Below are 44,148 nucleotides of genomic sequence, written 5' to 3' on the forward strand. Positions count from 1 at the left end.
TGTTTTTGGTGATCGGTTGCCGCAGGTGGCTGGTCGCTAGATTTGTTGTGGGTTTACACCGTTAATCTGACAGTCCCCATGGGAACCCTACGCCTCGGATTATTCGGCATAGAAACAAGCGGTATGAAACCCAGAGGCGTTTAGGTGTGGCTGTGACCGCTCCGCTAGATACGGTTCTCCACTGTATGCGAGTGATGGATTTTGAAGAGGCGCTCGTGCTTGCCGATAGTTCTTTGCGGCAGATTGAGTATCAAGAGCTGGTAGGTGCTTTGCGGGGAATGTCTGGTCGTGGCTCTGTGCAGGCTCGCCTTATCGCAGATACTGTAAGCCCTCTCAGCGAGTCACCGGGAGAGAGCTTACTCCGGCTTTTTCTGATGAGGTGTGGGTTGCCTCGACCTGTTGAGCAGTATGTGATTGGGGTTTACGGGCAGCAGTTCAGAGCAGATTTTGCTTGGCCAGATTTCAATATCATTGTTGAGTTTGATGGGCAGATTAAATATACCCAGTTTGGTCAGCGTGAGGACGTCTTTGGGCGGCAAAATGAGCGCGAGGCTCTACTGCGAGGGCAGGGGTGGGAGGTGCTTCGAGTAACCTGGGACGAGCTTACCCAGCGTCCGCATGATCTTAAAACTAAGGTGGAGCGAGCCTTCTGCCGTGCTCGCTACCGCTAGATGTCCACCAGACTCTCGTAGTGCCCACTGGCGGCATAAGCGCTTCGAGACTCTGATGGGCACTCATTGGAAGAAGGGGCGCGGACGTCAGCGGTCAGGGAGGGGAAAATACTAGGGTAAGCCAGGGGTAAGAATTGTAATTTGTGCCCAATCGCTCACATCTATCTGGTTGTGCATTCCCTTATCTAGGGGTCGTTGTGGTTGCTGGGCACTATATGTAGTCTCACACCTTTGTAACTCTCTCTTGGATGTGATTTTGGCGGGCTGTGTTTGCCTGATAAACCGTTAGACACCTGTGGGTAACCGGCATAAAATAGAGAAAGTTGCACAGACCCGGTGGATGGCCGGTGAGCAATCCTGGTGTTGGTTGTACCTGCACACCCCCGTATTTCGTTGCGGCGAGGGGAGTGCGCGGAATAGATGTAACCGGCAGATGGGACGGGTGAGCCCGTAATAGCTTGTGTAGTGGCTCATCACCCTACTGACACTGCGCTGGTAGTCCACCCCGCTCATGCGAGGCTGGGGTGCCAGCGCAGTTCTTTTAAAAGCTCCATCTTGCTCAGTGAAAGCAGGGTAGGAAGTAGGTTCGACAGTGACCTCAAATCCACTTAGAATAGGAACACAACCAGCGTACTGACCCGGCAATCACCGGCGAGCGCCCCGGAAGAACAGATGAAAATCTTAGTAGAACCGGGCGGGTAAGCCCGTCACAGCAGTCATGAAGCGACCGGCACGCTAGCCGGTAAGCAAGGTGGTACCGCGCAGGTTTCTCACCCGTCGAGCAGGCGGGGGTGGGCAGGCGTCCTTGCACCCCAAGTACTAGGCAGACAAGAACCTAAGGGTGCAACCATGACCAAGAAGCCTGTTTATCCCAAGGCAAGCGCAAGTGGAGCCAGTTTTGTAGCTCCTTCCCCCTCTTTCCCCGCACTCGAAGAAGCAGTGCTGGATTACTGGAAGAATGATGGAACCTTCCAAGCCTCCATCGATAACCGTGAGGCTGGTGAGAACGGCGCCAACGAGTTCGTCTTCAATGATGGCCCTCCTTTTGCTAATGGCTTGCCCCACTACGGCCACCTGCTGACCGGTTATGTTAAGGACCTGGTAGCCCGCTACCAGACCCAGCGCGGCCACAAGGTTGAACGCCGCTTTGGCTGGGATACCCACGGCCTGCCTGCTGAGCTTGAAGCGATGAAGCAGTTGGGTATGACTGATAAGCAGCAGATTATCGAGATGGGTATCGATAACTTCAATGATGCTGCCCGCGAATCTGTGCTCAAGTACACCAAGGAATGGGAAGAGTACGTTACTCGCCAGGCCCGCTGGGTGGACTTTGAGAACGACTACAAGACTCTGAACGTAGAGTACATGGAGTCTGTGATTTGGGCTTTCAAGCAGCTGTACGATAAGGGCCTGACCTATGAGGGTTTCCGCGTGCTGCCTTACTGCTGGAAGGACGAAACCCCCCTATCTAACCACGAGCTGCGTATGGACGATGACGTCTACAAGGACCGTCAAGACCCCTCCGTGACCGTGGCCTTCCGTATCACTGGTGATACCTCCCTGGCTACTGATAAGACCGTTGCAGAGGCCTTGGCCGGGGTTGAGGCTATCGCCTGGACCACTACCCCCTGGACCCTGCCCACCAACCAGGCCCTGGCTGTTGGCCCTGAGATCAGCTATGTTGTGGTTCCCGGTGCTGGTGTGTTGGAGGGGCGTCGTTTCCTCTTAGCTGCCGACCTGCTGGGGGAGTACGCTAAGGACCTTGGCTACGGGGATGCTGAAAATCCCGTGGACGCTGCCCGTGAGGCTGTGACCGCCACTTACACCGGCGCTCAGCTGGAGGGCGTGCGCTATGCACCCCTGTGGGATTACTTCACTGACACCGAAAAGTTCGGCACTGAAAAAGCCTGGCAGATTCTGGTTGCTGATTATGTGACCACCACCGATGGTACCGGTCTGGTCCACCAGGCACCTGCCTATGGTGAGGATGACCAGAAGGTCTGTGAGAGCTACGGTATTCCCGTCATTCTTTCTATCGACGAGGGCGCTAAGTTCCTGGACCTTTTCGCTGACGCTTCTCTAGCTGAGGGTGCTCCCTTGGCTGATGTTGCTGGCGTGCAGATTTTTGATGCTAACCGCACCATCATCAATACCCTCAAGGCTGAGGGTGTGTTGATTCGCGAGAAATCCTATGTGCACTCTTACCCCCACTGCTGGCGCTGCCGCACCCCTTTGGTCTACCGTGCTATCACCTCCTGGTATGTGCGCGTTACTGACTTCAAGGCCCGCATGAGCGAGCTGAATGAGAACATTAACTGGATCCCTGAGAACGTCAAGCAGGGCCAGTTCGGTAAGTGGGTTGAAAATGCCCGCGACTGGTCCATCTCCCGTAACCGCTTCTGGGGTTCTCCCATCCCGGTCTGGGTTTCTGATGACCCTAACTACCCTCGCACCGACGTCTACGGCTCCCTGGCTGAGCTGGAAGCTGACTTTGGCCGCCTGCCCCTGAATAAGGACGGCGACGTTGATTTGCACCGCCCCTACATTGATGAGCTGACCCGCCCCAACCCCGATGACCCCACCGGCAAGTCCACCATGCGCCGTGTAGAAGACGTGCTGGACGTCTGGTTCGACTCCGGTTCTATGCCCTTCGCCCAGTTCCACTACCCCTTTGAAAACAAGGAGTGGTTCGAGGCCCACTACCCGGCAGATTTCATTGTGGAGTACATCGGCCAGACCCGCGGCTGGTTCTACACCATGCACATCCTGGCAACTGCCCTCTTTGACCGCACCGCCTTTGAGAACGTGATCGCCCACGGTATCGTTCTGGGCTCGGATGGTCAGAAGATGTCTAAGTCCCTGCGTAACTACCCGGATGTCTCTGAGGTTCTGGACCGCGATGGTTCGGACGCCATGCGCTGGTTCCTCATGTCATCCCCGATCCTGCGCGGCGGCAACCTGATTGTCACCGAGCAGGGTATCCGTGAGGGTGTACGCCAAGTCATGCTGCCCCTGTGGAACGTCTACCACTTCTTTGCCCTTTACACTAACGCCGCTAACAATGGCGCAGGCTACGAGGCTAAGCTGGTCACCGAGGGGCAGCATGTCATGGACCGCTTCATCTTGGGCAAGACCCGCCAGCTAGTTGCTGAAGTCACCGAGGCCATGGACTCCTACGACATCTCAGCAGCCTGTGAGGCCCTGCGCACCTACACTGATGCCCTGACCAACTGGTACGTGCGCCGCTCCCGCGAGCGCTTCTTCAATGAAGATCCCGCCGCTTTCGACGTGCTCTACACCGCCCTGGTCACCTTCGTGAAGGTAGCTGCACCTTTGCTGCCGCTGACCACCGAAGAAATCTACCGCGGCCTGACCGGGGAGCGTTCGGTGCACCTGACTGATCTGCCCTCACCGGAAGACTTCAAGGATGAGGCAGAACTACTTGCCCTCATGGAGACTACCCGCACTGTGGCGTCCGCTGGTTCTGCCCTGCGTAAGGCCCACAAGTTGCGTGTGCGCCAGCCTCTAGCAGCCCTGACTGTGGCCGTTGCCGGCGGTAAGGATTTAGCTGGCACTTTTGAGTCCATCATTGCTGATGAGCTCAACATCAAGGCGGTAGAACTCTTGGATGCTGCCCAGGTGGCTCCTGCTGACTTTGGTATCTCCCAGCAGCTTAAGGTCAATGCCCGCGCCGCTGGCCCCCGCCTGGGCAAGCAGGTTCAGGTCGCTATCAAGGCCTCTAAGAGCGGGGACTGGAAGGTCACCGAGGACGGCACCGTGGTGGTTGGCCCTGACAATATGGCCCTGGAGCCTGGTGAGTACGAGCTAGAAACCGTGGTAGCAGAAACTGATGGTGCTGCTGAGCGGGCTGTCTCTGTTCTGCCCGGTGGTGGCTTCTTGGTCCTTGACACCACTTTGACCGATGAGCTGCGGGCTGAGGGTACTGCCCGCGATGCCGTCCGCGCCATCCAGTCTGAACGTAAGGACGCTGGCCTGAACGTCTCAGACCGTATCGAGCTAACCATCACCGCCCCTGCTGCTGACCTTGAGGCTCTTAAGAAGCATGAGGAACTGGTAGCTGGTGAGACCCTGGCTGTGTCAGTGAACTACCTGGAAGGCGCTGAATTCTCAGCGACTGTGAAGAAGGCCTAAATGACCAAGGACAAAATGGAGCTTGACCCCGTATTTGCCGAGATCGCTGCCGAGGGCGCGCGTGCTGATGACGCCCCCGGCCTGGCCTCGGTGTATGCGGACCTGCTGGCTCGTGCCCCTGAGCACAAGATGGCCCCCCGCCTGGACGCTATGGACCGTGCCGTAGAAATTCTGGGTGAACCGCATAAGGCAGCCCCGGTCATTCACATCACCGGAACCAACGGTAAAACCTCAACCGCCCGCATGGTCGAGCGCCTGCTCATGGCCCACGATATCCGGGTGGGCCGCTACACCAGCCCCCATATTTCTAAGGTCACCGAGCGGATCTCTATCGATGGGGAACCGGTGGCAGATTCCACTTTCGTGCGTATCTGGGATGAGATTCAGCCCTACCTGCAGATGGTGGACGCTGAACTTGAGGCAGCTGGCGCGCCCCGCATCACCTACTTTGAAGCCCTGACCATTCTGGCTTTCGCTATTTTTGCGGACGAACCGGTGGACGTCATGGTGCTTGAGGTCGGTATCGGGGGCTGCTGGGACGCCACTAACGTTGCTGAGGCTACCGTATCTGTGGTTACTCCCATCGGCCTGGACCACACCGACATGCTGGGGCAGACCCTGGCTGAGATTGCCGGGGAGAAGGCAGGAATTATTAAGGACGGCGGCTTTTTGGTCTCTGCCGCCCAAGACCCTTCTGCCGCCCAGGTGCTCCTGGAAGCTGCCCGATCCCACAAGGCCGACTACCGTTTTGAAGGTGTAGAGTTCGGCACCGTGGAGCGTACCGCTGGTGTGGGCGGGCAGCTACTGACCATCCAGGGTTTAGCTGGCCGGTATGAAGAGATAGCCCTGCCCCTTTTCGGGGCCCATCAGGCCCAGAACGCCGCCCTTGCCCTGGCGGCAGTTGAGGCTTTCTTGGGTGGGGGAGAAAAAGAGCTGAACCCTGATTTGGTGAAGTTGGCCTTTGGTGAGGTGCGCTCGCCGGGTCGTCTTGAGGTGGCTCGTAGGGAGCCTCTGGTGGTGCTGGATGCTGCCCATAACTCTCACGGGGTGGCTGCTTCTGCTGCTGCCTTCAAGGAGTCTTTCAGCTTTGAGGAGTTGCATCTGCTGGTGGGTGTTTTGGGTGAAAAGGATGCCCAGTCCATGCTGAATGTGCTCTTTGATGAGTATGTTGACCGGGCTGATTGGCGCACTGTGTTGCATCTGACCAGGTCAGATTCCCCGCGTGCTATTGCCCCTGAAGAGCTAGCCCAGCTGGCTCTTGATGCTGGTTTTGATGAAGATGCTATCGAGACCTATGAGAATATCCCTGATGCTCTCTCGGCAGCGGTGACGGCAGCAGCTGATGTGCCTAACTTGAACTCTGCTGTACTGGTGACTGGTTCTATTACCGTGGTGGGCGAAGCTAGCACCCTGCTGGGGCTCTAGGGGAAGATGATGGTGAGAATGACGCGCGCCCAGCGTGAATGGCGCCCGGGCCAGCCTAAGAAGCTGCGCTCTATCAAGGTCATGTTTACCTCCATGGTGCTTTCGCTTGAGTCCCTGGTTGCTTTCTTTGCGACCTTGGCCATTTTCGGTCACCATTTTGGTGCCCCCACCTGGGTCAAGGTCGTCATTTGGGCCCTTGGTTTAGCCCTGGCAGCAGCCCTGGTGGTGGCCCCGGCCTTCTTGAAGAAGCCGTGGGGTTACCACCTGGGGTACGCCCTGCAAGGGGCCCTGATCCTTGTGGGTTTTGCCCTACCATCTATGTTCTTTGTGGGTGCGGCTTTTGCTGTGGCCTACTGGTATGCGGTGACGCGCGGTGCCCGGCTAGATGCTGAGAACGCTGTGCGCGCCAAAGAGCAGGAGGAATGGGAGAAAGCTAACCCTGCCTAAAAAGGCTACCGGATTGTTGAACTGAAAATGCTGGTGCCTTCTTACCAGCTTTTAGAAGAGCACTATGTTGAGCATAGGGGTAAGTCTTTCTTTGAGCCGCTGGTATCTTATATGGGCTCTGAGCCTCTGGTGGCGCTGGTGCTAGAGGGCGAGAGAGTGGTGGAAGGTGCTCGGAACCTGATGGGTTCGTCTAACCCCACTACGGCCGCCCCTGGTACTATCCGCGGGGACTTTGGCCGGAGCTGGGGGAGGGAGCGCAGAGGAACCTAGTGCACGGTTCGGACTCAGCACAGTCTGCAGAAAGGGAAATTGCGCTCTGGTTTGGCTCCTAGCTGCCAGTCACCTGAGCATGTAAAAGGCCGGGGCCCCCACTATAGGGGCCCCGGCCTTTTGGTGTTGAGGAAGGGCTTAGAACATTCCCATGATCACATCGAAGAAGCGGATGAAAATAATACCGAAGACTAAGATGCAGACCAAGATGATAGAGAACCAAGTCCAGTTAGGGGCAGCCTGGCGGATACTCTCAGAAGCAGGTATAACCCCGGCATGGATATTGCGGGTCGTGACCTTCACGAAGATGATAGTCTGCATCACCCACACAATCATGCAAAAGAGGCAAAGAGCGTTGATATCAAAGGTGGTGTTGTACCAGAGCCAGAGCACAAAGGCCATGGCCAGGGTGTGGCCCACCTGCATGGCCACCCAGTACCAGCGGGCAAATGATGCCCCAGCGATGAGGGCAGTGGAGATAGTGAGGACGATAGCATAACCTGCGATACCGATAAAGGGGTTAGGGAAGCCGAAAGCCTCAGCCTGCCAGGTGCGCATGACGGTGCCGCAGTTGAGCAGGGCGTTAATGTCGCACACTGACTTGTGGGCGCCGTCCATATAAATTTGCAGGCGCTCATAGACCAAGATAGCCCCAGAGACGAAGGCTAGTAGGCCGGGAATGAGGGTGAACCAGCCGAACCGGCGATCACGCTGGGCCTGGCTGATATCACTATCAGTATGGGGGGTGTTCACGGGGATAGACACGGTGAATCCTTTGACTGTATAAATCTTTCCTTTCCATAGTACGGGTCAGAGCCCACACCAGCCCTCTTGTACAGACCACAAGGAAGTGTTCTTTACTAAGTTCCCAGGTAAGGACGCATGGGGCCAGGCCACAGACTGCGGCCAGTAGGGTAGGGGGCCAGTTGGATTTTGATGGGGTGAAAATAGCCAGGGTGTGAGAGAATGAGTGTGGTAGTGTGCCGCCCGCACGCGGTGACACTACCCAGCAGGCACCCCGAGACGGCCGGTGACGTACTGCCTACCGGCAAGCGTCCTTACCGACAGGCCCCACACCATTCAGCCCTAGCGCTGACTCGGGTTGTTGCCGCTGGCCCGGCACCCCTCGACATGGCGCACAGAAGCCTTGACCTGTCGAGCACGCCAAGGAGCTATGGCTCTGCCGGGTAAACAAGGATTTCGGCGGACCACCCTCAAGAGGTAGGGACCACCGACTGCAGGCAAGACCGTTGGTGCGGCAGGGGCATACGAATACAAGGAGAGTGATCGCTGATGAGCAGCGAACAGCCCGAGGTAACAGAAAACCTCGAAGAAACCCAGGCTGCAGAAGCAACCGCAGCCACACAGCCGGTTACCGAAGCAAACACTGAGGCGGAAGAAGCCCCGGCCAAGAGTCCCGATAAGGAAGAGGCCACGGAGGCCGCCGACACACAGACAGTCGACACAGAAACTGAGGCTACCGCAGAAGAAACCGAGACAGCTGTAGACCAGACCGAGCAAACCACCACAGAAAATACTCAAGAGTCTCCCACGCCCCAGAAGAGCCTGCGCGAAATCAAGGAAGAAGAACTCGCCCAGGTCAATGCAGCCGTAAGCTCTAACAACATGCTCTTCTACTCGCCCAACATGGACGAAATCATGGAGCAGCTACGGGCTGAAAAAGAAGCCCGCCGCCAAGCCGAAGAAGCAGAACGACGCGAACGCCGCCTAGCTGATCTTGACCCCGAAGTCACCTCCCACCGCCGCCGTCGCCGCCGCCGCGGGGACGCCGACCTAGAATTTGAAGGCGGCACCGACGGCGACCCCGAAGACACCATCGTGAAGGTTCGCGCCCCGCGCCTATCTGACTCACACAGCACTAACCGGGTCACCGGCGTCCGCGGATCAACCCGCCTAGAAGCCAAGCGCCTACGCCGCCGCGAAACACGCGCCACCGGCCGCCGCCGCCAGGTCATCACCGAAGCAGAATTCCTTGCCCGCCGCGAATCAGTGGACCGCCAGATGCTAGTTCGCCAAAAGGACGACCGCATCCAAATCGGCGTACTTGAAGACGGGATCCTAGCAGAGCACTTTGTCTCCAAAACCCAGCAAGACTCCCTCATCGGCAACGTCTACCTAGGCAAGGTACAAAACGTACTACCCTCCATGGAAGCTGCCTTCGTTGACATCGGCCGAGGCCGCAACGCCGTACTCTACGCTGGTGAAGTCAACTGGGATGTCACCGGTCTTGACGGTGCCCCCCGCAAAATCGAAAACGCCCTCAAAGCAGGCGATTCAGTACTCGTGCAGGTCACCAAAGACCCCGTAGGGCACAAGGGCGCTCGCCTCACCAGCCAGGTTTCCCTTCCGGGCCGCTACCTGGTCTATGTGCCCGGTGGCTCCATGACCGGTATCTCTCGTAAGCTGCCCGATGTTGAGCGTCAGCGTCTGAAGAAGATTCTCAAGGATCGTCTGCCTGAGGACGCCGGTGTGATTGTCCGTACCGCCGCTGAAGGTGCCAGCGAAGAAGAGCTGAGCAATGACATCAACCGCCTGCGGGTGCAGTGGGAAGAAATTCAGGCTAAGAGTGAGTCCCGTAAGGTGCTGGCCCCTGAGCTGCTCTACCAGGAGCCTGACCTGACCATTAAGACCGTGCGCGATGTCTTCAATGAAGATTTCACCTCGATGATGGTTCAAGGCTCAGATGCCTGGGACGCCATCGAAGCTTACGTTACCTATGTTGCCCCTGATCTGCTGAACCGCCTCAAAAAGTGGGAGGAGGACGATGACCTCTTTGACCACTACCGTATCGAAGAACAACTGGCTAAGGCCCTGGACCGCAAGGTCTACCTGCCTTCTGGTGGTTCCTTGGTGATTGACCGTACTGAGGCTATGACTGTGGTGGATGTGAACACCGGTAAGTTCACTGGCTCTGGCGGTAACCTGGAAGAAACCGTAACCAAGAATAACCTGGAAGCGGCCGAGGAAATTGTGCGCCAGCTGCGCCTGCGCGATATTGGCGGCATCGTGGTGATTGACTTCATTGACATGGTGCTCGAATCTAACCGTGACCTGGTTCTTCGCCGTCTGGTGGAGTGTCTGGGGCGCGACCGTACTAAGCACCAGGTTGCTGAGGTGACCTCACTAGGTTTGGTGCAGATGACCCGTAAGCGGATGGGTACTGGCCTGCTGGAAGTCTTCTCAGAACCCTGTGAGGCCTGCGCTGGCCGCGGTATTCTAGTACACGATCAGCCCTTGAAGGGCCGCACCGGGGGTGCTAGCGATTTCATTCACCGCGCTGAGCGTGATGACCGTAAGCGCTACCGCAACCAGAAGGCTCAGAACCGCCGTGACTTCGCTGAGGTTGATGAAGAGAACGAGCAGAAGACTGAGGCTCGCAAGGCTGCCCTAGCTAATATTGTTGCAGCTAGTTCCCACACTGAGGATGAGCAGGGCGAGGCTGAGTCGAAGTCTGCCCGTAAGCGTAAGCGCCGCAAGCGTAATCGCCGGGCTGAGTCTGGGCAGGAGCTGGAGAATCAGCGCACCCAGGAGGGCCACGGTGAGCAGGTGCTCACTATTGGGGACGAGGTCATTGAGCTTCCCACCGGTGTAGAGCCTGAGCCTGAAGAGAGAATGGGGGAGCAGGGCTCTTTCACTCTTGAGTCTCTGGCTGCTGTCTTTGACGCTGAAGATGGTGCTGAGAGCGAGGATCGCTCTGGTCAGCGCGGACGTTCGCGCAACCAGTCCAAGCGCCGTGGCGGTAAGAAGCGCGAAGAAATCTCTGCAGATGATTTCTCAGCTAACTCTGATGCCTCTTTGGATGTTGACCCTGAGGTTGATTCTCGTTTCACCCAGAATTCGGCTCGTTTGGATGCTATTCGTGCAGCTGAGGCTCGTGCCCGTGCTTCGCAGAAGGCTGGGCGTGACTATGAGCCTCGTGATGGGGAAGAAGCTACTGCCGGTGAGCGTTCTGGCCGTTACGACCAAGCAGGCCGTGCAGACCGCAACGACCGCGCAGACCGCAACGACCGTGCCGACCGCACCGATCGCCGTGGAGCCCGTAGCCAGGACGAGACCGCTAAGGGGCGCAACCGCAAGCCCCGCCGTGCTTCTAGCTCCGACGTTAAGTATGTGGCTCCTATTGAGGTTGTAGCTGATCCGGCTGTTACCGGTGTTGCTACACCGGGCAAGAAGGTTGAGGCTCCCAGTGAAACCCCCGCTGAGGCGTCCGCACCTGTAGCCGCTCCTGGCGAGGCACCCCGTAAGAAGCGTCGTGCCCGCCGCGCGGTGAGCTCAGGTGCTGGCTCAACTGAGGTTCGTACTCAGGAGCTTGCCGCGGCAACCGGTAGCTCTGTTCTTGCCAGCATCGACCAGGCTAAAAAGCCCGTAGCTTCCCAGGGTGACGCCCCCGTCATGCTTGGTGTTGGTGTTTCGGCTGCAGATATCAAGCGGGCAGGTAAATAAGGGAAAGAACCTATCAGGAGGTATGGCAAGCTCGCAGCGAGCGCAAGCTCTGCCATGCCTTCTGAGGGGTTCACCACATATCTTGCCCAGTACCGACTCACCACGTAAACTGGTGAGTCGGTGTTGTTTCCACAAGCAAGCGTTAGCGTGGACTCAGCTAGGCATATTCCATATGGGGTAAGGCCAAACCACCTCAGAACGATAGATCCTGAAGTCGCCCGGTACCCCTGGGCAAACAGGGCCACCACCTTGCTGTTGCGCCCCAGTTCCTTGCAGGGGAGTTGTTCTGAATCATTAAAATGACGTCAAGAAGAAGTGAGTTCCCAAGTGGCATACGCAATTGTCCGCGCTGGCGGCCGCCAGGAAAAGGTCTCAGTTGGAGACCTGGTTACCCTTGACCGCGTCGCTGGCGAGCCCGGTAGCACCATTGAGCTGCCCGTGCTGATGCTAGTTGACGGCGACAAGGTCACCGTTGATGCACAGTCCCTGGCTTCAGCCAAGGTCACCGCAGAAAAGATTGAAGACCTTCGCGGTCCCAAAATCGTTATTCAGAAGTACAAGAACAAGACCGGTTACAAGAAGCGTCAGGGCTTCCGCGCCGAACTGACCACCGTTAAGATCACTGCGATCAACGCGTAAATTCAGCGTAAACTGGTTTTATCCCAACACTCTTTGACCTAAGGTAGGCATCAATGGCACATAAGAAGGGCGCAAGCTCCACCCGCAACGGCCGTGACTCAAACCCCCAGTACCTCGGTGTTAAGCGCTACGGCGGCGAGACCGTCAACGCAGGCGAAATCCTCGTTCGTCAGCGCGGCACCCACTTCCACCCCGGCAACAACGTAGGCCGCGGTGGCGACGACACCCTGTTCGCTCTGGCAGCAGGTAAGGTCGAATTCGGTACCCGCAAGGGCCGCAAGGTTGTTAACATCCTTGCAGCCGCTGAGTAAGGTTTTATCACCTCACATCAGTTAGAAGGGCGATTACGGGGCAACTCGTAGTCGCCCTTTTGCGCACCATACTGATCATAAGCCGTCTACGGGGCACCTGGCCACAGGCTGGTGACGGGGCGACCCTGTAGACTAGATAATCAAACCAAACCTTTAGCTTGAAGGAGCTTGCACTCGTGGCAGAATTTGTAGATCGCGTGGTCCTACACGTAACTGGTGGGCACGGTGGGCACGGCTGTGTCTCTGTTCGTCGTGAGAAATTTAAGCCCCTGGGTGGCCCCAACGGCGGTAACGGCGGTAAGGGCGGTGACGTCATTTTGCGCGTTGACCCTCAGACTACCACCTTGCTGGAATACCACCACAGCCCCCACCAGAGCGCCCCTAACGGCGATATCGGCCGAGGGGACATGTCCCACGGCTTTAACGGTCAAGACCTGATTCTGCCTGTCCCTCAAGGCACCGTGGTTAAAGACCGTGATGGTAACGTGCTAGCTGATTTGGTGCGTATCGGTGATGAATTCCTTGCAGCTGAAGGCGGCATCGGCGGTAAGGGCAACGCTGCCCTGGCCTCCACTAAACGTAAGGCACCGGGTTTTGCTTTGCTAGGTATTCCCGGTTCCACCCGCGATATTGTCCTAGAACTCAAGTCCATCGCAGATATCGCCCTGGTGGGCTACCCTTCAGCCGGTAAGTCTTCCCTGATTGCAGCTATCTCAGCAGCCCGCCCCAAGATTGCTGACTACCCCTTTACCACCTTGATCCCTAACTTGGGTGTGGTGCAGGCTGGCGATATCCGCTACACCGTTGCAGACGTGCCCGGTCTGATTGAAGGTGCCTCTGATGGCAAGGGTCTGGGCCACCGCTTCTTGCGTCACGTGGAGCGTTCTAGTGCCCTGGTTCATGTGATTGACTGTGCGACCTTGGAACCGAACCGCGACCCCATCAGCGACTTCGATGTTATTCGCGGCGAACTTGAAAACTACGAGGTTGACCCCACCGCAGGCGTCACCGTTCCCCTGAACGAGCGCCCCCAGATTATTGTGCTCAACAAGATTGATGTGCCTGAAGCCCGAGAACTGGCTGAGTTTGTGCGCCCCATGTTTGAAGAGCGCGGCTACCGGGTTTTTGAGATCTCAACCGCCTCCCATGAGGGTCTCAAGCAGCTAACCTTTGCCATGGCAGAGCTGGTAGAGGCAGACCGTAAGGCCCGCAAGAAGAGCAAGGACGCCCCGGCTGAAGATACTACCGTGGTCAAGCCTAAGGGCTTCCGCTCCAAGAAGCGCCAGGAATTCATTATCCGTAAGGAAGAACGCAACCTTGAGCCGCTCTTCCGCGTCATTGGTGAGAAGCCTGAACGCTGGATTAAGCAGACCGACTTTAATAATGATGAAGCTGTTGGTTACCTGGCTGACCGCCTTAACCGGCTGGGCGTTGAAGATGAGCTCTTCAAGGCTGGTGCTGTCGCGGGGGACGCTGTGGTGATTGGTGAAGAAGCAGATGCTGTGGTCTTTGACTGGGAGCCCACTATGGTTGGTGGTGCTGAGCTGCTGTCTTCTCCTCGCGGTACCGATGCCCGCCTGGAGGAGCTCATTCGCCCCACTCGTGCCCAGCGTAAGGCTGAGTTCCATGAGCGTATGGACGCCAAGGCTGAGGCTCGTGCTGAGCTTGAAGCTGAGCGTGTGGCCGGTATCTGGACTGAATCTGTTGATGAGGCCCGTCAGGCCAAGGCTAAGGCGGCTAAGACTCAGAAGCGTGCTAAAGGAGAAGAATAATTGGATCTGAAGGGCGCCTTTCAGGCCAGCGCCGAATCACGCGGTAAGCACCGCCGCAGCCCTATCGTTGAGCGTTCCGATATGCCCCGGGCTAAACGTATCGTCGTTAAGGTTGGTTCTTCGTCCCTGACTTCTATTGAGAACTCCTTAGATGAATTAGCTATTGCCACCATCTCTGATGTGCTGGCTAAGAAGAAGAAAGAGCACCCCTCCATTGAGTTGGTCTTTGTTTCTTCTGGTGCTATTGCTGCTGGCTTGGCCCCTTTGGGTCTGTCGCGCCGCCCTAAGGATTTGGCAACCCAGCAGGCAGCAGCGTCCGTTGGTCAGTCCTTGTTGATGAGCCGCTACACCGATATTTTTAGCCGTTATGGGGTCACTGTCTCCCAGGTCTTGCTCACGGCTGAGGATTTGATGGCTCGTGATCGCTACCAGAATGCCCACCGTCAGCTTGAGCGTCTGCTGGACTTGGGTGTTATGCCTATTATCAATGAGAACGATGCGGTAGCAACCCGTGAGATTCGTTTTGGCGATAATGACCGTATTGCGGCTTTGGTGGCCCACACTGTCAAAGCGGATGCTTTGCTTTTGTTGTCGGACGTTGATGCTCTCTACACCTGTCACCCCGACCTGGGCGGGGAGCGGGTCAGTAGTGTGCGTGATGCTACTGATTTGGCAGGTTTGTCGATCGGCTCGGTCGGCGCTGCCGGTGTTGGCTCTGGTGGTATGGCCACTAAGGTTAAGGCTGCCCAGGTGGCGGCGGCCTCCGGTATCCCGGCGCTGGTTACGAGCGCAACGAATGCTCGTGCAGCTTTTGCTGGGGCGGACGTAGGCACCTGGTTTTATGCCACCGGCGAGCGCCGCCCGGTGCAGACTCTCTGGTTGGAGCATCTGGCTGATATTGAGGGCGCGATTGTGGTTGATGCTGGTGCTGCTGCTGCTTTGCGTCGGCGTCGTTCCTTGCTGGCTGCTGGTGTGCTGGGTGTTCAGGGGTCCTTTGAGGGTGGTAGCCCGGTGGCGATTGTTGATGAGTCTGGCCAGGTGCTGGCCCACGCTTTGAGTTCTTATACTGCTGGTGAGACTGCCCAGATGGTGGGTTTGCATACTGAGCAGATTCAAAAAGCGATGGGGGAGACCTATGACGGCACGGTGGCTCATGCCGATAATATTGCCCTGGTCAGCCCGCCTCTGTAAGTAATAATCGGGCCGTCATGGAGGGTGGCCGGTAGGATTGTTTCAACCTTATTTGACTCTTATGTAAAGGAGAAGCTCATGAGTGAACAGTTACAGGTGAATGATGATGTGATGCAGCAGATAACCGACATGGCGGTTGATGCTCGTATTGCTTCCCGCCGTCTGGCGAAGGCTGATACTCGGTGGAAGAACCGGGCGCTGCTGGCTGTTGCTGATTCTTTGGTTCAGCATGCGGCTGTGATTATTGAGCAGAATGCTCAGGATCTTGAGCGTGAGCGAGCTGCCGGTATGAGCGAGGCTATGCTGGATCGTCTGCGTTTGACCGAGCGGCGAGTAGATGAACTTGCCGAGGCCTTGCGTGAGCTGGTTGCTCTACCTGACCCGGTGGGGGAGCTGGTGCGCGGTTCTACCTTGCCTAATGGTCTGCGTTTGCAGCAGGTTCGAGTACCTTTGGGTGTGGTTGGTGCGATCTATGAGGCCCGCCCGAATGTGACGGTTGATATTGCTGGTTTGGCTATTAAGGCCGGTAGTGCTGTGATGCTGCGTGGTGGTTCGGCTGCTGCTAAGAGTAACCAGGTGATTGTGCGTATTATTCGCGATGCTCTGCACGCTACTGGGTTGCCGATTGATTCGGTGCAGTCGGTCGACGAGTTTGGTCGTGAGGGTGCTGCCGCCTTGATGCTGGCTCGTGGTCACATTGATGTGCTGATTCCTCGCGGTGGTCATAGCCTGATTCAGTCGGTGGTGCAGAACGCTAAGGTGCCGGTGATTGAGACTGGTGAGGGTAACTGCCATATTTTCCTTGATAGGTCTGCTGACCCTGAGAAGTCTGCTGATATTTTGGTGAATGCTAAGACTCAGCGGCCGGGTACTTGCAACACGGTGGAAACTCTCTTGCTGGCTGAGGGCGCAGAAGCTGCCCCAGTCGTCCTTGCGGCGCTGGCAGAGGCCGGGGTGACCTTGCACGTGGATGAGGCTACTCGCGGAATTTTGCCTGAGGGTGTAGATGCGGTAGATGCAACCGACGATGACTGGGCTACTGAGTATGGCTCCTTGGATTTGGCTGTGAAGACTGTGCCAGATATTCGGGCAGCTATTGCCCATATCCGTGAGTTCTCCACCGGCCACTCTGAGGCGATATTGACCAACGATATTGGTCATGCGGAGAAGTTCATTCGCGATATTGATTCAGCGGCGGTGTATGTGAATGCTTCTACCCGTTTTACGGACGGCGGCCAGTTCGGTTTGGGTGCTGAGGTGGGTATTTCAACCCAGAAGTTGCACGCCCGTGGCCCCATGGGGTTAGAGCAGCTCACCACTACGAAGTGGATTGTGCGCGGGGACTGGCACAGCCGCGACTAATACCAGAAATATGGGGCCTGCTACCGGGTAAAGCTCTGCTCTAAGAGCTACCACCCGGTAGCATGGTAGCTAAGACACCAGCCCCCCCTTTGCCCCTCCTGGTGCGGTTACACACCGCCCGGTCTTGAAAGGTACACACATGTTTGTTCTTGCCTCAGAAGAAGGTAGCCATCAGCTTGAACTGCTGGGCATGCCCACCTACTGGTTCGCCATTATCGGTTTCATTATCTTTGGCCTGCTTTTGCTGATTACCATCTCTTTTTCAGGCCGTGGCGTGGTACGCCCAGATCATGCAGCTGACCACCTCTCTCACGAGGAAACTGAGGCTCTGCGCGATTATCAGCGCAAGCACAAGCACTAAATTTTTCTTCACCACTCTTCGGCGCGGTGCCCCTTCCACTCCCGTCCACCGGGGTAGCGGGCCCGCGCCGAAGCCGTAGACACCAGAGCAAGCAGGAAACCCCGTGATTCGTCCCGCCCAAGAGATCCGCCGTGAGCTTGGAATCCCTGAACCCGACCATGCCACCACCCGTGTAGGCGTTATGGGCGGCACCTTCGACCCTATTCACCATGGGCACCTGGTGGCAGCTAGTGAAGTTGCTGCCGTGCTGAGTCTCGATGAGGTAATTTTTGTACCCACCGGCGACCCCTGGCAGAAAGCTGATAAGCAGGTAACTGCCCCTGAGCACCGCTACCTCATGACCGTGATCGCCACCGCCTCTAACCCCCGCTTTACTGTGAGCCGGGTCGATATTGACCGGCAGGGCCCTACTTTCACTATTGATACTCTCACCGATTTGCGGGCAGAGCGGCCCGATGATGAGCTTTTCTTTATCACCGGTGCGGACGCCATGAGCCAAATTACCACCTGGAAAGAGGCCCATAAGATGTGGGACCTTGCAACCTTTGTGGCGGTCACCCGCCCCGGCCATGAGCTGAGAGTCCCAGAAGAGGCACAGGGGCGCGTGCGCGTCATTGAAATCCCGGCTATGGCTATCTCATCAACCGACATCCGTGACCGGGCCTGCAAAGACCTGCCTGTCTGGTACCTGGTGCCCGATGGGGTGGTGCAGTACATCAACAAATACAGTCTTTATACCGAATCTACCCCCAGCAGCGTGGGCGGCGGGTATGTGGCTGGTTTGCCCCGCATAAAATAAAATCTGCTGTCATTGCCGCAGAGAACCCCTGCAATCGAGTGACTTGGTAGCATTAACCACAAGAACAGGCATCAGACTCAAGGAAACACTGTGAGTACACACAAGGATCAGGCTCAAGGCGGTCGGAACGACAAGATACCTGCCTACCTTACCGAAAGCTACATCATTGAGGACGGGCTAGAGATTCCGCCCCCCGTCCGCCCTATGGGCCCGCGCCGCTTGACGCGTTACTACCAAGAGGCTGCTGACTATCTGCGCGCCCTAGAAAGGGGGGACGAGAACCTCCCTGAGGTGCCCATGTTTATGGGGGATATCGAGGGGGCAGATAGGGGCCAGGACGCCGCCCGTTCCCTGATGAATCTTTCACAGATGGGAAGTATCAGCACAGATGAGGGCGATGACCTTGATGTGGAATTTGATGAAACCCGCGCCACCGTCATTGAAGACCCCCTGGCTCATATCGATGCGCAGGTGCTGGAGCCTGAACGCCCTGTAGCAGAGGCCAGTGAGCAGATAGATTTTGCTACTGCCACCAGCGAAATCACCAGTGAAAGCGACTTCGTGAGCATCGATGAGCTAGAGCTGGAAGAAGAGCAGCTACCTGAGGAAGAAGCCTCCAACGAAGAGGTGCTCGAAGATGAGGAAGTGCTCGAAGATGATTACTCGCAGGTAGAAGAACCTGAGGATGTGCTGCACCTCCCAGAGCTACCTGCACCCGTGCGCGCTGTTGATGCCCAGGGTCTTGACCTTACCGAAATAGACAGCGCCGGTGTGACTGAACCGGCCGATACCACCCTAGCCAGTGACGGTGCCCTTGAGGTAGACTCTGAGAGTTCTGAAGAAACTGCCCAGGCACCAGAAGAGTATATCTCCCAGCCTGAGGCAGAAGAGAAGGAAGAGCTCACCGAGCCTACACCTGAGAGCACTCTGGTAGAGAGCAACGGCCCTGGCGGTGAAGAAGATGCACAGCGCGTCAACTTCGCAGGTGCCGTTAGGCAAATAGATGAGTCCTCACCCGGTGCTCTTGCCGATATGGAAGAAGAAGCCGCAGCTACCTATCACTCAGCCCCGTCATCAGCTAAGAGCCCTAACGGTGCTGTAATAGCTGTTCTCGGTCTGCTGTTTTTGGCGCTGGTGCTCTATGGCGTGTGGTTCCTCATCTTCAGATAAAGTTTTAGTTGAATAAGACCCCAAAAGGTTTGGGGAATGATTTGCTCGGAAAGGGCGAAATGACTGCAGCTGCAGAGTCTATTGAAGCGTTGAAGGTAGCCGCACGCGCGGCCGACGATATGCAGGGTACTAACCTGCTGGCCGTTGATGCTTCTGACATTATGGGTTTGATTGATGGCTTCTTAGTTGTCTCTGCCCACAACGAACGCCTGGTTAACGCGATTGTTGACGAGGTAGAAGATAAGCTCCGTGAAGAGCTGAGCCTCAAGCCCCTACGCCGTGAAGGTCGGGCTGAGGGCCGCTGGGTCCTGCTGGACTTCGGCGATATTGTGGTGCATGTGCAGCACGAAGAAGACCGTGCTTTCTATGCCCTAGATCGCCTCTGGGGCGATGCACCCCGCATTGACCTGGGCCTAGAGAGTGAAGTGGATAGTGTCGATACTGAGGGCGCTGAAGCTGACTTTGAAATCATCACCCCTGAGGCGGATTTGATGAACCAGCGCGAAGACTAAATTCTTCTGCAAGGACGCCTCACCTATCTTTTCTGCGTACGGGGAGTTGGGTGGGGCGTCCTTTGGTTTAAGCGGGTAAATGACCCATACAGTGTATGTGATGCAGTTCATGGGTGCTGGTGGGGGTTTGATTTGCATGAGCCTTGTAGGTGCCATAAGATAGAACAGTCGCCGCGAGAGCGGCCAACAATTGAATAAGGGGCTATGGCGCAGTTGGTAGCGCGTCTGCATGGCATGCAGAAGGTCAGGGGTTCGAATCCCCTTAGCTCCACGGGGGTATGGCGCAGTTGGTAGCGCGTCTGCATGGCATGCAGAAGGTCAGGGGTTCGAATCCCCTTACCTCCACCACTAAGATCTCAGCAATCACAGATTGCTGAGATCTTTTTTGTGCCCTCCGTAGGCTCAGACTACGAGCCTGGCAATAGGATGCTAAAGAGAGTAGAGCCGTCTCTGGTTCTCTAACAGAGTTGGTGCAAAATCTTCGCCGCGTTCAGCCGAAATGCACTCGACAAGTCGGTGCAGGCGTCCGCTCACATCTGAGGCAAACTGCTGGATATCAAGCGCGTCGGTAGGCTGCTCGGGCAAGTCCGTCTCTAAGAGCAGACGGTCAGCGGGCACCTGGCGGGTATAGGCCCGTCCGCGCTTAGTAGCCAGCATCTGCGGGTGAACCGATATGCACCCACCCAATCTTATGAGCCGGGTCAGCTCGTCACTGCTGCCCCCAAACCGGTGAATCACCGGAACAAGAGGGGGGCTGGGAACATCAAGCTCCTCAAAAAGGTCAAGAACCGCAGCAGTTGCGCGGACGGCGTGCACAGACAGCACATAGGGCTTCTCAGTCGGTTGCCCGGCAGCAGCCTGGAGCACCCCACCCACAATGCGGCGCAAAGCCTCTAACTGCAGGTCAGCAGGGGAAGCCTCCAGGCGGCGGGGCAGAAAATCCAGGCCAATCTCACCGATCAGCCGGGTGCTGCTTACCTCAGCCTCAAAGACCGCAAGCTCAGTCTCAACCTGAGCCACATCAGCCACCTGCCAGGGGTGAAAACCAAGAGACAAGAGCGGGCCCGCCGGGTCAGCCACCTGCCGAAGCTCCCGGTAGGCCGAGGGCTTCAGCGTCTGGGCAACCAGCTGCACACCCTGGGCCCGCAAGGCCTCGTTAAAAGAAGGCCGAAGCGGCGGGGCCAGGAAATCATAGTGAAAATGGGTATCAAGCAGCATACGAGCGGGACTACAGTAGGGGCTGAGGTGCGGCGTCCTCTCCACTAGCCCGGGTGCCAATATAAGGCGGAGCGGGAACCGGCTCCATGCCAGCTAGCTGACGAATCACCTTACCAGCCAGCATCTGCCCCATAATCGGAGGCATATAGCTCATAGACCCCAGAGTCTCACCCTTGGTCTTAGCACCAGGAGCCTTCTCCACCTTGAAAGGTAACTCGGTTGAAAAGAGCACCTCAAGACCATAAATCTGACGCTTGCGGCACTCAGAACGAATCACCTTAGACATAGAACAGTTAAAGGTGCGGCGAATATTAGCGAACTGCAACATGGTCGGGTCAAGACGGTTGGCCGCGCCCATCGACGCTACCAGGTTCAGGCCCCGCTCCGCAGCCCACTGGTAGACAGCCAACTTCTGGGTGATGGTATCAATGCAGTCAATGACGTAGTCAGGGCGGGGGAACTTATCCAGAGTCTCAGCCAAGTTATCGGGGGTGAGGAAAGCCCGCTCAGCAATCACCGTGCAATCGGGCTGAATCTCCTTAATCATGCCCTCCATGACCTCAGCCTTAACCTTGCCCAAGGTAGAAGTAAAGGCCAAGGCCTGCCGGTTAATGTTGCTCTCATCAACGACGTCCCGGTCTAGCACAATCAGGTTACCCACCCCGCCGCGGGCCAGGGCCTCAGCGCAGGCAGAACCTACACCGCCAAGGCCGAGCACCATGACGGTGGCGTCCTGAAGTTTCTGCAGGCCCTCGTCCTTAAAAAGTAGTCTCAACCGGGCAAAACGTTCGCTCTCAACACCCACTCAGGGCCTCCTTGGAAAAGTTGTGTCTAACCTGGCAATTATGCCACATACCTGAAGCAGGGGTTGAGGCCCGTCCGCTTATCTTTGCGAGAAGAACCTCCCGCCGCAAGGAGGGTAGTGGCCTATGAAAGTGCCTTATATCGCTGAGCGTGCACCTGCCATGTGCACGCTCAGCGATATGACGCACGGTCGCCAGATGGAGGACGAAGCCTAGGGGGAGCTATGGCATGAAGGGCGATCTAGCTTCAACCACGTAGATCTATTTAATGTTCGAGGGTTAGAAGCTCACCGATTTCGCAGTCCAGGGCCTTGCAGATAGCGGTGAGGGTGGTGAACCGAATCGCTTTAGCCTTATTGTTCTTGAGGATAGAGAGATTAGGCAGGCTGATATCTACTAGTTCGGAGAGGCGGCTGAGGGTCATGCCCCTGCTGTCTAAGAGCTCATCTAGGTGGCAGTGGACCTGCGATATATCAGTTGGCATCTTAGACTAACCCCTCTGTGTTTTTCTGCAGTTGTTCGCCGGTTTCCAGAATAGCTGAGAGGGTGTAAAGCATGAGAAATACTCCAATGGGCCAGAAACTGATGAAAACAGCAAGGTTGGGGGTTGGTGCACTAGAGAGCCCACCGGTGAGCTCCCACCCTATGAGGGATTCGGAGGCAAGGGCGGCAGCCCCAAATCCTTCAAGAATTGGGGCCATGAACCCGCAGATAAGAACAACCCAGGCTAGGGACTGGGTGAGGCGGGTGAGCTGGGGGCGGAAGGGGATTCCCTGTAGCCGCCCGCGTGCTAGTGCCCGAAAAGCTAGTGCTATGCTCACTTGCATGATGCTACCGAGAATGAGGGACCCGGCAAGAAGTAGTGCGGCCTCAAGTGGGATTCCTCTTGCATCTGCTGTGATGGTGTCAAAATGCAGGTTCTCAAGGCTAAGACCATTAGCGCCGGGGTGAACGTTCATTCCCTCTGGTAGCCAGGGGCTAATAGGAAGGGCAGCACTCGGTGCTTCTCGACCGATGATAAGTTGAGCTACCCCGATGAGGGTAAGGACGGTTACCACCCCAGCATAGAGGGTCGCTAACCATTGTGTGGCTTTGAGGGTGGCTTGTAGGTCTCGTTGTGTCTGTAGGTATTTGAGGAAAAAGAAGGCGATTAAACCTGCGATTATCAGGCTAGCGAACAGAGTAAGAGGGATGGCGGGCATGGTAACCTCCACATGCAGTTTATTGAAAAACGATATTATCGATAAACATTAAATTACCAGGGTGGGAGTGCCAGCACAAGATATTGAAGAGCGGACGTCCTTCCGCGACTTCTTCGCCTAATGCCCTGCAAAGACCATGAGAGCGGCAACCAGAATAAAGAGAGAACCAAAAACCCGGTTCAGTATCTTCTGCCCGCGCTCTGAATGCGAAAGCCTCGTCAAAGACTTTGCCACCAGACCAAAACCGCCCCACATCACTAGAATGTCAATGGCCACCATAGTGCCCGCAACTACCAGATACTGGGGCAGTTGCGGGGCATCGGGCCGCACGAACTGGGGCATAAAGGCCAGAATAAAAACAATGGCCTTAGGGTTAGACATATTCACCCAGAAACCCCGATTAAAGAGAGCCAGGGGAGTACCCGGTTGCAAGCGCGCACCTACTCGGGTGCCGCGTCCTTGCCCCTGCTGGGCCGAGGCACCCCCGCTACTGTCTGCCTCATCGCGGGCTTGCTGCGGGGTCTGAGGGCGAGCAAAAATCATGCCTAACCCAAGATAGACCAGGTAGGCTGCCCCACCGTAGCGAATCACATCAAAGAGTACCGGCGAATTAGCAACCACCACGCCCAGGCCAGCAGCCACAATAGCTATCTGCACCACCAGGGCCAGCTGCTGCCCTATAACCGTGAAAAAAGCCCTCTTCCAGCCATAAAGCAGGGAAGTTGTCATGGTATTCACCGCACCTGCACCAGGGGTCAAAGAGATCACCAGGCAGGCAAGAACGAGAGAAAGCCAGAGGGTAAAAGTCATAGCACCTCATAGTAGCGAAAAAGGTAGATGAGAGCAGAAAAAGGTTTCACACAGTGAACCCCTAGAACCCTTGCACAAAACAGTCACCATGACCAACTAAAGAACCCCACAAAAAAGTGGGGCCCTGCACACCACAGTGCAGGGCCCCCTTCACTATAAAAAGGTTAAACCTTAGAAATTACTCGATACCGCAGTTCACAGCATCAAGACCAAGATCCCAGGTGACACTATTGAGAGAAGACTCAAAAGTATCAACGTCGCCAACCTTCGCAGCCTCAATGGCATTGGTCAGAGCAGTGCGCATCTCTTCAGAAGGTGCGTTATCGCGCACGTTCGTCAAAGAAGCCATGTAACTTTCCAGAGTAGTTACATCCTTCTGAATGTTGTCAGAGGCAACCAGGAACTCATCCAAGGCAACACAGTAAGGTGAAGCAGGGTCAAGGGCAGCAGAAGCAGCTGCGGTAGAAGCGTTAGCTGAAGCCTCATCAGCAGCAGAAGAAGCTTCCTTGCTCATCTCGTTGGTTGCCTGTGCGGAGGCAGAAGCTGAACTTGAAGCAGCAACGGCAGAACTGTGGCTTGCAGAAGACTTAGCAATCTCATTACCGATGCCAGCAAAGAGGAAAGCAAAGAAAAGAATTGAAGCTAGAAGGCTCAGGGCACCAATGACGATACCTGCAATAGCTAGCCCACGGCCCTTCTCGCCAGTGCGCTTAATCTGGTTCAAGGCAATGAAACCAAGAATAACACCAACAATGTTAATCAAGAAAGCAAAAACAAGGCTGAGAATAGCCAAAAGGTTAGTCTTCTCAGACTGAGGATTCACCGGCTGGTAAGGGGTATTAGCGGAATGGGGTGCAGAGTAGGAAGAAGGTGTCTGCTCGCTCATATCAATAAACTCATTTCGGGTGTGCGGTATGAACAGGGCCTAGTAGCCCTGCTCACAGAATACTATCAGCTTTACTATCACAGGGCAGAACGCCATCCCGCACACAGGGCCCACACCTCACCGACCAAACATGAGATACTGAAAAAGTGCCCACACCAAAAAACCAAAACCTCACCCACCCCAGCACCCCCACCTCACCTCTACCCGCCACCGCAAGCGCCCTCGACAGGCTCATCCTAGCGGAGGCCACCACAGCCCTCACCACCTTAGAGAGCACAAGCGGGGATATCCTCATCCTCGATGACCCCACCGGCACCCTCACCCGCTGGGCCCTGACCCACACCGCAGCAGGGGCCCACCGGGTCATCAGCCGCCAACGCTCCTACACCGACGCCCTCACCCTGCACCGCACCCTGACAGAAGAAAACCCGGACGCCGCCACCCGCCTAATCGTGGCAGGACTCGATCCCACCGGCGAAATACACCCCACAACCTTCAGCCTCCACCAAGCCCTCACCCACCACCACTTCACAGGGCACCTCGCCTTAGGGCATCTACCCAAGAGCCACGCCGCGCTCGCTGACCTTGCCCACGATTTTTCCTCTTATCAGGCGCAGCAGGGGAGTGAGGCTACCCTGATCTTGGGCGGTAATACCAAGCACATGAGCACAACCTTCAACCAAACTCTTGCCCAGGATTTTGAGCAGGTGCGGGGTTTGCGCGGTAAGGGTAAGCACCGTTGTTTACTGGCGACCGGGCCTGCACCTGCAGCTCAGGTGTCTGTCCCTGCCGGGCCTCTCCAGGCTTGCGGCGGGGTCTTCTCTGGGGGCAAACCAGATCGGGGTGGGCAATTACTGGCCACCTGCGTCCTGACCGATATCAGCAAGCAGGCCCCTGCCCACCCTCTGACCCTGGTTGATTTAGGGTGCGGCAATGGTTCAGTCACGCTTCAGGTGCTAGAGAACCTACCGGCGGGTGTTGAGGTCGCCCAGGTGTGGGCAACTGACCTTGATGTGGATGCTGTGCGCTCTGCCCAGCTCAACCTGGGTCAGGACGCCCGGGTGCAGGTGAGCTGGGACGATGCCGGGGCCCGCCTACCCCAGGGTTGCGCTGATGTGCTCATGCTCAACCCGCCCTTTCATACAGGAACCGCAGTTGACCTTAGCCTGGTAGGGCCCCTACTGGATGCTGCCCTACGATTACTAGCCCCCGGTGGGCGCCTATATCTAGTGCATAACTCTCACGCCCGCTACCGCAGTCAGGTGCAAGAGCGCTTTGAGCAGGTGCGTCAGCTTGAACGCACCCCCACCTTTACCGTCCTTAGCGCCTGCGCACCGCAACAGAAAGAGATTCGATGACTATCAAAATTATTGCCATCGGCAAGAAACACGAAAAATGGGTTAAAGACGGTATCGACCGCTACGAGAGTCGCCTGCGCAAGCCCTGGGATATTAGCTGGCAGTACCTGCCCCACTCATCCTTGGCCCAGGATGCCGCACGGGCAGAAGAATCCCGCCGAATTCTAGGGAAAGTAGAGCGCGATGATTACCTGGTGCTCCTTGATGAGCGCGGCAAGATGCTCAGCTCCCCAGGTTTAGCACACCTACTAGAAGAGCAGCTAGGCTTCAAAAAGGTCGTGCTGGTTATCGGGGGTGCCTACGGGGTTGATGAGACTGTGAGAGCGCGAGCCAATACTATCTGGAGTCTTTCTGACCTAGTCTTCCCCCACCAGCTGGTACGCCTAATCATCACAGAGCAGATTTACCGGGCAGGGGAGATCGCTGCCGGGCGCCCCTACCACCACGTGTAAACTCAACCCCAGACAAGGTAATCGAATACATATTCGAATTGCGCTAAAGTGCGACATACACAGTAGCCCTAACCACACTGACCGGTCAGAAGAGATAGGATAAAAGTGGTCATAGACGACCACCCCTTGCCACCCGGGGCGGCCTGGTAGCAAGGAAAAACCACTCAACTAACTAGGTGATCAAATACCATGAAGGCAGCACGCTTTTACGACAACAAAGACATCCGCATCGAAGACATCGAAGAACCCACCGCAGGCGCCGGCGAAGTCCTCATCAAAGTAGCCTGGGCCGGAATCTGCGGCACCGACCTCCACGAATACCTCGACGGACCCATCTTCTGCCCCACCCAGCACACCCCCCACCCCATCTCAGGTGAAACCGCCCCCGTCACCATGGGTCACGAATTCTCCGGAGTCGTAGAAGCACTCGGCGAAGGCATTACCGACCTCGAAGTAGGCGACCACGTCGTCGTCGAACCCTACATCCTCGACGAAGACGTAGAAACCGGCCCCGACAACAAAAACTACCACCTCTCAGAAAACATGAACTTCATCGGCCTCGGCGGACGCGGCGGCGGCCTCTCAGAAAAAGTCGCCGTCAAACGCCGCTGGGTCCACAAAATCTCCAAAGACATCCCCCTCGACGAAGCCGCCCTCATCGAACCCCTCACCGTCGGCTACCACGCCGTTGAACGCGCAGGCAAAATCAAAGAAGGCGACGTAGCCCTCGTCGGCGGCGCCGGCCCCATCGGCCTCCTCATCGCAGCCGTCCTCAAAGCCTACGGCGCAACCGTCATCATGAGCGAACTCTCCAGCCTCCGCCGCCAAAAAGCCCTCGACGCAGGAGTAGCAGACCACGCCCTCTCACCAGCAGAAGTCGACATCGTCGAAGAAGTCAAAAAACTCACCGACGGCCGCGGCGCAGACGTAGCCTTCGAATGCACCTCAGTCAACGTCGTCCTCGAAACCCTCATGGACGCCATCCGCCCCCAAGGCATCATCGTCGTAGCCTCCATCTGGGGCAAACCCGCACAGATGGACCTCCACAAACTCGTCCTCAAAGAAGTAGACGTACGCGGCACCATCGCCTACGTCAACAACCACCCCGACACCATCAAGCTCGTCGAATCAGGCAAAGTCAACCTCAAGCCCTTCATCACCGGGCGCATCCCCCTCGAAAACCTCATCGACAAAGGCTTCGACACCCTCATCAACCACAACGAAACCGCCGTCAAAATCCTGGTCACCACTGACCCCCAGCGCCTAGCAGACGCCCAATAAGCACAAACCAGCCAACCATAGACGGCAAACACCGGGCGGGTACCCCTACGCAAGCGGCACCCGCCCGCACCATACCCACACACCCCACCCCACTCACACCACCCAACTTAGCCACAAACCCCCACCCACCAAAACGTAACACACACCCAAAAACCACCAAAAACGCTATATTTTATACATGACAAAGAAAACAGTTACCGTAGTATCCACACTCGCGGCAACCACCCTCCTCGCAAGCTGCGCACAAACCATCGTCCCCGGCATGGGCATCGAACCCACCAACAACTGGGGCGCACGCGACGACATCACCATCGAGGTAACTGCCCAACACCACAACACCCACGCCCCCGCAACCATCACCGTCTACCAAGACCAAATGAACTTCGACGGCAACCAAGCAGACTTCAACGGCGAAGCCTACTACAAACTCACCTACAACAACCTCGCAGACCTCACCGACTCACAAATCCGCGTCACCGTCACCGCCAACGACCCCACCACCGACGTCACCTGCGCCATCAAAGGCACCGGCTACGCCCTCCAAGAAGGCGACCACGTCAACCACGCCAACCAAGCCCACGGCACCGGCAGCGCCACCTGCACCCTCAACATCGACTAAAAACCCACCCCACACCACCCACGGTGGGCACCAACAACGGTGCCCACCGCCTCCATTTAAAACACCCCACCCCAACATGCACCAACCCACCGAATATGAAAAACTAGAACCATGACCACAGGGGCACACGAAATCCGCACCATCGTCTCAGAAGCAGCAGACGAAGCCGCCAACATCGGCTACCGCATCGGCGACAAAATCCACACCTACCGCGAACGCCACGCACAAAAACACGGCCTAGAACCCGTCATCGTACCCAGCGTCGGCTACGGCACCCAAAACTGGGTCCGCATCCTCGGCCGCGCCCTCTACAAAACCGACCTCTTCGAAGAATTCTTCGACTCCCTCGAAAAAAACGACCCCACCATAGACCCAGTCCGCGGCTGGCGCTCCTTCACCTCCGTCGCCATCTCCCACGCACCCATCGACATCCACATCAACGGCCAAACCCACCGCGTCCACGCCGACCGCGGAGGAGTAGTAGACGTCAAACTCAACACCACCCTCCCACCCGGCACCCACCACATCACCCTCACCACCCCCGGCAGCCAACCCGCCACCACCACCATCTACATCGTCCCCCACCACCAAACCATCGGCATCATCTGCGACGTCGACGACACCGTCATGAACACCGCCCTACCCCGCCCCCTCGTCGCAGCCTGGAACAGCTTCGTCCTCAACGAACACGCCCGAAGCGCCACCCCCGGCATGGCCGTCATGATGGACCGCCTCCACCGCGCCCACCCCACAGCCCCCTTCATGTACCTCTCCACCGGCGCCTGGAACATCACCCCCACCCTCCGCCGCTTCCTCCACCGCAACGGCTACCCCAAAGGCACCTTCCTCCTCACCGACTGGGGCCCCACACCCGACCGCTGGTTCCGCTCCGGCCCCCAACACAAAATCAACACCCTCAAACGCCTCGCCCACGAATTCCCCCACATCCGCTGGATCCTCATCGGCGACGACGGCCAACACGACCCCGAAATCTACAACGGCTTCGCCGTCCGCTACCCCAACAACGTCGAAGCCATCCTCATCCGCAACCTCACCTTCGGCGAAACCGTCCTCTCATCAGGCCGCGTCTGGGGCGACAACCGCGCTCGCGATATCACTAAGGGCGACCTCTGGCTTGAAGGCAATGACGGCACTGCCCTCTACGAGCAGCTCAAAGAGCGTGGCCTGGTCTAAAACAGCACCGTTTAAACACCCTCAGGGGCGCCCTTGTCAAGCCTGACTGAGCACCCCTTTGAGCGACACACCCCTGACCAAAAAACCTTAAAAAACGCCTCTAGGCAGCTCCCAAAACTCAAGGCTCAATTTAGGGTTGAAATCCCTTCCCCTGATATCACGCGGGACGCCCGGGCTCCAGTCTGTAAGGCCCCTGCAACTGGTGCACGAAAGGTCACATCTGCCCTCTTGAGCTCCTTCCACAAAGCCCTTAATGTGGATAACCCCCTTAAAGCCTGCAAACGCGCGGAAGGGGCTGTGGATAGAAGATTACTTTAAAAACTTTTGTAACTAACCACAGCATGTAGGGCTAGATGCGCTCTTGAAACACTAGATGTAGTATTAAATCTCGGTTCAAGCCGCAGGGCTAAAACTGCCGCCAACCCAGTAAGTGGGCTCTCTGCGAGCCCTTTGCCAGAAACTTCCCGCCACCAGCGGGACACCAAGGAGAATCCCCATGACTGTTACGGTGTACACCAAGCCTGCCTGCGTCCAGTGCAACATGACCTACCGCGCTCTCGATAAGCTCGGCGTCCAGTACAACACCGTTGACATCACCGAGGACCCCGCCGCCCTGGACCTCATCAAGGGTATGGGCTACCTGCAGGCCCCTGTCGTTATCGCCGGTGAAGATCACTGGTCAGGCTTCCAGCCCGACAAGATCAACGCCCTAGCTAGCGCCGCAGCCTAAACCCCATAAACACCTGCCCGGGGGAGTAGGCAGCGCCCACCAGCGTCCGCACCCAGGGCATTTTCTCGCACTTTGTGCACCCCTAACCAGCACGACTAGATCCAGGCACCTGCCCCTATGGACACCACAGACACCACCGGCCAACCCACCATCGTCTACTTCTCCTCTATCTCAGAAAACACCCACAAGTTCGTGCAGAAGACCGGAATAAAAAGCATCCGGCTGCCACTGAAAACCAGCCAAGAACCCCCACAGGTTACCGGCCCCTATGTGCTGTGCATCCCCAGCTACGGGCGGCCCGGGGGGTCAGGGTCCATCCCGCCCCAGGCCGTGAAGTTCCTCAATAACCCCCACAATCGGGAACTTCTACAAGGAGTCATCGGCTCGGGAAACACCAACTTCGGTGAACTCTTCTGCGTAGCAGCAGAAAAAGTCGCCGCTAAATGCCACGTTCCAGTGCTCTACAAATTTGAGCTCATGGGCACCGAAGAAGACGTAGAAACTGTTAAAGAAGGATTGGAAAAATTTTGGATTCAAAACTCCCTGTACCCGGCCTCAGCGTAGAACCCGGCCACGAGGACCCAAGCACCCCCGAAAAATATCGCGGTATGGGGTACCACGAACTGAACGCCCTGCTGAACCTCTACGACGAGAAGGGCCAGATTCAGTTCGAGGCAGACCGTCAGGCAGCCCGCCAGTACTTCTTACAGCACGTCAACAACAACACTGTTTTCTTCCACGACCTGGAAGAAAAGATTGACTACCTCATCAAGCACCAGTACTACGAGCCTGAGATCTTTGAGAAGTACTCCTTCGACTTCGTCAAATCTCTCTCGAAGCTGGCCTACTCTAAGAAGTTCCGTTTCCCCACCTTCCTAGGTGCCTTCAAGTTCTACACCTCCTACGCACTCAAGACCTTTGACGGTCAGCGCTACCTAGAACGCTTCGAAGACCGCGTGGTGATGGTTGCCCTGTTACTGGCAGAAGGCAATGAGGCACTGGCCACCAAAATTGTTGAAGAGATTATCTCCGGCCGCTTCCAGCCTGCTACCCCCACCTTCCTCAACGCCGGTAAGAAGCAGCGCGGTGAGCTGGTTTCCTGTTTCCTGCTGCGCATTGAAGACAGCATGGAATCCATTGGGCGTTCTATTAACTCTGCCTTGCAGCTCTCTAAGCGCGGCGGTGGCGTGGCTTTCGCCCTGACCAATCTGCGTGAAGCTGGGGCACCCATCAAGAAGATTGAGAACCAGTCTTCAGGCGTCATCCCCGTGATGAAGCTATTAGAAGACTCCTTCTCGTACGCTAACCAGCTTGGTGCCCGTCAGGGTGCAGGTGCAGTCTACTTGCACGCCCACCACCCCGACATCTACTCCTTCTTGGACACCAAGCGCGAAAACGCCGACGAAAAGATCCGCATCAAGACCCTTTCCTTGGGTGTTGTGATTCCTGATATCACCTTCGAACTGGCTAAGAAGAATGAGGACATGTATCTCTTCTCGCCCTACGATGTTGAGCGTATCTACGGGGTGCCGTTCTCAGACATTAACGTCTCAGAGAAGTACTACGAGATGGTTGATGATGCTCGCATCAAGAAGTCAAAGATTAATGCTCGTGAGTTCTTCCAGACCCTAGCTGAGATTCAGTTCGAGTCTGGCTACCCCTACGTCATGTTTGAAGACACCGTCAATAAGGCTAACCCCATTGACGGCAAGATCATCATGTCTAACCTTTGCTCTGAGATTTTGCAGGTTTCTGAGCCCTCTGCTTACAACGCTGATTTGAGCTACGCGACCGTTGGTAAGGATATCTCCTGCAACCTCGGCTCCTTGAATATTGCCCTGGCTATGGACGGCGGCGACTTGGGCAAGACTGTTGGCACCGCTATCCGTGCCCTGACCTCTGTCTCTGACCAGTCTGATATTGCTTCTGTTCCTTCTATTGAGCGCGGTAACTCTATGAGCCACGCTGTTGGCCTGGGTCAAATGAACCTGCATGGCTACCTGGCTCGTGAGCACGTTTACTACGGTTCTGAAGAGGCTTTGGATTTCACCAATATTTACTTCTACACCGTCACCTACCATGCGATTCGTGCTTCTATGGAGATTGCTCGTGAACGCAAGCAGACGTTTGCGGGCTTTGAGAAGTCTAAGTATGCATCGGGGGAGTTCTTCGAGAAGTACATTAACGGGACTTGGGATTTTGAGACTGAGCGGGCCCGTGAGCTTTTCGCTGGCCACTTTGTGCCCACTGCTGAGGATTGGCAGCAGCTGGCGGCCGATGTAGCTGAGCACGGTATGTATAACCAGAACTTGCAGGCTGTTCCTCCCACCGGTTCTATCTCTTATATCAACGGTTCTACTTCTTCGATTCACCCTATTGCTTCGAAGATTGAGATCCGTAAGGAGGGTAAGCTGGGGCGCGTCTATTACCCGGCTCCTTACATGGATAATGAGAACCTGGATTACTACCAGGATTCTTATGAGATTGGCTACGAGAAGATTATTGACACCTACGCTGTTGCTACCCAGCACGTTGATCAGGGGCTGTCGCTGACTCTCTTCTTTAAGGACACCGCTACTACCCGCGATGTTAATAAGGCTCAGATTTATGCTTGGCGCAAGGGTATTAAGACCATCTATTATTCACGTATTCGTCAGATGGCTCTCGAAGGTACTGAGGTTGAGGGCTGTGTGAGCTGTATGCTCTAGAGCTTGAGGTGGGGTAGGGGTTTGTGCCTTTGAGGTGCGGACGCCTGCCCCGGCTGGGAGGGCCCGTCATCTTCTGTGTGGGGTGGCGGGTTTTCTATGCCAAGCTTTATAATCTATATAACTGATAAGTTAAACTGATTATTTTAGGCTGGCGCCCATGAAAAATTTTTCATACGAGCAGGCGGGAACCTTACGTTACTCGGTATTTAGAATGCATCGACGACTGAGGAACGAAACTGACTCCCACTCACCACTCTCATTTGCTGAAGAAACCGTACTCGCCCAGTTACAGGCCGCCCCGAGGCAGACCGGTGCTGAATTAGCCCGCTTCCAGCGCATGACACCACAGTCCATGAACAAAATCGTGGCTTCACTCCTGCGCCGCGGCTATATCGCCTCAGGCAAAAACCTGCACGATAAACGCCGCAAAGAGCTCTACCTAACAGACCAGGGGAGTAACACCATTAACTCCATCATCAACCGCCGCGACCGCTGGATCGTAGAGCGAGCCGACGAAATATTGACCGCAGAAGAGGCCGCACAACTCGCTGCGGCCCTGCCCCTGCTACGCCGTCTGGTCGACAGGGAAACCAAGGCCGAACGCCTAGCCGCCCAGCAAGAAGAAGCGGGCGCGGACGTCCGCCCCTAAGATGTTCACCCAGCCGCGCCAGGTGCAAATTCTGGCTAAGGGTGAAAGAATAGAACCAAGCCATTTTCAGGCACCCCAACCACCCCACAAGAGGAGAACTCATTACCATGAGTGAGAAGGTCGAACTGGTCAAACACGTTGAAGCTATCAACTGGAACCGCATCGAAGACGAAAAAGACCTTGAGGTCTGGGACCGACTGACCGCTAACTTCTGGCTACCCGAAAAGGTGCCGCTCTCAAACGATGTGCAGTCCTGGAAGACCCTGACTGACGAAGAAAAGCAGCTCACCATGCGCGTCTTTACCGGCCTGACCCTACTGGACACCATCCAGGGCACCGTCGGCGCTGTGTCCCTACTACCTGACGCCGTCACCGCCCACGAAGAAGCCGTCTACACCAACATCGCCTTCATGGAGTCGGTGCACGCCAAGTCTTACTCATCCATCTTCTCCACCCTCTGCTCCACCAAAGAAATCGACGAAGTCTTCCGCTGGTCCACCGAAAATGAGCACCTTCAGAAGAAGGCTCGCATCGTCATGGACTACTACAAGGGCGATGACCCCCTCAAAAAGAAGGTCGCCTCAACCCTGCTAGAGAGCTTCCTCTTCTACTCAGGTTTCTACCTGCCCATGTACTGGTCTTCACACGCCAAGCTCACTAACACCGCAGACCTTATTCGCCTGATTATTCGCGATGAGGCCGTACACGGCTACTACATTGGCTACAAGTTCCAGCGCGGCCTTGAGAAGGAAACCCCCGAGCGTCAGGCAGAACTCAAGGAATACACCTTCGATTTGCTCTACGAACTCTACGAGAACGAAGTGGCCTACACCCACTCCCTCTACGACGGTGTTGGCCTGAGCGAGGACGTCAAGAAGTTCCTGCACTACAACGCCAACAAGGCACTGATGAACCTGGGCTACGAGGCCCTCTTCCCGGCCTCCGTCACCAACGTCTCCCCGGCCATCCTTTCAGCTCTCTCACCCAATGCCGACGAGAACCATGACTTCTTCTCCGGCTCCGGCTCCTCATATGTGATCGGTAAGGCCGTAAACACTGAAGATGAGGACTGGGACTTCTAAAAGGCCTAGTCACACTTAGAGATTAGCCCCTCGCCATACCCCGAACTAGGGGAGCGGTGAGGGGCTGTTTTTATGGGAGTGAAACCGAGCCTCCGCACTTATTCTGAAAAAGCCGCAACTAGTTGCGGGTAAAACAGAATAAATGCGGGGTAAAACTGATTCACCTAAAGCGAGTACCCTTGATATTGAACCCTCCGAGCAGAAAGAGAGCCATGCCCGCGCCTATTACCAGCTATCAGCAGGCCGAGAAGATTTTGGCTGCCCAGCTGTCCATCGACCTGTGCCTTCCGGAGCAGGCCATTGATATCGCCCAGCAGCACGGCTCGACCCATCTTTCAGCGCGTCGAATCCCCCTCGACCAGATGCACCCGGCCCGCCGCCGTTACCGGGACCAGTGGGAGTTGCGTCTGATTAATTACCGGGGGCTCACTGTCATTTGCGCCCAGCACCCGCGAGTACGTGAGGCGGCGGATAACCTGCTAGCGGGCGACAACGGTAACTGGGTGGGGGACTATTCTGAATTGCGTAAGCTCAACGACTACCTCACCCCCTACGCTCTGCAGATGAGCGGTACTTCGCTCTTTTTTACTCCTGGTAGGGATTTTTTTACTTCCCAAGGTACGGACGCCCGCCCCGGCTTGACTGCCGGGGGTTATACGGTGCGCTGGTTGGAACCTTCAGAGTTCGCCTGCTACCGGGATAACCCTGATTTTGAGAATGCTTTGGGTTTTAAGGAGTTGCGCCCTGATGTGCAGGTGCTGGGTGCTTATGCTGAGGGGGGCCTGGTGGCCTTGGCTGGTGCTAGTGAGGATTCTGATTGGTGCCGCCAGATTGGGATTGATGTGCTACCTGAGCACCGGGGTAGGGGTTTGGCCTCTTACCTGGTCAGAGAGCTGTCGCAGGCTATTCTTGCTGAGGGGTTTGTGCCTTTTTATGGTACTAGCCCGTCGCATATTATTAGCCAGCAGGTTGCTTTGAATGCGGGTTTGCGCCCGGCCTGGTGGGAGTTTGTGTCGACGAGTTTGAATGAGATTTCGGTGGACTGATGCTGCACCTTGAGCGGGTTGATCCCGCAACCAGTGGAACCATGGCCGAGCTGGTTGATTCTGCACTGATGACCGTCCGCGCAGTAGGTAGGGGGGAGGCTCCTAGTACGTTGCGGCTTTACCGTCCTGAGCCGACGGTGGCTTTTGGTCGCAGGGATGAGCTTAACCCCTGCTTTTCTCAGGCCCGTGATGTTGCACAGAATCATGGGTTTGAGCCTCTGGTGCGGACGGTGGGTGGGCATGCTGCTGCTTACCATTCGGGGTGCCTGGTGGTGGATCATTTTCAGAGGGCTTCTGATGCTGTGAGCGGTAATCATGAGCGGTATGGTGTTTTTGGGGCTATGTTTGCGCAGGCTCTTACGAGGCTGGGTGTTCCTGCTGGTGTGGGTGAGTTACCGGGTGAGTATTGCCCGGGTGAGTATTCGGTTTGGGGTCAGTTGCCTGGTGGCCGGCGGGTTAAGCTGATTGGTACTGCTCAGCGTGTGGTTGTGGGGGCTTGGTGGTTCTCTGCGGGCATTGTGGTTGCTGGGGCTGATGAGTTGCGGGCTGTGACTGCCGGTGTTTATGAGGCTCTTGGTCTTCCCCTTGACCCGGCAACAGTGGGTGCAGCAACTGATATTGAACCTTTATTAACCGTTGATGATCTTGAAGATGCTGTGATTGAGGCCTATGAAAGTGAGGGTTTTTCATGTGTGGACGCTATGCCCTTGAGCTAGCCCAGGAGCACCCCCAGTACTTGGCTGGGGTTGAACTCAGCGACCCTATCACTAATTACAATGTGGCGCCCACCAGTACGGTGCCGATTTTGGTCGACCGGCTGGTGAGCCCTACCGGGCTGGCGGGTGCGGACGCTGGCGGGCAGGCGGGTGCGTCCACCCAGTAAGGACGTGGGTAATGTGCGCAACAATGCCCCGTACCTGTTGGACCCGGTGGAGGACTTACTGACTGGTCTGCCAGGGGTCTAGGCTACCGGGGGGCTAGATAGTCTCTGGTGTCTAGAGAATGTCGTCGTCTTCGGGGAACCAGCGGTTGAAGTCTAGGGTCAGGTAGAGGGCTAGTGCTGCGGCGTTATTTTCGCTGATGCGCACTGAGACCTGCTCGTAGCCGTCATCAAACATCTGGTCGATGCTGCGGCGGATGAGCTGTTCTGCTAGGCCTTCGCGGCGGCGTGAGGCTGCGGTGAAGAGCTCGTAGATGGTGGGGATGTCCTTGGGTTCGGTGACCATGCGGTGTTTGAGGCAGAGGGAGGCTGCGATGATGCGGCCGTGCTCGTCAACGACTACGGGTGAGGCTTCGGTGTAGAAGTCGCCGTGTTCGCCTTTGAGTATGCGTTCCATTTCGGTGGTGGCGTCGGCTTGTGAGGCGAATCGTTCGCCGTCGTAGGAGGCGAAGTAGAGTCGCGCCAGGGCTTCGGCGTCGTCGAGCTGGGCCAGGCGGGTGCTGATGGTGAGGGGTTTCCGCGCTTTTGTGGTGCGTGAAATCAGGGTAATCAAGCCGCTCATGGTGGGCCTCCTTGTGGGTCGGATTTTGATTTACACTGTGATGTATAGAATACTCTGTTGGCTGATGATTGCCTACGGTTTCGCCGATTATTCACCTTGTCAACAGAATATTGCCCTCTAGGGCAGCTCCTTAGCTGGCAGACTAGGGGTGTTGAGACAGTTGAGCAGAAAGGACGGCCGGGGTGAAGTTTGCACAGGTCAGGCGGGCAGGTGCGGCCCACGCAGTAGTTGAACAGGGCGGACGCTGGTACGAGCTTGACCAGCCCCTGCAGGATCTTGTGAGCGCGGGGGTATTACCTGCAGATGACCTTGAAGAAGTGGGGGCGCAGCCTGCCCAGGTGAGTTCTGGGGATTTTATTGCTCCCTTGAGTCAGGTGCAGCGGGTGCTGTGTGTGGGGCTGAATTTTACTGATCATGCTGAAGAGGTGGGGGCGCAGCTACCTAGGTATCCTACTCTTTTTACGAAGTTCGGTAATGCCTTGGTGGGGCCGGGTGAGGTGATTGAGCTTCCTGCGGAGAGCACCAAGATTGATTGGGAGGTGGAGTTGTGCGCGGTAGTGGGCCGCCGGGGCCGTCGCATTCCTGAAGAGCAGGTGGATGAGCACCTGCTGGGTTATACCGTTTTGAATGATGTGTCTGTGCGTGATTGGCAGGGGCGCACCTCTGAGTGGTTCCAGGGGAAGAATTGGGACCGTATGACGCCTTTTGGCCCGGTAATTGTGAGCCCTGATGAGCTTGATATTGCAGGTGGTCTTGCTATGACGTGTAGTGTTGATGGTCAGGTGCGGCAGCAGGGAACTACTGCCACTATGATTTTTACTCCGGCTCAGGTGGTGAGCTATATTTCTACTTTTATGACGCTTGAACCTGGTGATCTTATTGCTTTGGGGACTCCTGCCGGGGTGGGGCTTTCTGTGCGCCCGCGTCAGTGGCTGCGCGAGGGGCAGACGGTGGTTTCTGAGATTGAGGGTATTGGTTCTTTGACCAACGAGTGCAAGGTGCTCTAGGTGCCTTGAGAATCAGAAGGGGCCACTATTTTTGGGGGTTTTAGGGCATAGAGAAACCTGCAAGCCGCTGGGCGGTTTGCAGGTTTCTTGCTGTATGAGCTTTGAGCTATTTAGCTACTTAGGCGGTGTGCTCGCAGGTTGCGCATTCGCAGCTCTTGCAGTCGCAGTTGGCGCAGGCGTCGTTGCAGTCCTTGCATTCACAGGTGTTGTGGTTGCAGGTTGCGCAGTCGCAGTTCTTGCAGTCGCAGTTGGCGCAGGCGTCGTTGCAGTCCTTGCATTCGCAGGTGTTGCATTCGTCGTAGTGGTCGCCGTGCTCGCGGTGTGCGTGGCCGTTGTGGAGGTAGTCGATGTGGTCGAGGTGTACTACTGAGCGGTGGCCGCAGTCGGTGCCGTGGGTGTGCTCGTGGGTTTCTGCTTCGCGGTGCAGGGGTGAGGTAGTCATTGTTTATTCCTTTGTGTGGTGGTGGACGTCGGCGATGATGTGTTTGATGTGGTCATCTGCTAGCTGGTAGAAGGTGTTTCGCCCTTCGTGGGTGCTGGTGATGACCTGTGCCTCTTTGAGTATTTTGAGGTGGTGGGAGGCTAGGGGCTGTGATACCCCTATGCAGGTGTGAAGCTCGCTGACAGTGTGGGGGCGCTCCATGAGGTGGTGGCAGATGGCCAGTCTCAGGGGGTGCGCTAGTGCTGAGAAGAGCGCTACGGACGGTTCGTAGGTTTCTAGCGGGTAACTCTCAACGGGTTTCATAAATAAAACTTTATATAAAGAACTCTTTATTTGTCAAGGCGTGGTTTAACCCTCACTCGCCGCGCAGGCAGGCGGGGGAGAGCTTGGGGTATTCTGTACCTTGTGTCAAAACGTTCTTTGTGGTCAGAAAGCAGCACCAGCATGGTGATTCACGGCGATAATCTCGCCGTGCTCAAAAACCTGCCCGCAGAGAGCTTCCAGCTCATCTACATCGACCCTCCCTTTAACACCGGCAAGGTGCAGAAGCGCCAGAGCATTAAGACTGTGCGCGCTGAGGGTGCCAGCCGGGTTGGCTACAAGGGCCAAACCTACGAAACCATTAAGGGCGATATCTACGGCTACTCAGATTCTTTTGAGAACTACTGGGAGTTCCTAGAGCCCCGCCTCATGCAGGCCTGGCGCCTTCTCAAACCCAGTGGCACACTCTACTTACACCTGGACTACCGTGAGGTGCACTACGCCAAGGTGGTGCTCGATGCCCTCTTTGGCCGCGAGTCCTTCTTGAACGAGATCATCTGGGCCTACGATTACGGTGCTAAGTCCAAGAAGAAATGGCCTGCCAAGCACGACAATATTCTGGTTTACGTCAAAGATCCTGAGAACTACTACTTCAATTCTGAGGCTGTAGACCGCGAACCCTACATGGCGCCCGGGCTGGTCACCCCTGAGAAGGCGGAGATCGGCAAGCTACCTACGGACGTCTGGTGGCACACCATTGTCTCACCCAGCGGCAAGGAGAAAACCGGTTACGCCACCCAGAAGCCCCTGGGTATTTTGCGCCGCATTATTCAGGCTTCAAGTGCTGAGGGGGATTGGGTGCTGGACTTCTTCGGTGGTTCTGGTACCACTGGTCACGCCTGTGCCCAGCTTGACCGAAAGTTCTTGCTTATTGACCAGAACCCTGAGGCTATTAAGGTCATGCGCAAGCGTTTCAAGGCTGTAGACGGGTTAGAGACCACTTTTAAGAAGTCTCGCGCTAAAGCCTCTCTTGATGTAGCGAAGACCACTCATAAGGTGTCATTGCGCAAGAAACAGCGATAAATGGCCTAGAAGCGGTAAAATTGGCTTTGTTCTGCACCCTCGTACCGTGCAGATGTAAAGCGAGCTCACCCGTTGTAGGGGTGGGCACATCTAAAGGAGACAATTTTGTCCGCTCTTTCCATTTCCGTCGCAGGTGCCGCCCAGCAGGTTGAGGCAGGCACCACCGCAGCCGACCTCTTCGCTGAGAACCCTGACATCGTCGTTGCCCGTATCAACGGCACTCTGGTTGATTTGTACACCGAACTGACTGATGGCTGCACCGTTGAACCCGTGTCTATCCACGAGGAAGACGGCCTGAACGTCCTGCGTCACTCTACCGCGCACGTCATGGCCCAGGCCGTGCAGGAATACCGCAAGGACGCCAAACTCGGCATCGGCCCCTACATTACCGACGGTTTCTACTTCGACTTCGACGTTGAAGAGCCCTTCACCCCTGAGGATCTCAAGAAAATTGAGAAGAACATGGTGAAGATTATTAAGAGCGGTCAGACCTTCCGCCGCCGCGTTGTCACCCAGGCTGAGGCTGAGGCCGAGATGGCTAACGAGCCCTACAAGCTGGAACTGCTCGCTCTATCCCAGGGCCCCGGCTCCGGCGCGGACGCCGCTGAGGGCGCCTCCGTTGAAGTAGGGGAGGGCGAAATCACCATCTACGACAACGTGAACAAGAAGGGTGAGACCGTCTGGAAGGATCTCTGCCGCGGCCCTCACCTGCCCAACACTAAGCTGATTGCTAACGGCTACGCGCTCATGCGCTCCGGTGGCGCCTACTGGCGTGGCTCTGAGAAGAACCCCATGCTGCAGCGCATCTATGGCACTGCCTGGCCCACTAAGGAAGAGCTGGTTGCCTATAAGGACCGCATCGCTGAGGCTGAGCGCCGCGACCACCGCCGCCTGGGTGAAGAACTTGACCTCTTCAGCTTCCCCAAGACTGTTGGCCCCGGCCTGCCCGTGATTCACCCCAAGGGTGGTGTGATTCTGCGCGCCATGGAGGACTACGTGCGCGCCCGCCACATTGAAGAGGGCTTCGAGTATGTGAAGACCCCGCATATCTCTAAGGAAGATCTCTTCTACACCTCCGGCCACCTGCCCTACTACTCAGACGGCATGTTCCCGCCCATGGAAGACGACGGCCAGGCCTACCGTCTCAAGGCCATGAACTGCCCCATGCACAACGAGATTTTCCGCTCCCGCGGCCGCTCCTACCGTGAGCTGCCCCTGCGTCTCTTCGAGTTCGGCTCTGTCTACCGTGACGAGAAGTCCGGCGTGCTCTCAGGTCTAACCCGCGTGCGCATGATTACCCAGGACGACTCCCACTCCTACGTCACCAAGGAGCAGGCACCTGCTGAGGTGGCCCACCTGCTCAAGTTCATGCTCTCCCTGCTGGAGGACTTCGGCATGACCGACTTCTACCTGGAACTCTCCACCCGCGACACCGAGGGCGATAAGAAGGACAAGTTCATCGGTACGGACGAGCAGTGGGAAGAAGCAACCGCCATTCTGGAGAAGGTCGCAGCCGACACCGGCCTGGAACTGGTAGCTGACCCGGGTGGTGCAGCCTTCTACGGTCCCAAGATTTCTGTGCAGGCTAAGGACGCAATCGGCCGCACCTGGCAGATGTCGACCGTGCAGTATGACTTCAACCAGCCCGCCCGCTTCGGCCTGGAATACCAGGCATCAGATGGCACCCGCCAGGAGCCGGTCATGATTCACTCGGCCAAGTTCGGTTCATTTGAGCGTTTCATGGGCGTGCTCATTGAGCACTACGCCGGTGCTTTCCCTGCCTGGCTGGCACCCGTTCAGGTGATTGGTGTACCGGTTGCTGAGGCCTTCAATGACTACATGGGTGAGGTTGCTGCCAAGCTCAAGGCCCGCGGCGTACGAGTCGAGGTGGATTACGGAACCGACCGCTTCCCCAAGAAGATCCGTACCGCGTCTAAGGAGAAAGTACCCTTCATCCTGATTGCCGGTGGCGAGGACGCCGAGAACGGCGCGGTCAGCTTCCGCTTCCGCGATGGCTCCCAGGAAAACGGCGTGCCCGTGGACGAGGCCGTGGAACGAATCGTGAAGCATATTGAAGAGCGGGTGAATGAGGATTCTATCTCCTTACAATAGAAAGCAGATATAATTTACTCATTAAGGCTCATCACATAAAAGGGTTCAAATGCTATTGCTTATATCCTGATTCACTTCGTTCATAGGGCGACTAACCTAATTCAACGAAAAGTTGATGTTTTGTAAATAAACCTAATTTATAATTAGTGTTGATGCTGGAGGAGAAAATTGACCAGGCAGGATATTTATAGTAATTTTTTTAATTTAAACAACTTAATAAAATACGGATATTATGATGCTCCAATAAAAATAAAAATCAATCATTATGATCAATCGGTTAATTACGGATTGCCGGATTCGATATATGAGGGCCTGTTTGATCTGGAGGAGCTGATTGATATCCTTAATAGTAGTAAGATATCATTGCCGGAAGAACGACTAGATACTGAACCTTTAGTATTTTCAATATCAAAGACAGAGTTTACGAGACGTGTGTATAAATTTCCAAATTTTTACTCCTACTATATTATCTGTAAGTTCCTAGTCGATAAAAAAGAAATAATTAAAACCGCTTTTAAGAATGATATTAACTCAACTTCCAAATATTTCAATATCGAAGGGTATGAATATGAAAAAACAAAAGAAATAGAAAAAAATATTTTACAATTTGGGAAAAGTGTTTTAAATTTAGATTTATCAAATTTTTACCCAACTCTTTATACTCATAGCATTGATTGGGCAGAACGCGGAAAAAATCAAGCCAAAGCCTCCAGAAAAACTACTATACCTGGGCAAATTGCTCTGGACCTTGATCAGCTTATTAGAAACTGTCAATTTGGTGAAACGCACGGTGTCCCTACAGGGACATTGATGGCAAGGGTTGTGACTGAATATTACATGACTTTTTTTGATGCTAGGTTGCGTAGTTCAAATTATCAAACATTTACAAGATACGTTGATGATTTTAAGTTTAGTTATATTAGCGAGCAAGAAAAAGAAGGGTTCTTACGCGAATTTACAACTATTTGCAATGAGTTGGGTTTAAATATTAATACATTTAAGACATATGTTGAGAGTTATCCAAGTGCAGAAAAGCATAGTAAGGCATTCATAAAAAACTGGAATCTCGAGTTGAATTCTCGAAAATGGGATTCAACATTGCGTTCTTCAATTCATAATGTGATTGACCGTTGTGTTTATGATGAGAAATCTGGTGGAAAGGGTTACCTAAAATATCTATTTGCATCATTGCGTTTTAAAATCAGTAATGAGGACACTAGCACCGATCGAATTTCGGAAGTATTTCTAGAATCTGGAACTTCTAATGGAATTAGCATTTTTGAACGATTGCTTGATATTTCTCTTTCTAACCCGTCATTAACTAATAATTTTCTAAGATTTTCCACTGTGCTTAAAGATTATGGCAATGATATATCTTTAAAGATAAATAGGATAGTAAATAAATATTACTCGGATAAATTGAATATTTCAAGTTTGATAAAATTATATTCTAAAAACAATCTCCATCAAGAGTTATATCAAATTTTACTGTACGCCTATGAATTTAAAGTACATTTTGAAATCCAATCGTATGTTAAAGACATTTTCACTGTAGACTCAGATGACTTCAGTATGATATTAGCTATAATGATTTGTTATAGAAATATTCAATCCGGAAATGATTGGTTAAACATTCTGTCAGAAATAGATTCGGTACTTATACAAACTCACTCATCATATGAAGATCTTTCAAACTATTCAAGAATGAGAGAGCAACACTGGCTGCTACGTTACTTTATTTACACTTTTATTAGCTCAGGATATATAGAAAAGAGGGTTGTGAGCCAATACTCCATGGGAAAAGGTTATAAAAATTATCGAAAGGGAGGATTTAAGACAGAATTAAATAGTAGATATATATTCAATATCAATAAGGGTGATGTCGTCTCAAAATTCTACGAAGAATTGCTTGATAACGATGTTAATCTAATTAACCTATCTGATTTGTAGATTATCTAATCTTCCCCACTTTTGTTCAATTATTAGGTTTATGGTTTTGCCCAGAGTCAATCCGGGTGTGCTGAGCTTTGTGAATAAAGTGCAGTTGATGTGATTCTTGCTTCTCTTGAATAATTAATTATAGAGGCTTATTCAAAAGTAGACACGCACCCCACACCCACCAACTAGACAACGGCCCCACCCGCGGCAAAAATATGA

The 44,148-nt window shown here is 55.3% G+C and carries 41 protein-coding genes, 2 tRNA genes and 1 pseudogene; 34 read left to right on the plus strand and 10 right to left on the minus strand.

Translation table 11 applies throughout. The annotated features are described in order from the left end of the window. Window positions 1-146: 146 nt before the first annotated feature. From ACEE09_RS08600 to ACEE09_RS08620, 5 genes and pseudogenes are all read left to right on the plus strand, one after another. Window positions 147-671: an endonuclease domain-containing protein gene (locus ACEE09_RS08600; RefSeq protein WP_449083865.1), complete on the plus strand. Its 525-nt coding sequence runs from the start codon at window positions 147-149 to the stop codon at window positions 669-671. Window positions 672-1,520: 849 nt separating this feature from the next. Then, on the plus strand, window positions 1,521-4,823 hold the full coding sequence (gene ileS / locus ACEE09_RS08605) for an isoleucine--tRNA ligase (protein ID WP_449083867.1): 3,303 nt from the start codon (window positions 1,521-1,523) through the stop codon (window positions 4,821-4,823). Next, complete coding sequence (locus tag ACEE09_RS08610) at window positions 4,824-6,248, plus strand: bifunctional folylpolyglutamate synthase/dihydrofolate synthase (RefSeq protein ID WP_449083869.1); 1,425 nt, start codon at window positions 4,824-4,826, stop codon at window positions 6,246-6,248. Window positions 6,249-6,257: 9 nt separating this feature from the next. After that, complete coding sequence (locus ACEE09_RS08615) at window positions 6,258-6,695, plus strand: DUF4233 domain-containing protein (protein ID WP_449083937.1); 438 nt, start codon at window positions 6,258-6,260, stop codon at window positions 6,693-6,695. After that, window positions 6,696-7,027: pseudogene (locus tag ACEE09_RS08620) on the plus strand (nucleoside-diphosphate kinase); the annotation flags it as partial. A 76-nt stretch (window positions 7,028-7,103) separates the two neighbouring features. On the opposite strand, the gene ACEE09_RS08625 reads toward ACEE09_RS08620, so the two are convergent. Further along, the gene (locus tag ACEE09_RS08625; RefSeq protein WP_449083871.1) at window positions 7,104-7,730 is read right to left on the minus strand and encodes a vitamin K epoxide reductase family protein; all 627 of its coding nucleotides are present in this window, start codon (window positions 7,728-7,730) and stop codon (window positions 7,104-7,106) included. A gap of 528 nt (window positions 7,731-8,258) precedes the next feature. Here ACEE09_RS08625 and ACEE09_RS08630 point away from each other — a divergent pair. The 12 genes from ACEE09_RS08630 to ACEE09_RS08685 all read left to right on the plus strand — a co-directional run bounded on the left by ACEE09_RS08630 (window position 8,259) and on the right by ACEE09_RS08685 (window position 19,894). After that, window positions 8,259-11,429, plus strand: coding sequence for an Rne/Rng family ribonuclease (locus ACEE09_RS08630; protein ID WP_449083872.1), 3,171 nt, complete (start codon window positions 8,259-8,261; stop codon window positions 11,427-11,429). Window positions 11,430-11,756: 327 nt separating this feature from the next. Then, window positions 11,757-12,068 (plus strand): 50S ribosomal protein L21, encoded by a 312-nt coding sequence (rplU, locus tag ACEE09_RS08635; protein ID WP_449083874.1) that lies wholly within the window; start codon window positions 11,757-11,759, stop codon window positions 12,066-12,068. A 53-nt stretch (window positions 12,069-12,121) separates the two neighbouring features. Beyond that, on the plus strand, window positions 12,122-12,379 hold the full coding sequence (gene rpmA, locus ACEE09_RS08640; RefSeq protein ID WP_135013898.1) for a 50S ribosomal protein L27: 258 nt from the start codon (window positions 12,122-12,124) through the stop codon (window positions 12,377-12,379). A gap of 176 nt (window positions 12,380-12,555) precedes the next feature. Beyond that, on the plus strand, window positions 12,556-14,151 hold the full coding sequence (gene obgE, locus ACEE09_RS08645) for a GTPase ObgE (RefSeq protein WP_449083876.1): 1,596 nt from the start codon (window positions 12,556-12,558) through the stop codon (window positions 14,149-14,151). After that, window positions 14,152-15,342 carry a glutamate 5-kinase gene (proB, locus tag ACEE09_RS08650; protein WP_449083878.1) on the plus strand — a complete coding sequence of 397 codons (1,191 nt, stop codon included), beginning with the start codon at window positions 14,152-14,154 and terminating at the stop codon, window positions 15,340-15,342. It abuts the gene before it with no gap. Between the two features lie 78 nt (window positions 15,343-15,420). Beyond that, window positions 15,421-16,704, plus strand: a complete 1,284-nt coding sequence (locus ACEE09_RS08655; RefSeq protein ID WP_449083880.1) for a glutamate-5-semialdehyde dehydrogenase — start codon at window positions 15,421-15,423, stop codon at window positions 16,702-16,704. A 139-nt stretch (window positions 16,705-16,843) separates the two neighbouring features. After that, window positions 16,844-17,065, plus strand: coding sequence for a hypothetical protein (locus ACEE09_RS08660; RefSeq protein WP_449083882.1), 222 nt, complete (start codon window positions 16,844-16,846; stop codon window positions 17,063-17,065). Between the two features lie 103 nt (window positions 17,066-17,168). Then, window positions 17,169-17,864, plus strand: coding sequence for a nicotinate-nucleotide adenylyltransferase (nadD, locus tag ACEE09_RS08665; RefSeq protein WP_449083884.1), 696 nt, complete (start codon window positions 17,169-17,171; stop codon window positions 17,862-17,864). Window positions 17,865-17,954: 90 nt separating this feature from the next. After that, window positions 17,955-19,034: a hypothetical protein gene (locus tag ACEE09_RS08670; RefSeq protein WP_449083886.1), complete on the plus strand. Its 1,080-nt coding sequence runs from the start codon at window positions 17,955-17,957 to the stop codon at window positions 19,032-19,034. Window positions 19,035-19,093: 59 nt separating this feature from the next. Continuing rightward, window positions 19,094-19,546 carry a ribosome silencing factor gene (gene rsfS, locus ACEE09_RS08675; RefSeq protein ID WP_449083888.1) on the plus strand — a complete coding sequence of 151 codons (453 nt, stop codon included), beginning with the start codon at window positions 19,094-19,096 and terminating at the stop codon, window positions 19,544-19,546. Between the two features lie 198 nt (window positions 19,547-19,744). Continuing rightward, window positions 19,745-19,817: transfer RNA gene (locus ACEE09_RS08680), tRNA-Ala, on the plus strand. Window position 19,818: 1 nt separating this feature from the next. Then, window positions 19,819-19,894: transfer RNA gene (locus ACEE09_RS08685), tRNA-Ala, on the plus strand. Window positions 19,895-19,975: 81 nt separating this feature from the next. On the opposite strand, the gene ACEE09_RS08690 is transcribed toward ACEE09_RS08685, so the two are convergent. From ACEE09_RS08690 to ACEE09_RS08715, 6 genes are all read right to left on the minus strand, one after another. Beyond that, complete coding sequence (locus ACEE09_RS08690) at window positions 19,976-20,764, minus strand: TatD family hydrolase (protein ID WP_449083890.1); 789 nt, start codon at window positions 20,762-20,764, stop codon at window positions 19,976-19,978. Window positions 20,765-20,774: 10 nt separating this feature from the next. Continuing rightward, complete coding sequence (locus ACEE09_RS08695) at window positions 20,775-21,569, minus strand: tRNA threonylcarbamoyladenosine dehydratase (protein ID WP_449083892.1); 795 nt, start codon at window positions 21,567-21,569, stop codon at window positions 20,775-20,777. A 263-nt stretch (window positions 21,570-21,832) separates the two neighbouring features. After that, window positions 21,833-22,051, minus strand: coding sequence for a helix-turn-helix domain-containing protein (locus tag ACEE09_RS08700; RefSeq protein ID WP_449083894.1), 219 nt, complete (start codon window positions 22,049-22,051; stop codon window positions 21,833-21,835). A gap of 1 nt (window position 22,052) precedes the next feature. Continuing rightward, window positions 22,053-22,769, minus strand: coding sequence for a hypothetical protein (locus ACEE09_RS08705; protein ID WP_449083896.1), 717 nt, complete (start codon window positions 22,767-22,769; stop codon window positions 22,053-22,055). A 117-nt stretch (window positions 22,770-22,886) separates the two neighbouring features. After that, window positions 22,887-23,579, minus strand: coding sequence for a LysE family transporter (locus tag ACEE09_RS08710; protein ID WP_449083898.1), 693 nt, complete (start codon window positions 23,577-23,579; stop codon window positions 22,887-22,889). Window positions 23,580-23,757: 178 nt separating this feature from the next. Beyond that, a complete protein-coding gene (locus ACEE09_RS08715) occupies window positions 23,758-24,372 on the minus strand; it encodes a DUF4190 domain-containing protein (RefSeq protein ID WP_449083900.1) in 615 nt (204 codons plus the stop codon). A 239-nt stretch (window positions 24,373-24,611) separates the two neighbouring features. Here ACEE09_RS08715 and ACEE09_RS08720 point away from each other — a divergent pair, with 239 nt between their 5' ends. The 13 genes from ACEE09_RS08720 to ACEE09_RS08780 all read left to right on the plus strand — a co-directional run bounded on the left by ACEE09_RS08720 (window position 24,612) and on the right by ACEE09_RS08780 (window position 36,467). Continuing rightward, window positions 24,612-25,823 carry a class I SAM-dependent methyltransferase gene (locus ACEE09_RS08720; RefSeq protein WP_449083901.1) on the plus strand — a complete coding sequence of 404 codons (1,212 nt, stop codon included), beginning with the start codon at window positions 24,612-24,614 and terminating at the stop codon, window positions 25,821-25,823. Further along, window positions 25,820-26,275: a 23S rRNA (pseudouridine(1915)-N(3))-methyltransferase RlmH gene (locus ACEE09_RS08725; protein WP_449083903.1), complete on the plus strand. Its 456-nt coding sequence runs from the start codon at window positions 25,820-25,822 to the stop codon at window positions 26,273-26,275. The genes ACEE09_RS08720 and ACEE09_RS08725 overlap by 4 nt, the downstream gene beginning before the upstream one ends. Window positions 26,276-26,464: 189 nt before the next feature. Further along, on the plus strand, window positions 26,465-27,556 hold the full coding sequence (locus tag ACEE09_RS08730; RefSeq protein WP_449083904.1) for a 2,3-butanediol dehydrogenase: 1,092 nt from the start codon (window positions 26,465-26,467) through the stop codon (window positions 27,554-27,556). Window positions 27,557-27,734: 178 nt separating this feature from the next. Continuing rightward, window positions 27,735-28,175 (plus strand): hypothetical protein, encoded by a 441-nt coding sequence (locus ACEE09_RS08735; RefSeq protein ID WP_449083906.1) that lies wholly within the window; start codon window positions 27,735-27,737, stop codon window positions 28,173-28,175. A gap of 111 nt (window positions 28,176-28,286) precedes the next feature. After that, on the plus strand, window positions 28,287-29,369 hold the full coding sequence (locus ACEE09_RS08740; RefSeq protein WP_449083908.1) for an App1 family protein: 1,083 nt from the start codon (window positions 28,287-28,289) through the stop codon (window positions 29,367-29,369). 496 nt (window positions 29,370-29,865) lie between these two features. Then, complete coding sequence (gene nrdH, locus ACEE09_RS08745) at window positions 29,866-30,099, plus strand: glutaredoxin-like protein NrdH (protein WP_449083909.1); 234 nt, start codon at window positions 29,866-29,868, stop codon at window positions 30,097-30,099. 117 nt (window positions 30,100-30,216) lie between these two features. After that, the gene (gene nrdI / locus ACEE09_RS08750; protein ID WP_449083910.1) at window positions 30,217-30,663 is read left to right on the plus strand and encodes a class Ib ribonucleoside-diphosphate reductase assembly flavoprotein NrdI; all 447 of its coding nucleotides are present in this window, start codon (window positions 30,217-30,219) and stop codon (window positions 30,661-30,663) included. Further along, a complete protein-coding gene (gene nrdE / locus ACEE09_RS08755; protein WP_449083912.1) occupies window positions 30,627-32,807 on the plus strand; it encodes a class 1b ribonucleoside-diphosphate reductase subunit alpha in 2,181 nt (726 codons plus the stop codon). Before nrdI ends, nrdE begins: the two co-directional genes overlap by 37 nt. Before the next feature lie 157 nt (window positions 32,808-32,964). Beyond that, complete coding sequence (locus ACEE09_RS08760) at window positions 32,965-33,456, plus strand: MarR family winged helix-turn-helix transcriptional regulator (protein WP_449083914.1); 492 nt, start codon at window positions 32,965-32,967, stop codon at window positions 33,454-33,456. 107 nt (window positions 33,457-33,563) lie between these two features. Next, window positions 33,564-34,538, plus strand: a complete 975-nt coding sequence (nrdF, locus tag ACEE09_RS08765) for a class 1b ribonucleoside-diphosphate reductase subunit beta (RefSeq protein WP_449083916.1) — start codon at window positions 33,564-33,566, stop codon at window positions 34,536-34,538. Between the two features lie 212 nt (window positions 34,539-34,750). Further along, window positions 34,751-35,584, plus strand: a complete 834-nt coding sequence (locus ACEE09_RS08770; RefSeq protein WP_449083918.1) for a GNAT family N-acetyltransferase — start codon at window positions 34,751-34,753, stop codon at window positions 35,582-35,584. Beyond that, a complete protein-coding gene (locus tag ACEE09_RS08775) occupies window positions 35,584-36,300 on the plus strand; it encodes a lipoate--protein ligase family protein (RefSeq protein ID WP_449083920.1) in 717 nt (238 codons plus the stop codon). Before ACEE09_RS08770 ends, ACEE09_RS08775 begins: the two co-directional genes overlap by 1 nt. After that, the gene (locus ACEE09_RS08780) at window positions 36,273-36,467 is read left to right on the plus strand and encodes a hypothetical protein (protein WP_449083922.1); all 195 of its coding nucleotides are present in this window, start codon (window positions 36,273-36,275) and stop codon (window positions 36,465-36,467) included. Before ACEE09_RS08775 ends, ACEE09_RS08780 begins: the two co-directional genes overlap by 28 nt. A 112-nt stretch (window positions 36,468-36,579) precedes the next feature. Here ACEE09_RS08780 and ACEE09_RS08785 read toward each other — a convergent pair whose 3' ends face one another. Beyond that, entirely contained in the window at window positions 36,580-37,086 is a 507-nt protein-coding gene (locus ACEE09_RS08785) for a GNAT family N-acetyltransferase (RefSeq protein WP_449083924.1), read from the minus strand. Window positions 37,087-37,268: 182 nt separating this feature from the next. Here ACEE09_RS08785 and ACEE09_RS08790 point away from each other — a divergent pair, with 182 nt between their 5' ends. Then, window positions 37,269-38,093 carry a fumarylacetoacetate hydrolase family protein gene (locus ACEE09_RS08790; RefSeq protein ID WP_449083926.1) on the plus strand — a complete coding sequence of 275 codons (825 nt, stop codon included), beginning with the start codon at window positions 37,269-37,271 and terminating at the stop codon, window positions 38,091-38,093. A gap of 118 nt (window positions 38,094-38,211) precedes the next feature. Here ACEE09_RS08790 and ACEE09_RS08795 read toward each other — a convergent pair whose 3' ends face one another. Then, window positions 38,212-38,535, minus strand: coding sequence for a hypothetical protein (locus tag ACEE09_RS08795; RefSeq protein ID WP_449083927.1), 324 nt, complete (start codon window positions 38,533-38,535; stop codon window positions 38,212-38,214). A 3-nt stretch (window positions 38,536-38,538) separates the two neighbouring features. Further along, window positions 38,539-38,838: an ArsR/SmtB family transcription factor gene (locus tag ACEE09_RS08800; protein WP_449083929.1), complete on the minus strand. Its 300-nt coding sequence runs from the start codon at window positions 38,836-38,838 to the stop codon at window positions 38,539-38,541. A gap of 141 nt (window positions 38,839-38,979) precedes the next feature. Here ACEE09_RS08800 and ACEE09_RS08805 point away from each other — a divergent pair, with 141 nt between their 5' ends. The 3 genes from ACEE09_RS08805 (at window position 38,980) to ACEE09_RS08815 (ending at window position 43,941) form a co-directional block, all read left to right on the plus strand. Beyond that, entirely contained in the window at window positions 38,980-39,879 is a 900-nt protein-coding gene (locus tag ACEE09_RS08805; RefSeq protein WP_449083931.1) for a DNA-methyltransferase, read from the plus strand. A 105-nt stretch (window positions 39,880-39,984) separates the two neighbouring features. Further along, complete coding sequence (gene thrS, locus ACEE09_RS08810) at window positions 39,985-41,991, plus strand: threonine--tRNA ligase (protein WP_449083933.1); 2,007 nt, start codon at window positions 39,985-39,987, stop codon at window positions 41,989-41,991. Window positions 41,992-42,159: 168 nt separating this feature from the next. Then, window positions 42,160-43,941 (plus strand): RNA-directed DNA polymerase, encoded by a 1,782-nt coding sequence (locus ACEE09_RS08815; protein WP_449083935.1) that lies wholly within the window; start codon window positions 42,160-42,162, stop codon window positions 43,939-43,941. Window positions 43,942-44,148: the final 207 nt, after the last annotated feature.

This window comes from Rothia sp. 88186D007BW, from assembly GCF_053544215.1.

Bases quoted from the DNA above. Each gene is read 5' to 3' on its own strand.
- ACEE09_RS08785 (WP_449083924.1), bottom strand. From the start codon at position 37,086: ATGAGCGGCTTGATTACCCTGATTTCACGCACCACAAAAGCGCGGAAA.
- ACEE09_RS08780 (WP_449083922.1), top strand. From the start codon at position 36,273: ATGTGTGGACGCTATGCCCTTGAGCTAGCCCAGGAGCACCCCCAGTAC.
- ACEE09_RS08735 (WP_449083906.1), top strand. From the start codon at position 27,735: ATGACAAAGAAAACAGTTACCGTAGTATCCACACTCGCGGCAACCACC.
- ACEE09_RS08775 (WP_449083920.1), top strand. From the start codon at position 35,584: ATGCTGCACCTTGAGCGGGTTGATCCCGCAACCAGTGGAACCATGGCC.
- rpmA (WP_135013898.1), top strand. From the start codon at position 12,122: ATGGCACATAAGAAGGGCGCAAGCTCCACCCGCAACGGCCGTGACTCA.
- ACEE09_RS08690 (WP_449083890.1), bottom strand. From the start codon at position 20,764: ATGCTGCTTGATACCCATTTTCACTATGATTTCCTGGCCCCGCCGCTT.
- ACEE09_RS08655 (WP_449083880.1), top strand. From the start codon at position 15,421: ATGAGTGAACAGTTACAGGTGAATGATGATGTGATGCAGCAGATAACC.
- ACEE09_RS08710 (WP_449083898.1), bottom strand. From the start codon at position 23,579: ATGACTTTTACCCTCTGGCTTTCTCTCGTTCTTGCCTGCCTGGTGATC.
- nrdI (WP_449083910.1), top strand. From the start codon at position 30,217: ATGGACACCACAGACACCACCGGCCAACCCACCATCGTCTACTTCTCC.
- ACEE09_RS08705 (WP_449083896.1), bottom strand. From the start codon at position 22,769: ATGCCCGCCATCCCTCTTACTCTGTTCGCTAGCCTGATAATCGCAGGT.
- nrdF (WP_449083916.1), top strand. From the start codon at position 33,564: ATGAGTGAGAAGGTCGAACTGGTCAAACACGTTGAAGCTATCAACTGG.
- ACEE09_RS08760 (WP_449083914.1), top strand. From the start codon at position 32,965: ATGAAAAATTTTTCATACGAGCAGGCGGGAACCTTACGTTACTCGGTA.
- ACEE09_RS08800 (WP_449083929.1), bottom strand. From the start codon at position 38,838: ATGAAACCCGTTGAGAGTTACCCGCTAGAAACCTACGAACCGTCCGTA.
- nrdH (WP_449083909.1), top strand. From the start codon at position 29,866: ATGACTGTTACGGTGTACACCAAGCCTGCCTGCGTCCAGTGCAACATG.
- ACEE09_RS08725 (WP_449083903.1), top strand. From the start codon at position 25,820: ATGACTATCAAAATTATTGCCATCGGCAAGAAACACGAAAAATGGGTT.
- ACEE09_RS08805 (WP_449083931.1), top strand. From the start codon at position 38,980: ATGGTGATTCACGGCGATAATCTCGCCGTGCTCAAAAACCTGCCCGCA.
- ACEE09_RS08770 (WP_449083918.1), top strand. From the start codon at position 34,751: ATGCCCGCGCCTATTACCAGCTATCAGCAGGCCGAGAAGATTTTGGCT.
- rsfS (WP_449083888.1), top strand. From the start codon at position 19,094: ATGACTGCAGCTGCAGAGTCTATTGAAGCGTTGAAGGTAGCCGCACGC.
- ACEE09_RS08795 (WP_449083927.1), bottom strand. From the start codon at position 38,535: ATGACTACCTCACCCCTGCACCGCGAAGCAGAAACCCACGAGCACACC.
- ACEE09_RS08630 (WP_449083872.1), top strand. From the start codon at position 8,259: ATGAGCAGCGAACAGCCCGAGGTAACAGAAAACCTCGAAGAAACCCAG.
- ACEE09_RS08730 (WP_449083904.1), top strand. From the start codon at position 26,465: ATGAAGGCAGCACGCTTTTACGACAACAAAGACATCCGCATCGAAGAC.
- ileS (WP_449083867.1), top strand. From the start codon at position 1,521: ATGACCAAGAAGCCTGTTTATCCCAAGGCAAGCGCAAGTGGAGCCAGT.
- ACEE09_RS08700 (WP_449083894.1), bottom strand. From the start codon at position 22,051: ATGCCAACTGATATATCGCAGGTCCACTGCCACCTAGATGAGCTCTTA.
- ACEE09_RS08610 (WP_449083869.1), top strand. From the start codon at position 4,824: ATGACCAAGGACAAAATGGAGCTTGACCCCGTATTTGCCGAGATCGCT.
- ACEE09_RS08660 (WP_449083882.1), top strand. From the start codon at position 16,844: ATGTTTGTTCTTGCCTCAGAAGAAGGTAGCCATCAGCTTGAACTGCTG.
- ACEE09_RS08740 (WP_449083908.1), top strand. From the start codon at position 28,287: ATGACCACAGGGGCACACGAAATCCGCACCATCGTCTCAGAAGCAGCA.
- ACEE09_RS08615 (WP_449083937.1), top strand. From the start codon at position 6,258: ATGGTGAGAATGACGCGCGCCCAGCGTGAATGGCGCCCGGGCCAGCCT.